Annotated in this window: 38 protein-coding genes (1 of these 38 running past the window's edge); 15 read left to right on the top strand and 23 right to left on the bottom strand. The window is 30.7% G+C overall.

The window, feature by feature from the left end; genetic code table 11:
- On the top strand, positions 1-180 hold the 3' end of the coding sequence (locus KO506_RS12505; RefSeq protein WP_215995258.1) for a Smr/MutS family protein. 366 nt of this gene lie to the left of the window's left edge; 180 of the gene's 546 nt are visible here — the last part of the coding sequence; its start codon lies beyond the left edge, outside the window; it ends in the stop codon at positions 178-180.
- 15 nt (positions 181-195) lie between these two features.
- Positions 196-1,329, top strand: a complete 1,134-nt coding sequence (locus KO506_RS12500; protein ID WP_215995257.1) for a cysteine desulfurase family protein — start codon at positions 196-198, stop codon at positions 1,327-1,329.
- Positions 1,330-1,360: 31 nt separating this feature from the next.
- Here KO506_RS12500 and KO506_RS12495 read toward each other — a convergent pair whose 3' ends face one another.
- The 4 genes from KO506_RS12495 to KO506_RS12480 form a co-directional block, all read right to left on the bottom strand.
- Complete coding sequence (locus KO506_RS12495) at positions 1,361-4,138, bottom strand: alpha-amylase family glycosyl hydrolase (RefSeq protein WP_215995256.1); 2,778 nt, start codon at positions 4,136-4,138, stop codon at positions 1,361-1,363.
- A 62-nt stretch (positions 4,139-4,200) separates the two neighbouring features.
- On the bottom strand, positions 4,201-5,520 hold the full coding sequence (locus KO506_RS12490; protein WP_215995255.1) for a SusE domain-containing protein: 1,320 nt from the start codon (positions 5,518-5,520) through the stop codon (positions 4,201-4,203).
- An 11-nt stretch (positions 5,521-5,531) separates the two neighbouring features.
- Complete coding sequence (locus KO506_RS12485; protein WP_215995254.1) at positions 5,532-7,421, bottom strand: RagB/SusD family nutrient uptake outer membrane protein; 1,890 nt, start codon at positions 7,419-7,421, stop codon at positions 5,532-5,534.
- A gap of 10 nt (positions 7,422-7,431) precedes the next feature.
- Entirely contained in the window at positions 7,432-10,344 is a 2,913-nt protein-coding gene (locus tag KO506_RS12480; protein WP_215995253.1) for a SusC/RagA family TonB-linked outer membrane protein, read from the bottom strand.
- 198 nt (positions 10,345-10,542) lie between these two features.
- Between KO506_RS12480 and KO506_RS12475 the strand changes: the two genes are divergently transcribed.
- The 9 genes from KO506_RS12475 to KO506_RS12435 all read left to right on the top strand — a co-directional run bounded on the left by KO506_RS12475 (position 10,543) and on the right by KO506_RS12435 (position 25,068).
- The gene (locus KO506_RS12475; protein ID WP_215995252.1) at positions 10,543-11,565 is read left to right on the top strand and encodes a LacI family DNA-binding transcriptional regulator; all 1,023 of its coding nucleotides are present in this window, start codon (positions 10,543-10,545) and stop codon (positions 11,563-11,565) included.
- 140 nt (positions 11,566-11,705) lie between these two features.
- Positions 11,706-13,076, top strand: coding sequence for an MFS transporter (locus KO506_RS12470; protein WP_215995251.1), 1,371 nt, complete (start codon positions 11,706-11,708; stop codon positions 13,074-13,076).
- Between the two features lie 8 nt (positions 13,077-13,084).
- Positions 13,085-13,738: a beta-phosphoglucomutase gene (pgmB, locus tag KO506_RS12465; protein ID WP_215995250.1), complete on the top strand. Its 654-nt coding sequence runs from the start codon at positions 13,085-13,087 to the stop codon at positions 13,736-13,738.
- A gap of 1 nt (position 13,739) precedes the next feature.
- Positions 13,740-16,031, top strand: a complete 2,292-nt coding sequence (locus KO506_RS12460; protein ID WP_215995249.1) for a glycoside hydrolase family 65 protein — start codon at positions 13,740-13,742, stop codon at positions 16,029-16,031.
- A 19-nt stretch (positions 16,032-16,050) separates the two neighbouring features.
- On the top strand, positions 16,051-17,988 hold the full coding sequence (locus KO506_RS12455; protein ID WP_215995248.1) for a glycoside hydrolase family 13 protein: 1,938 nt from the start codon (positions 16,051-16,053) through the stop codon (positions 17,986-17,988).
- A gap of 52 nt (positions 17,989-18,040) precedes the next feature.
- Positions 18,041-19,006, top strand: coding sequence for an alpha/beta hydrolase (locus KO506_RS12450; RefSeq protein ID WP_215995247.1), 966 nt, complete (start codon positions 18,041-18,043; stop codon positions 19,004-19,006).
- A 45-nt stretch (positions 19,007-19,051) separates the two neighbouring features.
- Positions 19,052-21,475 (top strand): glycoside hydrolase family 31 protein, encoded by a 2,424-nt coding sequence (locus KO506_RS12445; protein WP_215995246.1) that lies wholly within the window; start codon positions 19,052-19,054, stop codon positions 21,473-21,475.
- Between the two features lie 9 nt (positions 21,476-21,484).
- On the top strand, positions 21,485-23,359 hold the full coding sequence (locus tag KO506_RS12440; protein ID WP_215995245.1) for an alpha-amylase family glycosyl hydrolase: 1,875 nt from the start codon (positions 21,485-21,487) through the stop codon (positions 23,357-23,359).
- 62 nt (positions 23,360-23,421) lie between these two features.
- Complete coding sequence (locus KO506_RS12435) at positions 23,422-25,068, top strand: alpha-amylase family glycosyl hydrolase (RefSeq protein ID WP_215995244.1); 1,647 nt, start codon at positions 23,422-23,424, stop codon at positions 25,066-25,068.
- A 256-nt stretch (positions 25,069-25,324) separates the two neighbouring features.
- Here KO506_RS12435 and KO506_RS12430 read toward each other — a convergent pair whose 3' ends face one another.
- The 10 genes from KO506_RS12430 to KO506_RS12385 all read right to left on the bottom strand — a co-directional run bounded on the left by KO506_RS12430 (position 25,325) and on the right by KO506_RS12385 (position 34,099).
- The gene (locus KO506_RS12430; RefSeq protein ID WP_215995243.1) at positions 25,325-26,029 is read right to left on the bottom strand and encodes a DUF4369 domain-containing protein; all 705 of its coding nucleotides are present in this window, start codon (positions 26,027-26,029) and stop codon (positions 25,325-25,327) included.
- Between the two features lie 41 nt (positions 26,030-26,070).
- On the bottom strand, positions 26,071-27,378 hold the full coding sequence (locus KO506_RS12425) for a DUF819 family protein (protein ID WP_215995242.1): 1,308 nt from the start codon (positions 27,376-27,378) through the stop codon (positions 26,071-26,073).
- Positions 27,378-28,058: a DUF2490 domain-containing protein gene (locus KO506_RS12420; RefSeq protein ID WP_215995241.1), complete on the bottom strand. Its 681-nt coding sequence runs from the start codon at positions 28,056-28,058 to the stop codon at positions 27,378-27,380. Before KO506_RS12420 ends, KO506_RS12425 begins: the two co-directional genes overlap by 1 nt.
- A 5-nt stretch (positions 28,059-28,063) precedes the next feature.
- Positions 28,064-31,240: a VPS10 domain-containing protein gene (locus KO506_RS12415; RefSeq protein ID WP_215995240.1), complete on the bottom strand. Its 3,177-nt coding sequence runs from the start codon at positions 31,238-31,240 to the stop codon at positions 28,064-28,066.
- 104 nt (positions 31,241-31,344) lie between these two features.
- Positions 31,345-31,509, bottom strand: a complete 165-nt coding sequence (locus tag KO506_RS12410) for an Arc family DNA binding domain-containing protein (RefSeq protein ID WP_068364181.1) — start codon at positions 31,507-31,509, stop codon at positions 31,345-31,347.
- Position 31,510: 1 nt separating this feature from the next.
- Complete coding sequence (locus KO506_RS12405) at positions 31,511-32,422, bottom strand: alpha/beta hydrolase (protein WP_215995239.1); 912 nt, start codon at positions 32,420-32,422, stop codon at positions 31,511-31,513.
- Positions 32,419-32,919, bottom strand: a complete 501-nt coding sequence (locus KO506_RS12400) for a hypothetical protein (RefSeq protein WP_215995238.1) — start codon at positions 32,917-32,919, stop codon at positions 32,419-32,421. Before KO506_RS12400 ends, KO506_RS12405 begins: the two co-directional genes overlap by 4 nt.
- Positions 32,920-32,921: 2 nt before the next feature.
- Positions 32,922-33,080, bottom strand: coding sequence for a DUF4177 domain-containing protein (locus tag KO506_RS12395; protein ID WP_215995237.1), 159 nt, complete (start codon positions 33,078-33,080; stop codon positions 32,922-32,924).
- Positions 33,077-33,235 (bottom strand): hypothetical protein, encoded by a 159-nt coding sequence (locus KO506_RS12390; protein ID WP_215995236.1) that lies wholly within the window; start codon positions 33,233-33,235, stop codon positions 33,077-33,079. The genes KO506_RS12395 and KO506_RS12390 overlap by 4 nt, the downstream gene beginning before the upstream one ends.
- 3 nt (positions 33,236-33,238) lie before the next feature.
- Entirely contained in the window at positions 33,239-34,099 is an 861-nt protein-coding gene (locus KO506_RS12385; RefSeq protein ID WP_215995235.1) for an SPFH domain-containing protein, read from the bottom strand.
- 122 nt (positions 34,100-34,221) lie between these two features.
- On the opposite strand from KO506_RS12385, the gene KO506_RS12380 reads away from it, so the two are divergent.
- Positions 34,222-35,004 carry a S1/P1 nuclease gene (locus KO506_RS12380; protein ID WP_215995234.1) on the top strand — a complete coding sequence of 261 codons (783 nt, stop codon included), beginning with the start codon at positions 34,222-34,224 and terminating at the stop codon, positions 35,002-35,004.
- Positions 35,005-35,081: 77 nt separating this feature from the next.
- Here KO506_RS12380 and KO506_RS12375 read toward each other — a convergent pair whose 3' ends face one another.
- A complete protein-coding gene (locus KO506_RS12375) occupies positions 35,082-37,757 on the bottom strand; it encodes a chondroitinase-B domain-containing protein (protein ID WP_215995233.1) in 2,676 nt (891 codons plus the stop codon).
- Between the two features lie 159 nt (positions 37,758-37,916).
- Between KO506_RS12375 and KO506_RS12370 the strand changes: the two genes are divergently transcribed.
- Both KO506_RS12370 and KO506_RS12365 read left to right on the top strand, forming a co-directional pair.
- On the top strand, positions 37,917-38,450 hold the full coding sequence (locus tag KO506_RS12370) for a TlpA disulfide reductase family protein (RefSeq protein WP_252726859.1): 534 nt from the start codon (positions 37,917-37,919) through the stop codon (positions 38,448-38,450).
- 6 nt (positions 38,451-38,456) lie between these two features.
- The gene (locus KO506_RS12365; protein WP_215995232.1) at positions 38,457-39,062 is read left to right on the top strand and encodes a thioredoxin family protein; all 606 of its coding nucleotides are present in this window, start codon (positions 38,457-38,459) and stop codon (positions 39,060-39,062) included.
- Positions 39,063-39,117: 55 nt separating this feature from the next.
- Here KO506_RS12365 and KO506_RS12360 read toward each other — a convergent pair whose 3' ends face one another.
- The 8 genes from KO506_RS12360 to KO506_RS12325 form a co-directional block, all read right to left on the bottom strand.
- On the bottom strand, positions 39,118-39,534 hold the full coding sequence (locus KO506_RS12360) for a BLUF domain-containing protein (protein WP_215995231.1): 417 nt from the start codon (positions 39,532-39,534) through the stop codon (positions 39,118-39,120).
- A 31-nt stretch (positions 39,535-39,565) separates the two neighbouring features.
- Positions 39,566-41,341, bottom strand: coding sequence for an AMP-dependent synthetase/ligase (locus KO506_RS12355; protein WP_215995230.1), 1,776 nt, complete (start codon positions 41,339-41,341; stop codon positions 39,566-39,568).
- A gap of 279 nt (positions 41,342-41,620) precedes the next feature.
- On the bottom strand, positions 41,621-42,403 hold the full coding sequence (locus KO506_RS12350; RefSeq protein ID WP_215995229.1) for a pentapeptide repeat-containing protein: 783 nt from the start codon (positions 42,401-42,403) through the stop codon (positions 41,621-41,623).
- Between the two features lie 300 nt (positions 42,404-42,703).
- Positions 42,704-43,912 (bottom strand): threonine/serine ThrE exporter family protein, encoded by a 1,209-nt coding sequence (locus KO506_RS12345; protein WP_215995228.1) that lies wholly within the window; start codon positions 43,910-43,912, stop codon positions 42,704-42,706.
- A 95-nt stretch (positions 43,913-44,007) separates the two neighbouring features.
- The gene (gene purL, locus KO506_RS12340; protein WP_215995227.1) at positions 44,008-47,700 is read right to left on the bottom strand and encodes a phosphoribosylformylglycinamidine synthase; all 3,693 of its coding nucleotides are present in this window, start codon (positions 47,698-47,700) and stop codon (positions 44,008-44,010) included.
- A 152-nt stretch (positions 47,701-47,852) separates the two neighbouring features.
- Complete coding sequence (locus KO506_RS12335; RefSeq protein ID WP_215995226.1) at positions 47,853-48,851, bottom strand: endonuclease; 999 nt, start codon at positions 48,849-48,851, stop codon at positions 47,853-47,855.
- On the bottom strand, positions 48,852-51,023 hold the full coding sequence (locus KO506_RS12330; RefSeq protein WP_215995225.1) for an endonuclease: 2,172 nt from the start codon (positions 51,021-51,023) through the stop codon (positions 48,852-48,854).
- A gap of 74 nt (positions 51,024-51,097) precedes the next feature.
- Positions 51,098-52,309: an RsmB/NOP family class I SAM-dependent RNA methyltransferase gene (locus tag KO506_RS12325; protein WP_215995224.1), complete on the bottom strand. Its 1,212-nt coding sequence runs from the start codon at positions 52,307-52,309 to the stop codon at positions 51,098-51,100.
- A 640-nt stretch (positions 52,310-52,949) separates the two neighbouring features.
- On the opposite strand from KO506_RS12325, the gene KO506_RS12320 reads away from it, so the two are divergent.
- A partial coding sequence (locus KO506_RS12320; RefSeq protein WP_215995223.1) for an SdrD B-like domain-containing protein occupies positions 52,950-57,671 on the top strand: 4,722 nt, incomplete at its 3' end.

Raw genomic sequence — 57,671 nt, 5'->3', positions numbered from 1 at the left:
GAATATGCAATTGGTAAAAGAATATCAAAAATTGTTTTTATTCATGGAGTAGGAGAAGGTGTTTTAAAAAGCGAATTACATTCATTGCTAAATAAGTATCCTGTAAAATATTACGATGCTTCTTATAAAAAATATGGTTTAGGAGCCACAGAAGTTTATGTGTATCAGAATGTGAATTAATTGTACTTTTGCCCTATGAAAGCCATTTATTTAGACAATGCAGCCACCACAAAAATTGATGATGAGGTTTTAGAATTAATGTATAATTCTATGAAAGAAATTTCTGGAAACCCATCTTCTACGCATCAATTTGGTAGAAAAGCAAAATCTGCTGTAGAAACAGCAAGAAAAAATATTGCCAAACATTTTAATGTAACTGCTAGCGAAATTGTTTTTACAGCTGGTGGTACAGAAGCCGATAATTTAATTCTAAAAAATGCCTTTTTAAATTTAGGAGTAAGTAAAATTATTACTTCTAAAATAGAACATCATGCAGTTTTACATACTTGTGAGTTTTTAGAAAAAACTCACAATATACAATTAGATTTTGTTAATGTTGATGAATTTGGATGTGTAGATTTAATTCATTTAGAAGAATTATTGTCAGACTCAGATCATAAAACTTTAGTGAGTTTAATGCACATTAATAATGAAATTGGTAGCATTTTACCTGTGGATGAAATCTGTAGAATTTGTAAAAAATACGATGCTTTATTTCATTCAGATACTGTGCAAGCAATTGGGCATTATCATTTAGATTTACAAAAAGCTCCAATCGATTTTATTGTGGCAAGTGCCCATAAATTTCACGGGCCAAAAGGTGTTGGTTTTGCTTATTTTAAAAAAGGCTTTGGTATTTTACCAATGTTACATGGAGGAGATCAAGAAAGAGGAGCAAGGTCTAGTACAGAAAATGTGCATAGCATTTTAGGTATGGATAAAGCTTTAACAATTGCTTATAACAATTTAGAAAAAGACAAAAATTATATAGAAAGCTTAAAAGTTTATTTTATTTCTGAACTAAAAAATATTTCTGATGATATTCAATTTAATGGATGTTCTTCTGATTTAGATAAAAGCAGTTACACGATTTTAAATGTACGTTTTCCTGTAAATGATGATATGCTTCTGTTTAGTTTAGATATGGCAGGAATTGCAGTTTCTGGAGGTTCTGCTTGCCAAAGTGGAAGTAACATTGGCTCTCATGTGCTTGCAGAAATTTTAGATAAAAATGATGCCGATAATACTTCTGTACGTTTCTCTTTTTCTAAGTTTACTACCAAAGCAGAGATTACAGAAACTGTAAAAAAAATAAAAGAGTTGCTGTAAAGCAACTCTATTAAAATATTAAGAAAAATACTTATTCTATAATTAATTTTTTATAAGCTTTCCCTTCCGGATTTTTAACTTCTATAAAGTAAATTCCTTTGTTTAGTTGCTGAACATTAAAAGTTTCATTTGCACTAAAGTTTCCAGAAAAATCCATTACTTTTTTACCATTCATATCATAAACACGAACGTTGTTTGTATTGATGTTTAACTTAAATGAATTTCTTGTTGGATTTGGATAAACCAAAACTTCATCATCTAAAAATAAATCTTCTGTAGATAAAGCAGCTTTACTGTTTCCATAAACTTTAAATTCACCTGGTGCTAAAGAAATAACATCGTTAACGTTACTTACAGTAATGGTTTGATCATCATTTAGTAAATCATACCAAGTTCCAGTTTTTTGAAAAGCAGGAGCTATATTTTGAGTGGTAACTCCAAAGTTTCCAATTATGGTTACATATTGAATTTCTTGAGCAGTATCATCAGTTAAATGAATTTTCTTTAATCCATTCGTATTTGCAACATCCATAGTAAAATCAGAAGTTTCAAAAATATCAAACTTTAATTTTAACTGAATTAATTTAGACCAAGTGTTGTACACATCTTTTCTATCTTGATCATCAAAATAATTCCATAAAATTGGTTTATTACCAGTTCTACCATTTTGATCGATAGAAATATCATAACCCAATTCACCAAATTGCCAAATCATTTTTGGTCCAGGAACTGTAAAATAAAAAGCAGCAGCCAATTCTTCTCTATCTAAAGCTGTACTTGTGTTTTTGATACTATAATTTCCACTAGAATTACCAAATTGTAAGTTTTTATACATTAAACGTTCTTCATCATGGCTTTCCATATAACTTACATTTGCAGGCACAGACCAACCTCTGTTTTTAAAAGAAATCCAAGAAAAATCTGATTCGCTACCAAAACCCATTGTAGCTTGGTTGTATTGATGATTGTGGTTACCCCAAACCATAATTCCTTTACCTTCATTTAGTTTGTAATTTACCCATTCAGTTTCTTCGGTATTTGTACCTAAATGTTCAAAAATGATGTAAAAACCTGGATCAATTTCCCATTGATAATCTGCATATTCTTTTAAAACATCAACTCTATCTTGTTGATATGCATTTGTACAAGCATCGCTACCAGTACAGTTTTGAGTAAATCCTTTGGTTAAATCCCATCTAAAACCATCAATTTTATATTCATCAATCCAATATTGAGAAACTCTTTTTACATAATCTCTAACATCTTGTTTAGAGTGATTAAAATCGTTAAAAACACTGTAAGAATGTCTTGCAATAGGATTAAAAAACGGACTGTCTGTACTTGCTTGTCCACCATAACCACCATTATCAGTATTCCACATTCTGTAATATGGATTTTGACCAGAAGCGTGGTTAAAAGCAACATCTATAATAACTGCAATTCCTCTTCTATGACATTCATCAATAAATTGTTTAAAAGCAGTTGCTGTACCATAATACTTGTCTAAAGCCATATGAAAAGAAGGATTGTATCCCCAAGATTCGTTACCATCAAACTCCATAACAGGTAAAAATTCTATTGCATTGATACCTAATTCTTCTAAATAATCTAATCTAGCTTTTACAGCATCATAAGAATGTAACGCATCAAAATCTCTAATCAACAGTTCATAGATTACTAAATCTGTTTTAGCAGGTTTTGTAAAATTTGTGTTTTGCCAAACATAATCTGCATCACCAGTTCTTAACAATGTAACTGCATGATTTGTTTCTCCTGAAGGATAATTGGGGAAGTTTGGATAGGTAACATCGTCTATATACTGATCATTAGATTCTGTTAAAACCACAGTAGAGTAGGGATCTGCAACTCTTAAATCTGCTTCAATAATATATTGATAAGTATAATCGGTTTGTGGAGTTAAACCTGTAAGTTCAATCCAAAAACGATTTTTAGAGCTGTCTTTTTTTAACAAGTAATTGTTGTCAATTTCCCAATTGTTAAAACTACCAATTACATGTACAAATTCCTTTCCTGGTGCGTAAAAAACTAAGGTAGCTTTAGTGTTATCAGAAGCATTTAAATTAATACCATCTTTTAAATCTGCAGGTAACGTAGCTTCTGTAACAGTTGGCTTTACAATAGCCTGAAACGTTGTGCTTTTAGTTTCTCCATTATTAACAGCTTCTAGAATATAAGTTGTGTTTTCTGTAACTGTTGGTGAAAAACTGTAAGATGTTAAGTTCGATTTTTGGTCTATAGTAGCGCCATTTGCTTTTAAAGTAAAGTTTGCATTTAAAGAAGTTGATGCATTTATAGATAAAGTTTCACTAGCATTTAAAATTGTAGTTGAGGTTGATGGTGTATTTAATGTTAATTGAAAAGAACCCACATTAAAAATAAAATCTGCACAACCATTGTCTTTTAGTTCTTGGTTACCAGCAGCATTTCTAAACACCATACCCATATTGGTTATGCTTGCTGCTTCTGCATCTGTTAACGAATAATAGGTTTTTGGTACAAAAGTAATTTCCCAACGATTGTTAGATGAATTATAAGCCATTTCTCCAACTCCATCATCTTGTCCCCAATTACCAACAACACTTGCTCCCCAAGCATCACTTGCATTACCCACACCAGAATGTAAATATACTTTAGATGGATTATTCAATCCATTACAATCTGTGGCAGTACTGCTAGCATCTAAACTAATGGTAATAGATGCGTTAATGTCAAAAGGATTTGGTGTTATGGTTATTTGACCAAAGCCTAAAGAACTGATTAATAAAAATAGAATCGTAATTTTTTTCATATTGTATCGATTTTAAAACACAAAGGCTACCATTGGTAGCCTTTGTTAAGTTAAAAAAAAACTTAATTTATTGTGTAAATAGGGTTGTCTGGATCTGTAAAATCTAAAACAAAAGAGTAAGTACCTGCAACAGATATAATATTATCACCTCCATTATCTAAAGTTCCATCTGAACCAGTATCACCATAGTTTAAAGCCCAAGCCTCATTTGCTCTGAATTTGTATTCTCCGTCTAAAAGAGTAACATTATTTAGAATCCAAATATCATCATTAGGTTGAGACCAATCTCTTGTGAAAATTGCATCTGATGTAGCTCCCCAATCATTATAAGCAGAACCTACAAGACCCCAAATATTATCAATTGCTTCTAAAGAATAGGATAAATCATTTAAATTTACAGTAACAATATATCTGCCTCCTATTGTAGCAATATTGCCTCCAGAAGTGTCTAGAAATCCAGCAGAACCAGCACCATAAGCAGTTCCCCAATCATTATTTATTCTAAATTTCATTTCACCTTCTTCTAGTTTTACAATTCCTCTAAATTGATCAGAATAAGGGTCATAAGTTAATGCGTAATCTGGAGTTGCACCCCAATCATTATATGCAGAACCTACAATACCTATTGTAAACTCTTCCATAGTGTAAGTAAGGTCGTTTAAATTGAAAAGAATTTTATAAGAACCAGCAGTAACAGCAATATTATCTCCAGCAGCATCTAACGTTCCATCTACACCAGTATCACCATAATTATTGGTCCAATCGTTATTTTCTCTGAATTTAATTTCACCATCAATTAAAGTTACATAAGCTACTAAAACACCAGAATCACTTGTAGTAAAGAAAGGTAAATCAGGAGTTGCACCCCAATCATTTGCTGCAGAACCAACAACACCCCAAGTAGTAGATAAATCTAAAATACTAGAATATGGAGTTACATTGATTGTTTTTGCATCAGAATTAATTAATAATTGACCACCAACAAAACCTTGTAATTTTATTGATAAATCTGAAGCCATATCTGCTTCTGCTCCTAAACCTAAAGCAATTGAGTTTAACTCTAAAGTACCAAAAGATTTCTCTAAATCATCACCAACATCAATAGTTGTAGCATTGCTAAAATCTCCACTAGCTAAATCAACAAGAATTTTATAAGTTGGTGCTGCATTAAAACCATAATCTGGTTCTGCCCAATTCGTATTCAAAGCAATGTCATCTTGATTTGCTTCTAAAAGTACAATTGGTGTAGTTTCTACAACAATAAGTTCTGTAGTAGCTTCTACGTTTTCATTTAATATTACTCGATCACTAATATCCTCACAACTGGTAAAACCAATTGATACAATAATTAGAGCGAATAATGAATTTAATATTTTTTTCATGTCTTTATTTATTAGTATCCTGTATTTTGAGTTAAATTAGGATTAGTTGTTATAATATTATTTGGCAAAGGGAAAATATTTCTATAATCTTCTACACTTGTACCATCTTTAGAATCTCCTTTAAAAGGCCATAAATAAGCATCAGTTGTAAAATAGTTATATCTTACTAAATCAGTTCTTCTTTGTCCTTCCCAGTATAATTCACGAGATCTTTCGTTTAAAACAAAATCTAAAGTTAAATCTCCACTTGTTATGTTACCACTAGAGTTGCCAAAAGCTCTTTCTCTAAGTTCGTTAATTTTAGTAACAGCAAGACCTAAATCACCACCACCACCTCTAAGAGCAGCTTCTGCGTAGTTTAAGTAAATTTCTGCTAATCTAATTAAAGGTAAATCTGTATCTACAAAATCTCCTGCAGCATCAGAACCTTGATTACCATTAGAGTCTAAGTTTTTAAACTTTGTTACAGCATAACCGTTTTCGAAAGTTGGTATTTCGTCAATTTCTAAAGTTTGTCCGTCTTTATAGAACATTCCTCTGCTATCACCAACAAATGGTTCTATTGCATAAGTTAAGGTATTTAAATCTAAAGTGATGTAATAAGTGCCTGCTGTTGAAACAGGAATATTTGATCCACCAGCTTCTAATGAACCATCAGTATTATCATCACCATAATTAATACCCCAATCATTATTCATTCTGAATTTTAATTCACCTGGAGTTAAATTCGCATAAATAGCATAAGTATCTGTGCCTGTTTCATACATTTTTGTATCAGGATCATTCCAACCATTTGGAGTAGAATCTCCAATAATACCCCAACTAGCTACTGGTCCTAGATTAGGATTAAGAGTTGTAACATCTACATCAAATTTATTTACTAAACTTTTTGTAGTTCTTAAGCCTCCCCAGCCACCATTTACACCAAACTCAGTAGCATTCATACTACCACCAATTGCAGCGTGAACTAAAAAAGTTGATCCTCCATAAGTTTGTGATCTTAAACCATCGAAATTTAAAGTGAAAATAAATTCATTTTGAGCACCATTTACATCATTATCAGCTAAGAATAACTCGTCATAAGCAGTTCCATTTCCATTTGCATCATTTGTGTTAATTGAATAACTAGATGACATTACGTTATTAGAAAATGTTACAGCTTCTGCATATCTTGGAGTACCTGTAAAAATTTCTGCATTTAAGTATAATTTAGACAATAAAGCCCATGCAGCAACTTGATCTACTCTACCATACTCGTTAGCACCACTTGGTTTTAATTGATCTGTAATTTCTAACAATTCAGATTCAATAAAATTGAACAATTCAATTCTTGTAGCCTGTTCAGGTAATTCTGTTGTTACTTTAGTTACTAAAGGTACACTACCATATAAGTCCATTAAGTTATAGTAAGCAAAAGCTCTTAAAAAACGAGCTTCTGCAATATAAGCAGCAACTTCTGTATCTGTTAAAATAGCAGCATTGTCTATAAAAGAATTACAAAAAGATACTTCTTGAGCTAATCTATAATACATAGCTTCTGTAAAATCGTTACTACCAGACCAATATTGACCATGTAAATCTGGTAAACCAGCATCTCCCCAACCAACAACTGCATGATCTGTAGTTAATTCGTTTAGGTTGAATAACATTCTTGAATATTGAGAAAAACCTTCATCAATATCTGAGATATCTGCTTGTCCTGAAGGTCCTTGTTGACCTGTTAGAGCTAAACTTGCATATAATTTAGCAAGTGCACCTTGTGCATCTGTTGCATTAGAAAACACATCTTCTTCTGTAAAACTATCTGGATCAATTGGAGATTGATTCAAGTCTTCGTGACATGATATTACTCCTAAAGAGAATAACATGATTACAATTAAATATTTAAATTTTTGTTGCATTATTTTTTATTTAAAAGTTAATGTTTGCACCTAAGACAAAAGATCTTGGTCTTGGGTAAAAATTATTATCAATACCTAAATTAATTTCTGGATCTAAACCATCATAATCTGTAATGATTAACACGTTTTGTAAAGATCCATAGAATCTAAATGTTGTGTTTTTAAGCTTATCTAAGGTATAACCAAGTGAGATGTTGTCTATTTTAAAGAAAGATGCGTCTTGTACAAAATGATCACTTAAAGCAGTTTTATCACTAATTACAGTAAAACCACTGTTGTAATAGTCTGAGTGTAAGTTTGATAATATGTTGTTATTTGTTGCGTTTATTTGTACACCTCTGTTTGCTGCAACATCATTGTACATATAGTTACCAAAGCTTGCTCTAGTTTGTATAGATAAATCCCAATTTTTATAATTGATATTGGTGTTAAAGCCCATTAAAACATCAGCAAAAGGATCTTCGTTAATGTATTTATCATCATCATTAATAGTGTTATCATTATTTCTATCAACAAATACACCTTCTAAAGGCTTACCATCAGTATCATAAACTTGTTGAAATACTAAAAAACTATTAGCTGCTTGTCCTTCTCTATGAACTTGAACATTATTACCAACACCTGTTGATATTCCTCCTTGAGGTTGATCTACAGACAATTGTGTGATTTCATTATCGTTTAAAGAAATGTTATAATTAACAGACCATTCAAAATCATCAGTTCTAATTGGTGTAGCATTTATGTTGAATTCTAAACCTCTGTTTTCCATATTACCAATGTTAGCATTAATTCTATTTCCAAAATTTGTAAAAGGATCTACAATTGAACTTGCAATAAGGTCGTTAGTTTGTTTAATATAAGCATTTACAGAACCCGAAATTCTTCTGTCAAGAAAAGCAAAGTCTATACCTAGGTTAAATGTTTTACCTACTTCCCAACGTAAATCTTTGTTGATAGGCTCTGGTCTAAAAGTTTGATAAAAAGCATTACCAAATTGATAATTTGCAGTATCTGTACTACTTTGGTATCTTGTTAAAAATTGATAATCTCCTAAACCATTAATATTACCTATTTCTCCATAACCAACTCTTAATTTTAATTCATTAAAGAAAGAGTCTTCCATAAAGCTTTCTTTATGAATACTCCAAGCTGCTGCAAATGATGGGAAAATTCCCCAACGATCATCAGGATTTAATTTAGAAGATGCATCTGCTCTTAAAGTAGCAGTTAAATAGTATTTACCTTTATAATCGTAATTTGCTCTACTAAAATATGACAATAATACATTTTTAGATTTATCTACAACTTCGAAAGTATTACCATCTTCTTGAGCTTCACTATCAAAACTATAATTGTCATATTCAAAAGATTGATAAGCATGACCACCAACTACGGTTAAGTTGTGTGCTTCATTAAAAGTTTTTGTATATGTTAAATAGGCATCAAAAACTTTATTATCTGATTTTTGAATAAAACTCGTTAATGAACCATTAAAGGTTGCATCCGAAGTTGGTATTAATTCAGAAGTAACTTTTCTACCATGGCTATTAGAAGTATCAAAACCAACATTAATAGTAGCAGTTAAATCTTCTAAACCGTGTATTTTATAATCTATTTTAGCGTTTGCAACTAAACGTCTAATTTCTGCAGAATCATCTACTAAGTCTAATAATGCCACAGGGTTTGTAGGAGCCAAATTATTTTGGTTTCCTGTACCTGCATCTAACCAAGCAAAATAACCACCATATTGCGAAGTTGAATCGAAAACTGCTTGTGTAGGATCAAAAGTAATTGCACCACCAATTGCATCTCTATTTGCAAATTCGTTTTCTGTGTACATTCCTTTTGCATTAAGATCTACTTTTAAATGATCATCTAAAAAAGAAGGAGATAAGTTTATAGAAGCAGTTGTACGTGCTAAATTGTCACCTTTTAAAATACCTTCGTGTTCAGAATACCCTAAAGAAGCTCTCATTGGTACACCATAAAGGTTACCTAAAGCACTAAAGTTATGGTCTTGCCCAATTGCAGTAGTGTAAATCTCTTCTTGCCAATCTGTATTAGCATTACCTAATAAAGCAATTTGATTAGGAGTTCCAATATCATTAATTAATGTACTAAATTGATCAGCAGATAAAACATCAACTTTATCTCTTAACGTATAAACTGTTGTTTGAGAACTAATATTGAATTTAAATTCTCTGTCTTTACCTTTTTTAGTTGTAATTAAAATTACACCATTTGCAGCTCTAGAACCATAAATGGCAGTAGAAGAAGCATCTTTTAAAACTACAAATGTTTCAATATCATTTGGGTTGATAAAGTTTAACGGATTTCTAGATCCACCAACTCCTCCATTATCTAAAGGAATACCATCTATAACATAAAGAGGTTCGCTTGTTAAAGATAAAGAACCTGTACCACGAATATTAATCGTTTGTCCATCTCCAGGAGCACCAGAACCTGCAATTACATTTACCCCTGCAACTTTACCACTAATTAAAGATTGTGCAGATACAATTGGTCCTTTATTAAAGTCGTCGCTAGTTAATAGATCTGTTGTACCTGTTAAATCTTCTTTTTTAATAGAACCATAACCAACTACAACGATTTCATCCAATTGCTCAGAAGATTCAATAAGTTCTATTGTAAGATTAAAAACAGCACCAACAATAAGCTCTTGATCTGCATAACCCAAATACTGAAATACTAAAGTATCTCCTGTTTTAACTTTATCTAAAGAAAAGTTTCCGTCAAAATCGGTTTGGGTACCTTTTGTTGTACCTTTAACCAATATACTAACACCAGGCAAAGGTTCACCTGTTGCTTTTTCTTTTACAACACCATTAATTGTTTGTTGCGCAAACATTGTAAATGATGAAGTCAAAAGAATTCCAATTAACAATAATTTAAATTTTTTCATGTATAATTTGTTAAATAATAACTGTAAATTTGATTTCGACTTAACAATAAATTCACATTCCACATTGTAAATATAGAAACAAGAAGCCTGTTATCAATATGATAAAAATCACGAAAACGGTTTCGTGTTAACAACTTTTTTATTGAAAATCATTAAATTAGTAATATTTATCACTTAAAATTGTCTTTTTAAAAAGAAATGAAGCAAAAAATTACCATAAAAACAATAGCTAAAGAATTAGGGGTTTCTACATCTACAGTTTCTAAAGCATTAAAGGATAGCCATGAGATTAGTAAAGAAACAAAAGACAAAATACAAGCTTATGCAAACCTTTATAACTACAAACCAAACAGTTTAGCGTTACAATTAAGAAATCAGAAAACAAAAGTTATTGGGGTTATTTTACCTAAAATAGTACACCATTTTTTCTCTACTGTTATTATGGGTATAGAAGAAGGTGCTATAGAAAAAGGTTATCATATAATGGTTTGTTTTTCTAATGAATCTTATGCAAAAGAAGTAGAAACCTTAAAAGTTTTATCTAATGGTAGTGTAGATGGTTTGATAGTTTCTATAGCTAATGAAACCTTAAAAAATAAGGATTTTAAGCACTTTACAGACTTGGTGTCAGAAGAAATTCCTTTAGTTTTATTTGATAGAGTTGTAGATGATATTTTATGTGATAAAGTAGTTGTAGATGATGTTGGTGCAGGCTATAAAGCAACCAAACACTTGTTAGATAATGGTAGAAAAAGAATAGCTTTAATTACTACTCCAAAACACGTTAATGTTGGTACTCTTAGAAGACAAGGTTATGAAAAAGCATTGATAGAAGAGTATATAAAAACAGATAAAAATTTAATTGTTGAAATTGATGAAAATAGTGATGTAAGAAAACAAATAGAATTTGTTTTTAATCAAGAAATAGATGGTGTTTTTGCGGTTAATGAGATCTATGCTGCAAATGCTATGAGAATAGCCAAAGAAAAGGGGCTAAATGTACCTAAAGACTTCTCTGTTATTGGCTTTACTGATGGTTTAATATCAGAATATTCTTCTCCATCTATCACAACAATAGCACAACATGGTTTTACAATGGGTAAACAAGCTGTAGAACTTTTAATAGAAAGAATAGAAAAAGAAACTGAGGTTTACAGCCCTAAAAAAATCGTTATTTCTAGCAATTTAAAGTTACGAGAATCTACGAAACCGTCGTCGTAGAATTTTGTATTCATTTTTATCAACTTGATAAAAATAATATATCTTTGTTACATTATTAAGATTTATCAATAAATTACATTCCACAAAATTTATTAATTGATAAGTCTAAGCACTTATCGTATAATCTAATAATTACGATAATGGAAAAGCGTAAATTAAGCTTCTGGCAAATCTGGAACATGAGTTTTGGGTTTCTAGGAATACAATTTGGATTCGCCCTACAAGGTGGATTTATGTCAAGAATTTTTCAAACTTTAGGTGCAGGTAAAGAAGATATTCCTTTACTCTGGATTGCAGCTCCCTTAACAGGTCTACTTGTACAACCAATTATTGGTTATATGAGCGATAGAACTTGGAGTGCAAAATGGGGTAGAAGAAGACCTTATTTTTTAGTGGGTGCAATTTTAAGCTCACTAGCTTTATTTTTTGTACCTCATTCTCCAGCATTATGGGTAGCTGCAGGTTTTCTATGGATTTTAGATGCTTCTATTAATGTTTCTATGGAGCCATTTAGAGCCTTAGTTGCAGATAAATTACCACAATCTCAAAGATCTTATGGTTTTGTTGTACAAACCTTAATTATAGGTATTGGTACATGGGTTGCAAGTAATTTACCTTGGATGGTTTCTCAATTTGGAGTAAGTAACGAAGCAGGATCAGGTGTAGTTCCTATGTCTGTAAAAGTAGCTTTCGCAATTGGTGCTTTCGTTTTTTTGGCAAGTATTCTTTACACTGTTTTTACAACAGATGAATATCCGCCTGAAGATATGGAGGAGTTTGAGAAAGAAAAGGCAAAAAAGAATAATTTTATTCCAGATATTTTAAACAATATAGGGAGTATGCCAACAACTATGAAAAAACTTGGGGTTATCCAATTCTTTTCTTGGTTCGCTTTTTTTACAATGTGGTCTATGGCAAACCCTGCATTAACAGAACATGTTTTTCATAATCCTGCTCCAATAGAATCTGCATATAATATGACAGATACTTTACAAGCAGAAGCATTTAAAATAGCCAATACTAAATTTCAAGAATCCTCAAATTCAGTGGGTTCAGCTATGGGTATTTACGGCTTATCATCTATGGTATTTGCATTACTATTAACACTTTACACATCAAAAAGAAATATCAACAGAAAGTATGTACATCTTTTTTCTTTAATGTTAGGTGGTATTGGTTTTATTATGATGAATTATGCTTCTCCAGAAACTTTAAAATACTGTTTTGTATTAATAGGTTTTGCTTGGGGTAGTATTTTATCTATGCCATATGCAATGTTGTCTAGTTCTGTAGATCCTAAAAAAATGGGAGTTATTATGGGGATTTTTAACATGTTTATCGTAATTCCTCAAATTATCGCAGCTTTAGGAGGTATCAATTATGTATCGAATTTATTAGGAGAAGAAGCTATAAATGCAATGACTATTGCAGGTATTAGTCTAGTAATAGCAGGGTTTTGTAATTTATTAATTACAAACAAAAATGCAATTAGTTATCAAGAAGAAATTTAGAAATTAAGATGAAAAAAGGATTTATTTTTGATTTGGATGGTGTAATCGTAGACACTGCCAAATACCATTATTTAGCTTGGAAAAAATTAGCTAACCAATTAGGTTTCAAATTTACTGAAGAACAAAACGAACTTTTTAAAGGTGTTAGTAGAAAACGCTGTTTAGAAATTTTATTAGAAATAGGTAAAAGAGAAGCAACACAAGAAGAATTTGATAAATGGATGATTGACAAAAATGTCGATTATTTAGAATTTATAAAAAATATGGATGCATCAGAAATACTACCTGATGTACCAAAAATATTAGAATATTTAAAGGAAAATAACATACCAATTGCTTTAGGTTCTGCAAGTAAAAATGCAAAACCCATTTTAGAAAAAGTTGGTTTGTTACCTTATTTTGATGCAATTGTAGATGGTAATCATGTTACTAAAGCAAAACCAAATCCAGAAGTATTTTTATTAGCTGCACAGCAGTTAGGGGTAAATGCTAATGATTGTGTGGTTTTTGAAGATGCAGTTGCAGGTATACAAGCAGCCAATGCTGCAAAAATGATAAGTATTGGTATTGGAGATAAAAATGTGCTTTCTGAAGCGCAATTCAATTTTAATGATTTTACAGAAATCAGTACTCGTTTTATTAAAGATTTAATAGAAAATTAATATGAATCAAGTTTATATACAACCAAATGAGTGGTCAATTCTAGAGGAAGGATTTGATTCACAAATGGTAAAATCTTCAGAAAGTTTGTTCAGTATTGGTAATGGAGCCATGGGACAACGTGCCAATTTTGAAGAAGAATATACAGGCCCAACTTTTCAAGGAAGTTATATTGCAGGGGTTTATTATCCTGATAAAACTCGTGTAGGATGGTGGAAAAACGGATATCCAGAATATTTTGCAAAAGTTTTAAATGCACCAAACTGGATAGGAATTAACGTGTTAATTAACGATGAAAAATTAGATTTATATACCTGTAAAGAAGTTGTAAACTTTAAAAGAGAGCTCAACATGCAAGAGGGTTGGTTGTCTAGAAGTTTTGAGGCTGTTTTACAAAATGATGTAAAAATTAAAGTAGAAACCAAACGTTTTTTAAGTTTAGATTTAGATGAAATTGGTGCCATTTCTTACAATATTACTCCTTTAAGTAATGATGTAAGCATCACTTATATTCCTTATTTAGATGCAGGTATTACCAATGAAGATACCAATTGGGATGACCAATTTTGGGATGTTTTAGGAATCTCTCAAGATAATCACCAATCTTTTATAGAGGCAAGAACCATGAAAACACATTTTTACACGTGCACTTTTATGGAGTCTAAAATATTTATTGATGGTAATGAAATTACAACGAATAGCGCAAATGAGCAATCAAGTAATTTTATAGCCAATAAATATCAACAAGAAATTAAGAAAAATCAAACCTATTCCATTCATAAATTTGGTGGATATGTTGTAGATCGTAATCACGATAAAAGCGAATTAGTTGCTGCAGCAAAAACAGCTTTAGATAAAGCTGTAAGTTTCGGTTTCGATGCTTTATTAGCCATGCAAAAAGAAGCTTGGGCAAAAATCTGGAGCATGTCAGACATCACCATAGAAGGTGATGTAAAAGCGCAACAAGGTATTCGTTTTAATATTTTTCAGTTAAATCAGACCTATTTAGGTACAGATGCATCTTTAAATATTGGGCCAAAAGGATTTACAGGAGAAAAATACGGTGGAAGTACCTATTGGGATACAGAAGCCTATTGTATTCCTTTTTATATGGCAACTAAAGATCAATCTGTAGCAAGAACTTTGTTAGAGTACAGATATAATCATTTAGAAAAAGCGATTGAGAATGCAGAAAAATTGGGTTTTAAAAACGGAGCTGCTTTGTACCCAATGGTTACTATGAATGGTGAAGAATGCCATAACGAATGGGAAATCACTTTCGAAGAAATCCATAGAAATGGAGCCATCGCATTTGCTATTTATAATTACCATCGTTTTACAGAAGATTATACTTACATCCCAGAAAAAGGATTGGAAGTTTTAATTGGTATAGCACGTTTTTGGCATCAAAGAGTAAACTTTTCTACGGATAAAGACAAGTTTGTAATGTTAGGCGTAACTGGGCCAAATGAGTACGAGAATAACATCAACAATAATTTCTACACAAATTACATTGCAAAATGGTGTATAGAATATGCCCTAGAAAATATTGATATTGTTAAAATCGATCATATTTCTGATTATATCAGAATTAAAGAAAAAGTAAATATTACTGATGAAGAATTGGCTTCTTGGAAAAATGTTGCTGATAATATGTACTTCCCTTTTTCTGAAAAGCACAATGTTTATTTACAACAAGATGGTTTCTTAGACAAAGAATTAATTACTGTTGCAGATTTAGATCAGAGCCAAAGACCAATTAATCAGAAATGGAGTTGGGACAGAATTTTACGTTCTCCTTACATCAAACAAGCAGATACTTTGCAAGGTTTTTATATGTTCGAAGATCATTTTTCTACAGAAGAATTAGAGCGTCATTTCGATTTTTACGAGCCATTTACAGTTCACGAAAGTTCACTTTCGCCTTGTGTACACAGTATTCAAGCTGCAAAATTAGATAGAATGGAGCAAGCGTATACTTTCTATTTAAGAACGTCTCGTTTAGATTTAGATGATTACAATCACGAAGTAGAAGAAGGTTTACATATTACATCTATGGCTGGTACTTGGATGAGTATTGTAGAAGGTTTTGGAGGAATGAGAGTTGTAGATAATTCACTTTCTTTTTCGCCAAAAATTCCTAAAGGATGGGATTCTTACTCGTTTAAAGTAAACTTTAGACAACAAGTAATTACGGTTAATGTTAGCCAAAATGGAACTCAATTTGAATTAGAAGGAACCAAAGCAATTAATATTTTAGTAAACGGAGAACAAGTAACAGTATCTCCAAAATAATTATATTTTAATAGAAATTATGAAACATTTCAGAAATATTTTTTTAGTATTATCAGTAATCATTTTTATTTCCTGTAACAATACAGAAACCAAAAAAGATGTTTCTGAAGTTTCAGTTTCTAACACTTTTTTAGAAAGAGTAGAACCTCTTCACTGGTGGGTAAATATGAAAAATACTTCACTCCAGTTATTAGTAAAAGAAGAAAATATTGGGCAATCTAAACCATCAATTTCTTACCCAGGAGTTACTATTAAAAAAGTAAACCAAGCAAAAAGCAACAATTATTTATTTCTTGATTTAGATATTGATGCAACTACAAAATCAGGGAAATTTGACATCACTTTTACTTTTGATGATCAAACCAAAAAAACACACACTTACGAGTTAAAACAAAGACAAAAAACTGCGGATGAATATTTAGGTTTTAACAGTACAGATGCCATTTATTTAATAACTCCAGATCGTTTTTCAAATGCTGATGAAAGTAATGATATTAATCAAAAATTAAACGAAACTACTATTGATAGAACTGATGGGTACAAACGTCATGGAGGCGATTTACAAGGAATTATCAACGGAATAGATTACATTTCAGATTTAGGTTTTACAACAGTTTGGCCAACTCCTGTTTTGGAAAATAATACGTACCAAGGTTCGTATCATGGGTATGCAATTACAGATTATTATAAAGTAGATCCTCGTTTTGGAAGTTTATCTGACTATAAAAATTTAGCTGATAAATTAAGGGAAAAAGGAATGAAATTAATTATGGATCAGGTTGCAAATCATTGTGGTTTAGAACACTGGTGGATGAAAGATTTGCCTTTTGAAGATTGGGTAAATCATCAAAAAAACTACGAGGACAATATTGAGAATTGGAATTATAAAACCAATATCAACTCAAATCATAGAAGAACTACAAATCAAGATTTGTATGCATCAGAAGCCGATAGAAAAGGGAATAATGAAGGTTGGTTTGTGGCTACAATGCCAGATTTAAATCAGCGAAATCCGTTTATGGCAAACTATATCATTCAAAATTCGATTTGGTGGATAGAAACTTTGGGTTTAGGAGGTATTCGTCAAGACACATATCCTTATCCTGATAAAGATTTTATGGCAAATTGGGCAGGAGCAATTATGAAAGAATATCCAAATTTTTCAATTGTTGGCGAAGAATGGAGCTACAATCCTTTATTAGTAGGTTATTGGCAAAAAGGTGCTAAAAACAAAGATGGTTACGAATCGAATCTGAAATCTACCATGGATTTCCCAATGGAAAAAGCAATTATAGAGGGAATTAACGAAGAAGAATCTTGGGACAAAGGTTTAGTAAAATTATACGAAGGTTTGGCAAATGATTTTCATTATGCTTCTCCAAAAGACATCATGATTTTCTTAGACAATCATGATAAAAGTAGGTTATATACAGAAGTAAAAGAAGATGTAGCAAATGCAAAAATGGCATTAGGTTATATGTTGATTTTACCTAGAATTCCGCAAATTTATTACGGAACAGAAATTTTAATGGATGACACTGCAAATCCTGGAGATCATGGATTAATAAGAACTGATTTTCCTGGTGGTTGGCATGGTGATCAAGTAAATGCTTTTACAGGTTTAGGTTTAACAAAAGACCAAAAATCGATGCAAAATTTTGTAAAAACTGTTTTAAATTATAGAAAAAATAGCAAGGCAATTCAAGAAGGAAAAACAATTCATTTTGCACCTTTTATGGGAACTTATTTTCTGTATAGAGTTTTAAATGATGAGGTTGTAGTGCATATCATTAATAAAAATGACAAACCAATTAGTATCGATTTAAAACGTTTTAAAGAAGTTGGTTTAGAAGGTAAAACTTTAAAAAATATCATTACAGGTGAAGCTTTTTTATGGAAAGATGCTATTCAGCTGTCAGAAAAAGGAAGCGTAATTTTAAGTACAAAAAATAATTAATTTACAAGACCTTTTATGTTTTTAAAACCTGAAAGGTTTATATTTTTTAACCATGAAAAAAATACTCATCTTACTAGCAATCACAATTTGTATTTCTTGTCATAAAACTGAAAAAGATCAAAAGCAAGAATCATCAAAATCAGCAATAAAAGCACACGAATTATCAACAACAACTTTAGCTGCAGGAAAATTAATAAGAGTAGATTCTTTTACAAGTCAATTTATAAAACCAAGACCAGTTGATGTTTGGTTGCCAGAAAACTATTCCGAAGAAAAAAAATATGCAGTTTTATACATGCACGATGGCCAAATGTTATTTGATGAAACTACGACTTGGAACAAACAAGAATGGAAGATAGATGAAGTGGCTTCAAAATTAATGAAAAATGGAGTTACCAAAGATTTTATTGTAGTGGCAATTCATAATATTGCTGAAATTAGATGGCTAGATTTGTATCCAGAAAAAGCAATGAATTTTCTAACCCAAAAAGAGTTAGAACTCGTAAAAAGTTTTTTGAATAATGATGTGGAATTGTCAGATTTAACTGGAGATGAATACTTGAAATTTTTAGTAGAAGAACTAAAACCTTATATCGATAAAACCTATGCTGTTTACACCAATAAAGAAAACACTTTTGTGGCAGGTTCTTCTATGGGTGGTTTAATGTCTATGTATGCCATTTCAGAATATCCAGATGTTTTTCAAGGCGCTGCATGTATTTCTACACATTGGGTGGGTGCACAACCTGTAAAAAATAATCCTTTGCCAGAATCAATTTTTAAGTATGTAGAAAACAATGTTCCTGATGCAAAAACACATAAAATCTATTTTGATTACGGTAACAAAACGTTAGATCAATTTTACCCACAATATGCACCAAAAGTGGATGCTATTTTTCTAAATAATGGTTACACTTCAGAAAATTATAAGAATTTATTTTTTGAAGGCACCAATCATTCAGAAATTTCTTGGCAACAAAGAATAGACATTCCATTGACTTTTTTATTGAAAAAATAAACTATAAATCCTGCAAGGTTTTAAAACCTTTGAGGTATCAATCATATGAAAAAATATATAATCCCTTTCTTATTTCTTTTTCTAGTCAATTTTACAATTGCACAAAATTCAAATAGAATTTTTAAAAATGTAAAACAGACTGAAAACGGATTAGAAATTCATGTAAATGATGGTCAATATCTGTTAAAATTTTATTCTGATAAAATTGTAGAAACATCTTTTATTCCTTTAGGTGAAACGTTTACAAAAAACTCTCATGCAGTTGTTTTAGAATCTAAAAAAGTAGAAGTAATTCCTGTGGTTTCAAAAACGGAAAGTATTTTCTCTACGGATGGAATTTCAGTCCACATAAAACATAATCCATTTCAAATAATTTACAAATTTAAAGGTGATGTCATTACCTCAGAAAAACTAGGGTATTACAAATCCAAACACATTCCTTTAGATTTGGTAAGTGGAAATATTGTTACAGATCAAACCGAAAAAATCGAGTTCAATTTAACCAATGATGAGATTTTATATGGAACAGGAGCAAGAGCTTTAGGAATGAACAGAAGAGAAAACAGATTGCCTTTGTACAACCGAGCACATTATGGTTATGAAACGAAATCTGAGTTGATGAATTTTACAATTCCGTTAGTGATTTCATCAAAAAAATACATGATTCATTTTGACAATACTCCAATTGGATATTTAGATTTAGACAGTAAAAAAGACAATTCGTTAACTTACGAAACGATTTCTGGACGAAAAACGTATCAAATTATAGTGGGTGATACTTGGCAAGATTTAATCGAAAATTATACTAATTTAACAGGAAAACAACCTTTACCACCAAGATGGACTTTAGGGAATTTTTCAAGTAGATTTGGATATCATTCTCAACAAGAAACAGAAGCTACAATAGCAAAATTTCAAGAAGAAAAGATTCCTGTAGATGCAGTAATTTTAGATTTGTATTGGTTTGGAAAAACAGTACAAGGAACCATGGGGAATTTAGAAGTTGATAAAGATTCTTTCCCAGATATGAAAGGAATGATTGCTCGTTTAAAAGACAAAGGCGTAAAAACAGTATTAATTACTGAGCCATTTGTTTTATCCAATTCTAAAAATTGGAAAGAAGCAGATAAAAAAGGAATTTTGGCTAAAGACAGTATTGGAGATTCAGCAAAATATGACTTCTATTTTGGTAACACAAGCATTGTTGATATTTATAAAAAAGAAGGAAAAGATTGGTTCTGGAATATTTACAAAGAGATTTTAAATCTTGGTGCAAAAGGACTTTGGGGAGATTTAGGAGAGCCAGAAGTATTGCCTTCTTGGGTTACTTTTAACCAAAATCAAAAAGCAGATGAAATCCATAATTTGTATGGTCATGATTGGGCGAAATTAATTTTTGAAGGTTATCAAAAAGAATTCCCAACAGAAAGACCTTTTATTTTAATGCGAGCAGGAGCTGCTGGTTCTCAGCGATTTGGAATGATTCCTTGGTCTGGAGATGTCAATAGAACTTGGGGAGGTTTGCAATCGCAACCAGAAATTGCCTTACAAATGGGGATGCAAGGCTTGGGATATATGCACTCAGATTTAGGCGGATTTGCAGGTGCCAATTTAGATGATAATTTATACACACGTTGGCTACAATATGGTGTTTTTCAGCCAATTTTTAGACCTCACGCACAAGAAGATGTACCAAGTGAACCTATTTTTAGAAGTGATAAAGCTAAGAAGTTAGCCAAAAAATCTATAGAATTACGTTATCAATTATTGCCTTATAATTACAATTTGGCATTCGAGAATAATCAAAAAGGAATGCCTTTAATGCGTCCTATTTTCTTTGAAGAAGATGATAAAAATTTAATGACAAATTCAACAACTTATTTATGGGGAAAAGATTTTTTAATTACACCCATTTTAAAAGATGCTGTAAAAACAAAAGATATTTATTTTCCAAAAACTGCAAATTGGATTAACTTTTATACAGATGAAAAAATTGAAGGAGGACAAACAAAAAGTGTTCAAGTCCAAGAAAATTCCATTCCTACTTATGTAAGAGAAGGCGCATTTATTTTAATGACGGATCTAGTGCAAAGTACAGACAATTACAAAGCAGATGAATTAGAGGTTCATTATTATTACAATACTTCAAAACAAGAAACCGAAAGAACGTTTTATAATGATGATGGTTTAACAGCAAATGCCTTTGAAAAAGACGCTTATGAAATTTTAGAATTTGAAGCAGAGTTTGATAAAAAGTATCTAGAAATTGATTTTGAAGCTGAATTTGGTAAAAACTGGAATCCTTCAGAAAAAGACATCAAACTAATTATTCATAACCTTAATTATAATCCTAAAAAGATAAAAGTTGATGGTAAAAGAGTAAGAATTTCATCAAAAGAAAATACACTTACAATTCCGTTAAAATGGAATCCAAATAAAGAATTAAAAATTAAAATAGCATTAAAATAAATATCAATTATGAAAAAAATACATTCTTATTCCTTAGCTGTAATTTTATCAATCGTAATTGGTTGTACATCAGAAAAAGTATCAGAAAAAAAAATGAAAAATCCTAGTGTAAAGAAAAAAGCAGTTGTTTATCAGGTTTTTACGCGTTTGTTTGGGAATACAAACACCACTAATAAACCTTGGGGAACTATTGAAGAAAATGGAGTTGGTAAATTTAACGATTTTACAGATAAAGCTTTATCAGAAATTAAAGATTTAGGAGTTACGCATATTTGGTACACAGGTGTGCCACATCATGATGTAATTCGTGATTATACAAAATATGGCATTTCTAACGACGATCCAGATGTAGTAAAAGGTAGAGCAGGATCTCCTTACGCCGTAAAAGATTACTACAATGTAAATCCGGATTTAGCTGTAAATGTAGAAAACCGTTTGCAAGAATTTGAAGCTTTAATAGAACGTTCTCACAACAATCAACTAAAAGTAATTATAGATATTGTTCCCAATCATGTGGCCAGAAATTACAAAAGTCTGTCTAATCCAGTAGGAGTTAAAGATTTTGGAGTAGAAGATGATATTTCTGTAGTTTATGATGTAGAAAATAACTTTTATTACAATCCTGAGAAACCTTTCCAAGTTCCAGAATTTTTAAATAATTACGCACCTTTGGGTGGTGAAAATCATCCTTTATCAGATGGTATGTTTGATGAAAATCCATCCAAATGGACAGGGAATGGAGCAAGATCTGTAAAGCCAAATTTTTACGATTGGTACGAAACTGTAAAAGTGAATTATGGAATATCACCAGATGGCAAAAAAGATTTTGCTGATTTACCAGAAGGTGCTGAAAACCTAGATTACAAAAAACATTTTGAGTTTTGGCAAGATAAAAAAATACCCAATTCTTGGATTAAATTCAGAGACATTGCCTTGTATTGGTTAGATAAAGGTGTGGATGGTTTTCGTTTTGACATGGCAGAAATGGTGCCTGTAGAGTTTTGGAGCTTTATGAATTCTTCTATCAAAATGAAAAATCCGGATGCATTTTTATTGGCAGAAGTGTATCAACCACATTTATACAGAGATTATATTAAAAAAGGAAAAATGGATTATTTATACGATAAAGTTCAGTTGTATGATACCATTAAAAACATTATGCAAGGTCGTGGTTCTACAGATAATATTGCTAAAATTCAAGATGATTTAAAAGATATTGAACACAATATGTTACATTTCTTAGAAAATCATGATGAGCAAAGAATTGCAAGTCCAGAATTTGCAGGCAATGCATTAAAAGCAAAACCAGCTATGGTAGTTTCTGCCACCATTTCTACAGCACCCACAATGATTTATTTTGGTCAAGAATTTGGTGAAGATGGTTCTGAAAATGCAGGATTTGGAACACCATCTAGAACATCAATTTTCGATTATGTTGGAGTACCATCTTTACAAAGATGGGTAAATGAAAAAAGATTTGATGGAGGGAAATCTACTGCAGAAGAATTAAGTTTAAGAGATTTTTACAAACGATTATTAAACTTTACCATTCAGAGTGATGCATTGATGGGTGAATACGAAGACATACACCATCATAACAGATATAACACAGAATGGTACAATGATAAAGTGGTTTCTTTTGTACGTTATAAAGGTGATGAAAAATTGATTATCGTCGCTAATTTTAATGCAGAAAACACTTATGGTTTCGAATTAGGTTTACCAGAAAACATCATTGAAAAATGGAATTTAAAGGATGGTGAATATCAACTAGAAGACCAATTGTATAAGGAATATTCATCAAAATTAAAAGTAGAAAACAATCTGGCAAAAGTTAGGATAGATGTAAAACCTTTGGAATCTTTTATTTTAAAACTTCAATAATACCTATAAGTTACTTTCAGGTTTCTAAAACTTGAAAGTTCTACTATTTACACCATATAATTATGAAAAAAATATTTTTATTCTTAAGTTTAGTAGCATTTTATAGTTGTGCTACTTCAGATAAAAAAGATGATAAAAAAACGATTCAAAAAGAATTTGTTTGGGAAGGAGCAAATATTTATTTCTTGTTAACAGATCGTTTTAATAACGGTGATACCAAAAATGATATTAATTTTAATAGAACCAAAGAAACAGGGGAACTACGTGGTTTTGAAGGAGGAGATTTAAAAGGAATCACTCAAAAAATTAAAGAAGGCTATTTTACCAAATTAGGAATCAATGCCATTTGGATGACTCCAATTGTTGAGCAAATTCATGGAAGCACAGATGAAGGAACAGGAGTTTCTTACGGTTTTCATGGCTATTGGGCCAAAGATTGGACCAAAATCGATCCAAATTATGGAACCAAAGAAGATTTAAAAGAATTGGTGGCAGTTGCACACAAAAACGGAATTAGAATTTTGTTAGATGCTGTCATCAATCACACAGGACCTGTTACCGAAAAAGATCCTGTTTGGCCAAGCAATTGGGTAAGAACGGAACCTAAATGCGAATACAATAATTACGAAAATACCATTAGTTGTACTTTGGTAAACAACTTGCCAGATATTAAAACAGAAAGTAATGAAACTGTAGATTTGCCTCCGCAATTAGTTGCAAAATGGAAAGCAGAAGGACGTTATGAGCAAGAAGTTAAAGAATTAAATGAATTCTTTGCAAGAACTGGGCATCCACGAGCGCCGCGTTTTTACATCATGAAATGGTTGACAGATTATATAACCGAATTCGGAATTGATGGTTACAGAGTAGACACTGTTAAACACACAGAAGAATATGTTTGGCAAGAATTTAAGCAAGCATGTGATTTTGCTTTCGTGGAATTCAAGAAAAATAATCCTGATAAAATTTTAGATGATACCCATTTTTATTTAGTTGGTGAGGTTTATAATTATGCAATTTCTCACGGAAAAGCTTTTGATTTTGGTGATAAAAAAGTCAATTATTTTGACAATGCTTTCAACAGTTTAATCAATTTTGAGATTAAATGGAATGCCAAGCAAATGCCAGCAGCCGATGTTTTTAAGAAATACGATAGTATTTTACAAAATGATTTAAATCGATATGGGGTTTTAAATTACATGACTTCTCATGATGATGGGCAACCTTTTGATAAAGAAAGAAAATTGCCTTACAAAACAGCAACCATGCTATTTTTAACACCAGGAACTTCTCAGGTTTATTATGGTGATGAATCTGCAAGACCTTTAATAATTGAAGGAACTGTTGGTGATGCTACTTTACGTTCTACTATGAATTGGGATGCTATTAATACGGATACAGAAACTCAAAAAATAATGCAACACTGGCAAAAATTAGGTCAGTTTAGAGCCAATCATATGGCTGTTGGTGCTGGTAAACATCAAGTAATTTCAGAAGAAAATGGATTGGTTTTTTCTAGATTTAGAAATAATGATCAAGTCGTAATAGGAATAGATTTGCCAAAAGGAAACAAAGAAATAGAAGTTGCTACAATATTTAAAAATGGAGCGCAATTGCATGAATTTTATTCAAACCAAACCCTTGAGGTAAAAGATGGAAAAGTAGCCCTAAACTCAGATTTTGATATTGTTCTTTTAGAAAAAAAATAGTGATGGAAAAACAGTTTAGGTGTTTTATGTTTTGTAATTGCATTTATTGCTTGTGACGTAAAGTCTTTAGTTATATTTTGAAAATATTATTTGAATGATAATACATAAGTTGTACAATTCGAATAAAGTTTTCATACAGTAAAAGTAGGTAACATAATAATCACTTATCTACTTAAAAAGGAAAGGATAGCTGAATAATTTAAGCATAAAAAAACCGAGCATTTGCTCGGTTTTTTTACTTTTAAAAGATATAAGTTTACTCTTTTTCTGCAGCTTTTATGCTGTTTACATATTCTTGAAAACGTTTACCATAATCAGAATTTTTAACTCGTTCAGAAAGTTTATTATTTACAGTATCTAACATTTGTAAACTAGCATCGTACATTTCTGTTAAACCTATATAAGCCGCAACTTCAGAATCTGAATTGTTAAGTGCAAAATTAGTTGTGTATAAAACTCTTCTTTTTACAAGTCTTTTATAATCTACTTCTAATTGTTTTATTAAATCTTCGTCTTTAGCTCTTTTAGCATCAAAATCTTTTTTGATAAAATCTAAACGTTGGTTTTGAAACTTTCTACTAATCAAATTGTAATTATCTAATATTTCTTGGTTTTTAGAACCAGAAATTTTTGGGAAAGAACCAAAATTATCAACCTTATCATTTATTGTAATTGTGCCTTTTTCTCCAAAAAATAAAATTCTTTTATCAGTTGTATTTCCATCAAAAGTTAAATAGTATAACACAGGTGATTCTAGATTGTCTGTTAATTTAAAAGTATCTTTACCTAATAAAGCTACAGAATCTACAGAAACTAAAACAGTATCTACCATTTTCTGTAAATATAATTTTCCTTTTTTAAGGCCTTTAATTTGTCCTTGTACAATCATATTTCCTTCTTTTTTTGATGAACAAGCAAAAAGGATTAATGAAAGTGATAAAACAGTTATAAATTTTTTCATTCTAAATTAAAATTTTGGAGAGCAAATATGCTCATTTTTATTTAAACTGTGGCAGATAATTCCATTAAAATGGTACATAAAATTGCGCCAACAGTACCAATTGCATAACCAAAAACAGCTAATAAAACCCCAACTGTTGCTAAAGAAGGATGAAATGCTTGTGCAACAATAGGGGCAGAGGCTGCACCACCAACATTAGCTTGGCTACCAACTGCTAAAAAGAAATATGGAGCTTTAATTAATTTGGCAACAAAGATTAACAAACCTGCGTGTATAGACATCCAAACTAAACCAATGGCTATTAAACCCACATTGTCTAGAATCATTAATAAATCCATTTTCATACCAATTGTAGCAACTAAAATGTAAATAAAAACACTACCTAATTTACTAGCTCCTGCACCTTCGTAATTTTTAGCTTTTGTAAATGACAAAATAATAGCTACCAAAGTAGAAATGCTAATTAACCAAAAGAAACTAGAACCTAAAAAGGAAAAAATATTTCGCCAAGTTTGAGAGTCTATCGTGGTTACAAAATCAGTAAAAAATGTACTTAAATATTTTGATGCAAAATGACCAAAACCAACTGTACCAAATGCAATAGCTAGCATTATCATAATATCAGTTAAAGACGGGTTTCTTTTTACTTTTTGAGAAAACTGAGCAACTTTATTCTTTAAATCTTCAATAGCAGAAGTATCAGCTTTTAGCCATTTATCTATTTTATCTTTTTTACCAATTCCTATTAATAAAATTGCCATCCAAATATTGGCCACAACAATATCAACAAAAACCATTCCTCCATATTTTGCGGGGTTATATTTATAAATCTCTAACATTGCAGTTTGGTTGGCTCCACCACCAATCCAACTACCTGCAAGTGTAGATAAGCCTCTCCAAACTGCATCAAAATCTGCACCACCAACAGTTTCTGGAGAAAAAATAGAGATTAATAAAATAGCAATTGGTCCACCAATTATAATGCCTACAGTACCAGTAAAAAACATTATTAAGGCTTTAGAACCTAAATTAAAAATGGCTTTTAAATCGATACTTAATGTCATTAAAACTAAAGCTGCTGGTAATAAGAATCTACTAGAAACATAGTACAATTGCGAATTGTTTTTTACAACTGTACCCAAAGTGTTTTCTGTTTCCCATTCAGGAGCTATAACCCCTAATGTTGTAAAAATAGCAGGAATGAAATATGCCATAAATAAGCCTGGAACTATTTTATAAAATTTAGGCCAAAAACCAGACTTTAAATTTTCTGTGTAAAAAACAAAACCTAAAGAAATCATTAAAATACCAAAAACAATGGCATCATTAGTAATAATTGGAGCTGTCATTATTTTTTGTTTTTAATATGATTTGTGTTTAAAATTATTCCTAACTGTAATCTTTTTAAAACTCTTGTTGGAGATTTAATTTGAAAATAGCCCATTTTAAGTTTAATTCTTGGGCTTAATTGATGTAAAAATCCTGCACCTGTCCAGTTTTGAGCAAATCTTTTACCTCTATCTAAATTTAAAAATAATTCGTTAAAAGCGTAAACACTCCATTTTTTAGAAAGTGGATAACCTATATTTAAGTTATAACGTACCCAAGTTTGCGTAACATCTTCTATTAAATTTTTGTGAATAAAACGATGTTCAAAACGAATTCGATGTTTTACATTGAATTGCCACCATTTAGATTTTAAATTTAAATCTTCATAAAAACGCCATTCATATAAACCAGAAGATGGTCCATCATAAACTAGATCTGCTGTTGAATAACTTAAACCTAAAGTTATATTTGTTTTAGGGTTAAATGTATAGTTTACACCCAATCTGTAGATTTCTTGTTGAAACTCACTAGCTAATTCATAATATCGAAAATGAGCCATTGTTTTAATAGCGTATTTTTCTGATATTTTATGAGAACCATTGTACATATACCATGTTCCTAGTTTATTTTCGGCAGAATTTTGGGTTTGCGCCTTAAAAGAAATAAGACACAAACCCATAATTAATAAAATTTTATTCATAAATGTTAATTCGTAGAATAGATTTTAGTTTCTTTAAAAGGTGATATTTTAATATTTTCAACAGCTTTTTTATAAGCAACCCAATCATTATTAAAAAAGGCATTTGTTTCTGCAACTACTTTTTTAAATTCTTCTATAAATTGATTCATTAAAACAGTTTCTGTAGCTGTTTGCTCTCCAAAACGAGAACGAATATATCTACTTGCTTGTCCAAAACGTTGGTTTACGGTTATTTCTGGGTTTCTTGTAATACCTTGTCTTTTATCAACTGTACCTAAATACATTGCAGTTAAACTATCAATCTTTTTAATAATTTCTGTTGATGATTTAATTTCTGATTTGTATTTTTTCTTGTCTTCTTTAGATAAATCAGATTTTATAGAAGTTGCTGTATTTTTACTTTCTATTAATTGAGTTACAATACCTGTAATTTTTTCTTGATACTTTTCTAGTTCTTTACTAGCATTATATTTTTGATTAATTGCAGCATCAGAAATTTCTAATCTAGGATCGAATTCAACTTTTATATTTTGTTCAGAAACTGCATCACCAAACGTCATTTTTAATTTATAGGTACCTGGTTTTACAGAAACTCCACCTGGTTCTCTTGTAGATTTTCTTACTCTTCTAGAAGCTCTATCAACACCTTTTTCTCTTAAATACCAAGTAGTTTTATGAATACCATTTTCTTTAGGAGTTTTAAATTTTAAAGTTCTAATTTGTCTTGCACCATCAAAAATTTCTAGTTTTATAGAATCGTATTTAACTGCAGATTTATCTTTCTTTTTAACTTTTTCTGCTTTTTTATCAACCTTTGGTTTGTTGATGTAATAAGAGATAATTGCTCCACCTTTTCTGTTTTCTCCTTGGTATAATGCATCTGCACCAAATCTACTTCCTGTTGGTTGTTGGTATGCAGATTGATATGCTGTTGGTGGTGTAAATAATTCTAATTTTTTAGAAATAATGTTTTCTTCAGCCATTTTTCTTAATGGTCTAATATCATCTAAAACCCAAGCAGCTCTACCAAAAGTACCAATTACCAAATCATTTTCTCTTGGATGAATCACTAAATCTTTAACTGGTACAGTTGGAAAACCTTCTGTCCATTTTGTCCAAGTCTTTCCAGCATCAATAGAAACATATAAACCATCATCTGTACCTAAAAACAATAAGTTTGCATTTTCAGGATCTTCGATAATAGATAAAGTATAACTCTGTACATCATTTTCATCTACAATACGCTCCCAAGTTTTTCCATAGTTTTTGGTTCTGTATGCATAAGGAGTATAGTTAAAACGTCTATAATCGTTTGCAATTAAAAGTGCTTCACCTTTGTTTTTGTTTGATGCTTTAATTTGTGTAATCCAGCTATTTGCAGGTAAATCTTTAATGTTTTTAGCAACATTTGTCCAAGACTCTCCACCATTTTGGGTAATATGAACTTGTCCATCATCTGTAGCAGCCCATAAAACACCTTTTTCTAAAACTGTTGGTTCTATTACTAAAACTGTACAGTGATTTTCTGCACCAGTTGCATCCATAGTTAAACCACCACTTTCAGATTGTTTTAATTTTTCTGGATTGTTGGTAGATAAATCTGGAGAAATAACAGACCAAGTTAAACCTTTATCTGTTGATTTATGTACAAACTGACTACCAAAATATAAAGTAGAATTATCAAAAGGGTCTATGTTAATAGCAGAGTTCCAATTGAAACGTAATTGTACATTTGGATCTTTATGTGTTGGTTTTACTCCATAATTATTACCTGTTAAATAATCGAATCTAGAAACAGAACCTTGCTGACTCATGGTCCATCCATATCTAGAATCGTCTTTATCTGGAACTACATCAAAACCATCACCAAAAGAAATTTCTTGCCAATAACTATTTCTAATTCCTTGTGCTTTCCAAACATAAGCAGGTCCTCTCCAAGAACCATTATCTTGCATACCTCCATAAACATTGTATGGGAATTCATTATCAACATTAATATGATAAAATTGAGCTACAGGGATGTTACCTATAAAACGCCAAGTTTTACCACCATCTTTGGTAATATTTAATCCACCATCATTACCATCAATCATAAATTTACCATTGTTTGGATGAATCCACCAAGCATGATGATCTGGATGTATACCATTATTTGCACCATAAGCTGGCATTAATTGTTTAAAGTTTTTACCACCATCTTGTGATACATTTACATAAGTAAATACAGAAAAAACTCTGTTTTCGTTTTGTGGATCTACGTAAATTTCTGAATAATAAAAAGGTCTGTTACCAATACCTGGTTTATCGTTAATTTTTTTCCATTTAAAACCACCATCTTCACTTTTGTAAAGCGCATTTTTTTTCGATTCTACTAAAGCGTAAATAACATCAGGGTTACTAGGTGCTACTGCAACACCAATTCTTCCTAAATCCCCTTTAGGGAAACCTTCTTTATCTGTAATTTTTTTCCAGTTATCTCCACCATCATGAGTTATGTATAAACCACTACCTTTACCACCAGAATTAAAAAACCAAGGATCACGTTTGTGCTCCCACATTGCTGCAATTAATTTGTTAGGATTTGTAGGATCCATAATTAAATCTGCAGCTCCTGTTTTTACATTATTAAATAAAATTTGTGACCAAGTTTTACCACCATCTGTAGTCTTGTAAACACCACGTTCTTTGTGCTCTCCCCAAGGAGAACCTATTGCAGCAGCGTAAACAATATCTGGATTTGTAGGATGAATAATAACTCTATGAATGTGTCTTGTTTTTTCTAAACCCATAGCTGTCCAAGTTTTACCAGCATCTAAAGATTTATAAATACCAAAACCACCATTTAAACTGTTTCTTGGGTTACCTTCTCCTGTACCTGCCCAAATAACACTTGGGTTAGATTGTTGAATGGCGATAGCACCAATAGAAGCTGTTAGTTCTTTTTCGAAAATTGGGTCCCATTTAATACCACCAGAAGTAGATTTCCAGATACCACCAGAAGCAGTACCTACGTACATAATTTCTGGATTAGATTCTACAACATCTATGGTTGTAACACGACCAGACATACCTCCAGGACCAATGTTTCTGGGTTTCATGTTTTTTACTAAATCCATAGAAAACTCTTGCGAAAAGAGTAGGGAAGTAGCGCATAAAAAAAGTAAGGTTAGTAGTTTTTTCATTGTGTAAGATTTATTGAATTTGAATTTAGCCAACAATATACAAAATAGAAAACGCTCAATAAAAATTGAGCGTTTTTTTAACAATTAAAAATGTGTGTTTTAAACTATTCTTCTTTTTTTTTAGGTTCTCTTTTGGCTTCTTTTAAGGCTTGCATTAACATCCATTCTATTTGTCCGTTTGTAGAACGAAATTCGTCTGCAGCCCATTTTTCGATCGCCTTTATCATATCTTCATTTACTCGCAATGCGAAAGCTTTCTTTTTTGCCATTTTATTTTTTTACAAATTCAACAATAGTTTTGATCAGTTGTTCTGAAATAGTAAAATTTGGATTCGTATAAGATGCTAAATTATCTTCATTTTTCTGAATGTCTTTAAGTATATGGTTCATGTTTTTTATGATAACAATTTTTGCATCAGGTTTTGCAGCTTTTAAATTTTCTGCATCTGTAACCAAAACCTGAAAATCTTTATCACCATTTACAATTAAAGTAGGTATTGTTATTTTTTTAATTTCTTCTGTTGGCTTTAATGTAATCCAAGAACTTAGAAAAGGTTGATTTTGAGGCGCAAAAAGCGACATTAAATTTGGGTCTATTTCTTTAATTTTTCCTGTTTCTTTTAACTCTTTCAAGTATTTTTCTGTTAAGGCTCCGTAAATAGGACTTTGTTTTGAAATTTGTTTTACTAAGGTTTTATCAATAGTTTCTCCTGCACCAGCAATAGAAATGTATTTGTCTACATTTTCTAAAGCTAACATTGCAATTAGTGAGCCTTGACTATGACCTGCTAAAATAATTTCTGTAAAACGATTATCATTTTTAAACTGATTGACCACTTCTTTTACATCACTTACAAAATCATTAAAAATAATTCCATCTTGTTGTATAATGTTACTATTTTTTGGGTTGGCAGTTCTTTTATCAAAACTAAAAAATGCAATATTTTCTTGATTAACAGCTTTTCTAAATTGTTTGATGTATTGTGCTTGATTTCCATTTCTATCTACAGCACCAGAACCATGAACCCAAATAATTAAAGGTGATTTTTCTTGAGAATACGTTAAAGTGCCTGGCAATTGAATGGCATAGTTATTAATCAGGATTTCTTCGGAATTCATTTGTGCCAATGAAACCGAAATTGAAAAAACAGTAAAAATTAAATAACTGATGAAACGTATCATGATAAATTTATTTTTGATGCATAAGTTGCTAAAACGCTTTTGGCTTCGTTTTCTTTTTGTGTACCTATTAATAGTTTTTTGCCCGTTTTTAGTTCTAATTGAATGCCAACATCTCCAGAAACATTGATGGCTTTGCCTTTTGCACTAGACCAACCACCTTTTAATCCCCAGCCACCATAATCGCTAATAGGACTGTAATTTCTAACATAAGCTTTAGAAATATCTTGCCAAGTAATCAATTTTAACTTTAAATGAAAAGGAAAAAATTGGTAATAAATTCCTTTTTCATCTATTCTAGTTGTTAACTTAAAAGTAAAAATTAAAAGCGCAGTTGCAATGATAATTATGATAGTACCTATTAATTTATTTTGCGATAAAGAAGAGTTTGTTTGGTTGTATTCTTTAATAATTATAGTTACAGGAACAATTAAACTAACTGCCATTAAAACTATTAACCACAATTGTGTAAAACGTTGTTCTTCTTTAAAAACCTTCATATTTATCTATTTTTGTCTCTTTCTAAAACAATTCTTGCTGTGTTTTCTGCAAGGTGTCTTAAAACCCAACCTTCCCTTGCAAACTGATTTAGAGTGTCTTCAAGTTTTTGATTGTTTTTGGATAATCCCATTTTCCAATTGACTACTTTATATTCTTTCATGATTTAGTCTTTTTATTTTTATCATATATCACCCCGAAAATGATTCCTAAACTAATTCCTATGGCAATATTATTTAGTGCGACTCCTAATGCTACTCCAATAGCTATTCCTATTGCAATCCCTGTTCCTTTAGTCTGTTTTTTGTCTTTTTCCATATTTTAATGACTTAAAGTACCTGCATTTACAACTGGCGAAGCTTCTTTATCACCACATAAAATAACTAATAAATTGCTAACCATTGCTGCTTTTCGTTCTTCATCTAACTCTACAATTTGTTTTTTATTTAATTCCTCTAAAGCCATTTCTACCATTTCTACAGCACCTTGTACAATTTTATGTCTTGCAGCTACAATTGCTGTTGCTTGTTGTCTTTTTAACATTGCAGAAGCAATTTCTTGAGCATAAGCCAGGTAACCAATTCTAGCTTCTAAAACCTCTATACCAGCAATAGATAAACGTTCTTCTAGTTCTTTTTCTAAAGCTTCAGAAACCTCGTTAACACTAGAACGCAATGTAATATCTTCATCATGGCCTTCATCAGCAAAATTGTCATAAGGATACATGCTGGCCAATTTACGAACAGCTGCATCCGTTTGTACTCGTACAAAATTTTCGTAATTATCTACATCAAAAGCAGCTTTGTAAGTGTCTGTAACTCGCCAAACTAAAATGGTTGAAATCATTACAGGATTTCCTAGTTTATCGTTTACTTTTAAACGCTCACTATCAAAATTACTTGCTCTTAAAGAAATTGTTTTTTTTCTATAAAGTGGATTTGCCCAGTATAAACCATTTTCTTTTATAGTACCTACATATTTACCAAAAAGTAAGATAACTTTAGAAGTATTTGGGTTAACAAGAATAAAGCCGAAAAAACCAATAAACCCAACAATAGAGGCTAGAATATAAATTGGAGTTTCCTTAAAGAAAGACATGGCAATTCCGCCAAAAAACAACAATAAAACGATAAACAATATTAAGTAACCGTTTGCTAATTTAATAATTTTCTCTGCTTTCATATTATTTGAATTTATAGTGATATTAAAATGATATCACAAAGATATAATATTTTTTAATGATTTAACAAAACTTCTGATAAATATTTTTATACTTTTGCCATAATTAAATTTAATTCAGAAAAATGAATATCAAATTATTATTGTTAATCCCTTTCTTTTTTTTAACAAATTCAACTACAGAAGAAACTGTTTTTTGGGGTAAAAATGGGCATAGAGTTACAGGTAAAATTGCTGAAAATTATTTAACAAATAGAGCCAAAAAGAAAATAGATAAGTTATTAAAAGGGCAGAGTTTAGCTTTTGTATCTACGTTTGCTGATGAAATAAAATCAGATAGAGCTTACAGACAATATTCACCTTGGCATTATGTAAATATGGATTTAAATCAGACTTATGAAGAATCTGAGAAAAATCCGCAAGGAGATTTAGTTACTGGTATAGATACTTGTATTAAAGTTTTAAAGGATGAAAATAGCAGTGAAAAAGACAAGGTTTTTCATTTAAAAATGTTAGTTCATTTTATTGGTGATTTACATCAACCTTTACACATAGGTAGAAAAGAGGATAAAGGAGGTAATGATGTACAAGTAATATGGTTTGGAAAAGGAACAAATTTGCACAGTGTTTGGGATAGTAAAATGATTGATGATTATGGAATGAGTTATTCTGATTTAGCTGATAATGCTAAAGATTTATCAAAAAAACAAATAGAATTAATTGAGCAAGGATCTATTGTAGATTGGGTAAATGAAGTACATGAAATTTCTGCAGAAGTTTATAAATCTGCTAAAATTGGAGAAAATTTACGTTATAGATACAATTATGATCATTTTGGAACTGTAAGAACTCAGCTACAAAAAGGAGGTATTCGTTTGGCTAAAGTTTTAAATGATATTTTTAATTAATAGCTAATTTACTAAAAGTTAAAAAGGTCTTCTAACTAAATAGAAGACCTTTTTTTATATCATAAATAAAATAATATTTACTCAGTAACGATTATTTTTTTGATAGCTTTTTGTTTGCCATTGCTTATTTCTACAAAATATATTCCAGAATTTAAAGCAGACACATCAATTTTACTGGTAGTAGAATTAGAAGTTAATTTTGTTTCTAATATTTTTTGACCTAATAAAGTATAGATATTTACTTGATTAAAATCTGTAGACGCTGTTTTAATAAATAACGAGTTATTATTTACAGGATTAGGATATACACTAAAGTCTTTTATAGAAAAATCATTTACACTTAAAGAAGTAGATTCTCCATAAAACTCTATTTCTGTAATGGCTGTCCATGCACTTTCTCTATTATCTCCAGCTTCATTAAATCTACCAAAACCAATTAGCTTTACGTATTTAGCATCTGTATCTACTTCGTAATTATTAAAATCGGTTGTGTTTGTAGCCGAAAATAATATATCTCCAGAAGTTGGTAATATTTGCGTAAAATCTGCAGTTTCTGTTCCTGTTGTAGAAACTAAAATTTGTACTCCAAAAGCATCTGATTTACTTGTGGTATTAAATCTTATTAAATCTAAGTTGTATTCATCACCTAAATCATAGATTACATATTCTCCATCACCTTTAAAATCGCCAGAAAGAATAGCTCCATCATCTGCTGTCCATTCTGTATCTAAATCTTTGTCTAGAGAATGTATTGCCAATTCAGGAGGAGATTTAGTATCATTTTGTTTAGAAAAAGAATGTACAGTTACTTTATCTGCATCTAAACCTGTACCTGTATTTATTAATGTGTATAAAGATGTTAAATCTGCACCTTCTTGAGTTACTGTTAAGGTTTTTATAATGTCATCTCCACCAGCAACTTGAGTATAGGTTACTGTACCAGTTCTACTTTCTGCGCTTTGGTTTTTAGTAACTGTAACAGCAACAGTTGCATCACCAGAAGCAGCATTTACATCAATGGTTATCCAATCGTTATTTGAAACTGCTGTCCAACCTACATTTGCAGTTACAGTAACATCGTAACTACCAGCTTCTGCAGATAAAGTAGATAAACCACTTACGTTAATAGATTCGCTAATTTCAATTACACAATTACCATCTATAATACTTGCGCCTGTATAATCTGTAAAACAAGCTCCAATTCCATAACCAACCATAGCATCGTTTATTGGAGTATTGCCACCTAAATCTGCACCTTTATTGGCAGCAGCAGTTCCTGAAAATGTAAATATTTCGTCAGCTGTTGTTGCTGTAATTCCAGTTTCTTCTGTAAAACCAGTATTTGTTGCTCCTAAAGTTGTACCTGTAAAAACATTACCAGTATATGTTAAAGCTGTACCAAGATTGTTGTAGGCAGTATCTGTATCACCAGAAATTACTGGAGTAATGTTGGCATTAGAATCTTGGAAATAAATTAAATTGTCTGAAATAACACCTGTTGGATCTGTAGAACCTTTATCTGTATTATAAAATAAAGGAGCGTTTGTGTTTACAATCGTATTTCTAGAAACTGTTATGTTTTCTGTTTGTTGATATCCATTAGAAACATCATCAGAAGTACAAGAAACATCAGCATCTTCGCTACCACCTATAAATGTAATTCCGTTATTCCATTTGGCATTACTTAGCACAGTAATGCAATCTTGTATGTAATTATTTGTAATAGAATGCCCACTGTCTGTAATTCTTATTCCACCTGTTCCGTCTACATTTTCGCCTATAAAAAAGTTACCATCTACAGTTGCATTAGATCCATGTCTTAAAACTAAAGAACCTCTACATCTTCTAAAAGTGTTGTTTAAATAAGAATTTCCTTTACTTTTATTGGTGATAATTTCGTTTTCACCATCAGCTTGAACAAAATAGTTGTTGCTTACAGTAACATTACTATTTACCATTTGATAAGAGCTAGTTCCTATACGAATGGTTTCGCTATCACCAGCATTAGACAAAGCATCACCATTTGCTTTGGTTCCGTATTTTTCTGTAAGTTTTTCGAAATTATAGAAATAATTGTTGGTTATGGTGTGCCCAACTTCTATACAACTGTTGTTTACACCATCATCTCCATCAGGAAAAGCGTTGTAAGAATATTCGCCTAAAATTAAGGCTCCAGCAGTTGTTTTGTTTAAGAAAGAACAGTTAATTACAGTGTTGTATGTGCCATAGAGAACAATCCATCTGTGTTTTGTAATTTGCTCATCAGCTAAATCTTCTACCAATTCACTTGGTTCTGCAGCCAAACCATCTATAACACAATTTTGTATGGTACTGTGATGTGCAAAATCTTGACCATTTCTAAACTCTATAAAGTTACTTGCTCCATAACCGCCTTTCCAATGAAAGCCATCTACTATTAGATATTCTCCAGTTGCCACTTTTACATCGTCTTCGGTTTCACCACCAATGGTTAATCTTGGACCGTTTGTAAAAATTACTCCTCCAGGAGTTTCAGCTCTAAAAATAACGGGATTTTCTTTAGTACCAGAACCTAAAAAAATCATTCTTTCGTCTGTGGTGTAGGTTCCGTTTTTTAGAATAATTTCATCTCCAGGACTATAGATTACGTTTCTTAAATCTTCTGGATCATCAATGTTGTATGTGGTTTGAGCATTGGAAGATAATGCAGAAAAGAAGCATAATGCAATTGTTAAATGTTCAAAAATTTTGCTTTTGAAATAGTTTTTTCTCATAATTTAATGTTTTTAGTTAATTGGTTTACCAAATTGGTTTACCAAAAGTATGAAATTAATAATCTGTAAGCAAGAATTTTAAAAGGATATACTCTTATTGAAATGTTAATTATGAGTTAATTTTAAGATACAATTTGATTTAATATGTATTTTTATAGTATGATAAAAAAGACATTATTATTCCTTTCCATTTTATTAGTAGTTTCTTCTTGTAAAAAAGAAGTTACTAAAGAAGTTACTGAAGAATTATCAATAGAAGAAACACAACAAGTTACATCTGTAAAAACATATAATTACGAACAACTAAAACCTTTATTAGAAAAGAAAGATGATAAAATTTATGTTGTAAATTTTTGGGCTACTTGGTGTGCACCTTGTGTAAAAGAATTACCTTATTTTGAGAAAATTAATAAAGATTATGCAGGTAAAAATGTTGAGGTTATTTTGGTGAGTTTAGATTTTCCGAAACAAGTTGAAAAAAAATTGATTCCTTTTATCAATAAAAGAAATTTACAGTCTGAAGTTGTTTATTTAAATGATGTAAATGAAGATGTTTGGATAAAAGCTATTGATGAAACTTGGAGTGGGGCAATACCTGCAACTATAATTTACAATAAAAATAAAAGAGAATTTTACGAGCAATCTTTTGATTATATCACTTTAGAAAACGAATTAAAAACATTTTTAAATTAATAAATTATGAAAACAATAAAAAACATTTTATTACTTGCAGTTGTTGTAATTACTGCAGCAGCTTTTACTTTAAAATCGGATGCCGGCTATAAAGTAGGCGATAAAATAGAAGATTTTAAGTTGAAAAATATAGATGGAGATTTCTTATCCTTATCAGATTACGATGATGCAAAAGGATACATCATTATTTTTACTTGTAATACTTGCCCTTATTCTGTTGCAAACGAAGATCGAATTATCGCTTTAAATGATAAGTATGAAGATGAAGGTTATCCTGTAATTGCAATTAATCCTAATAATCCAGTTGCTGTGCCAGATGATAGTTTCGAAAAAATGAAAGTTAGAGCAGAAGAGAAAGGTTTTAACTTTCCTTATTTATTTGATGAAGGACAGAAAGTATATCCAAAATTCGGAGCTACTAAAACTCCACACGTGTTTATTGTTACTAAAAATGATATGAAAGTAAAGTATATTGGTGCAATTGATAATAGTTCAAGAAATCCAGATGCTGTTACAGAAAAGTATGTAGAAAACGCTGTTGATGCTTTATTAGCAGGTAAAACAGTACAAAAAACAGAAACTAGAGCAATTGGTTGTTCTATTAAAGTTTAATAATATTATTTTATTTTAAATTAAAATCCCTAAAAGTTAGTTTTAGGGATTTTTTTTATTTATTAATGATTTCTTTAGTCATATAACAAAAAAAATCAATTGCTTCTAATTTTTTAGGAATGGAATTATATAAAAATACAACACTCTCTCTAAATTTCTCTTTTGCTAATTGATTTGCTCTAAATTTATGATAGGCCATACTCCAATCTGGATACATTCTTTCATTAACAAATTCTTCTGCAATTAAGGTAACATTAAAGTGTCTTTGATCTTTTTTTATACTCTTGTATAATGCGTCAATATCTTCTTTTTTACCTTCTAAAAGCTGTAAAAAAACATTGTCATAATAAAGTAAACAACCTGTAATTTCTTTGCTAGAATTATGTTTTCGAGAAGTTTCTAAAATATCACCAATAATTTTATCTGAAATAATTTGATTAGCAATGGAATAATATACTAATTGCTTTAACATTAATTGAATTTTAAAGCAATATAGAATAATTTTAACCTCTATAAATTTTTTCGTAAAGATTAATATATATATTCTTAATAACTTCTCTTTTCATTTTCATTGTTGGGGTTAAATGACCACCATCAATAGACCATTCTTCAGGCGTGAGTTCAAAACGTTTTATTTGTTCCCATTTACCAAAATTACTATTACACTTATTTACTTCTTTTTGTATGCGTTTTATAACAATATCAGAAGTAATAATTTCTTGGTTAGTTGTACCTATTTCTAAGTTTTTATGCTTAATCCAATCTTTAACAAATTGAAAGTTAGGTTGTATAATAGCAGCAGGCATTTTTTCACCTTCACCAACAACCATTACTTGTTCTATAAAAAGAGATTGTTTTAGTTCGCCTTCTAATAAAGGCGGAACAACATATTTACCCCCAGAAGTTTTAAACATTTCTTTGGTTCTACCTGTAATTTTTAAAAAACCATCTTTATCAAATTCACCTTTATCACCTGTACAAAAATATTCGCCATTCATAACACTAGCTGTTTTTTCGTCATCTTTGTAGTAGCCTAACATTACATTAGGTCCTTTTACTAAAATTTCTCCATTATCAGCAATTTTAACTTCTACATCATCAATAACTTTACCAACAGTACCTACTCTAAAGTTTCTGTCTTTTTGATCATTTACAGCAATTACTGGAGATGTTTCTGTTAAACCATAACCTTCCATAATTGGCATTCCTGCAGCAGCAAAAACTCGCGTTAATCTTGGTTGTAATGCAGCACTACCAGAAACCATTAATTTTAAGTCTCCACCTAAAGCAGCTTGCCATTTAGAAAAAATAAGTTTACGTGCTAAACCTAATTGTTTTTCGTACCACCAACCATTTGCTCCATTTGGTTCGTATTTTAAACCTAGATTTACTGCCCAAAAGAATAAGCTCTTTTTAATGCCTGATAAATCTTCGCCCTTTAAAATAATTTTGTCGTAAATTTTTTCATAAAGACGAGGTACAGCTGTCATTACATGTGGCTTTATTTCTTTTGCATTTTCTGATAATTTTTCTATAGATTCTGCAAAATAAATATCTACTCCACAATATTGATATAGATATAAAATCATACGTTCAAAAATATGACAAACAGGTAAAAAACTTAAACCAATAGAATTACCATATTCTAATGGTACTCTTTTTTCTGATGATAAAACATTAGATACGATATTGTTATGAGAAAGCATAACTCCTTTAGGTTTACCTGTTGTGCCAGAAGTGTAAATTAGGGTGGCTAAATCATCAGATTTTACATTAGCTTTTCTTGTATCTACCTCTGTTTGATTATCGGCTTCTTTACCTAATTCTAAGATTTCTTTCCAGCTATTTTCTCCTTTAATATCTTTAAAAGTATAAACGCCTTTAAGTTTGGTATTACCTTTAATTTTATTTAGCTTTTCTAAAATTTCTTCATCAGAAACAAAACAATAAGTAGATTCTGAATGACTTAATACATATTCATAATCTTCTTTAGAAATTGTAGGATAAATAGGTACAGTTTGTGCGCCAGTTTGTAAAATACCAATATCGCAGATATTCCATTCTGTCCTATTTTCTGTAGAAATAATGGCAATTTTATCATTAGGTTGTATGCCTAATTTAAGTAAGCCTCTACTTAATTGGTTCGATTTATCTATATATTCTTGTGTAGAAATTGATTGCCAATTTCCATTGTATTTTGTAGAGAATGCTTTTTTAAGATTGTATTTTTCTAATTGATAATAAGGAAAATCAAATAACCTTGTAATTTCTTTGGGCATATATTCTATTTTGTAGTATTGCAAAGTACTAAAATTACTTGAATTTACAAATACTAATTAATAGACTTGTTATTTTATGAATTATATATTTTTTGATGGTTAATATTGTGTTTTCCTTTAAAATTATTTTATTTGGTTTTATGTGATGTAGCTAACATTTATCTTGATTTATATGTTTTGTATTTTAAATTAATATAAAATCAATATTTTTTATTTTAAAGGTTTATCAAAAAAAAAGGTTGACAAATTGCCAACCTTTTCTTCGATTTTATGTGTTTTCTAATTGTTACTCAATAAGTATTTATTAAAGTCTTTACCATTTATTTTGGTGTATTTAGAATCGATATCATAACCAACTTTCATTTTAGAAATATCGAAATCACCAGAAACTTGCATGTATTTAATATTTAAATCTTCTTCGAAATTGGTATTATTAAAAGAAACACCATCATTAAATTTTGTGTATTTAAAAACAGCTGAGTCTTCGAAAATAGCATTTGCAAAACTTACTTTTCTACTGAATTTAGCGTATTTAAAAGTTGAAATTTCACTAAATTTTGAGTTTTCAAAACTAATGTCTCTATCAAATTTAGCATATTTAAAAGTGCTATCATCTTCAAAGGTAGAACCAGAAAAATCTGCTTCTCTTTCAAAACGAGAGTATTTAAACATTGCTTTTCTTTCAAAATTACAGTTTTTAAATATTGCAATATCTTCGAAACTTGCAGTAAAAGTGTAACCTGAATCTTCATCTGGAATGTAAGCTAAAACATCATCTTTAAAAGTACAGTTTATAAAAGAAATTTTAACTTCAATTAATTTCTTAATCTCATTGGTTGAACTTCCAGTTCCCCACCAACTACTTTTTCTTTTAGATGGTAGTTTTTCCATAGCTTCATCCATATAAGTAAAATCTAAAGTACCAACTATTGTTGCATTTTGGTAAGTAATAGATTTTCCGTTTTTAATGTCTTGCAAAATGTCTGAAGCTTCAATGTTTTTTTGAGCAAAAAATGTTGCTGATAAAAAAAGTGTAACTAATAATGTAATTTTATTTTTCATATTTAAAAGTTGAGTTGTTTCTTTAAAGACCAACTAAAAACTAATTTGTGACACATATTAAAATAAAATTTAGACTTTATATTAAAAAATGATTAATTATTCTTACCTTAAAGATTGTTAATTAACACTCAATAAATTTTTATTTAGAATTAAATTAAAGTGCTTATTATTAGTTGTTTATGATTTAGCTACCCTTTTTTTTGGGGTAAGGTTTTAATAGCTTTCTAAAAACTAAAATATTCCCCCAACTTTTTATTTTAAAACTGTTTCAAGAAATTGAAACAGTTTTTTTTAACTTAATTAATCTCTACTACTACTATTGTCTCTAAAAGTACCTGCAAAAAGTAAACCACCAATTATACCCATTAAAATAAATGCAATTTCTTCAAAAACGTTGCCAGAAGATACTGCAGATTTATTTAAAAAAGAATTGCTTAAACCAATAAAAGATTTACTACCAGGTACTAGAATAATTATACCCTGAATTAAATATACAGTTTTTGGGGTTTTAGAAATTCTACCAAATAAACTACTAATACCAACTACAGTTAAAGTACCAATAAAGGTGCTTATTAAAATACCTAAGCCAGATAATAATATAATAATAGAAAAAGAGATTGCGCCTGTTAATACACCAAAAAACATGTCTTTTTTTCTTACTTGAAGCACAGGGAATAATGAAATAGATAGAACAGGAATTGCAAAAAAGTTAATCCATTTTGGCATTTCTGAAGTAGTATCTACTATATTAACTTCCATTAAAGTGGTCATTAACCCAAAACCTAATAAAACTCCAAAAAACTGTTTGAATAATAAGATAATAGCATCAAAAAGTTTAGCACTACCAGAAACTAAATTTTTAGAAGTAATTTCTTCTAAAGCAGTTGTTATACCTAAGCCTGGTACAAAGATAATTATGGAAGCAAGAATGGTTAAACCAACATTAAATTCGGGAACAACTTGTTTTATTAGACAACTAATTATAGTGATTAACAAAGCACTTAGTGATTCAAATACATTTTCTATATATTTTGATTTTGAAGTTAAATAAACCATTAGATAAACCAATGAGCCTGTTAATAAAGATAGCCAAAAAGAAATCCAGTTTGTACCAATAATTAAGCTAAAAGCACCAGCAGCAAAAGCGTAAGCTAATGTTAAGTAAAAGTGATTTACTTTTTTTGTTTTTTGATGTATTATGCTTAATTCTTCACTAATTTCATCACTGTCAACTTCAGAATTAATTACTTTTTTGGTAAGTTCTGCAACCCTAGAAAAAGCACCTAAATTTAATATTCCTGGAGGTATACATTCTATATAATTAAATGATTCTTCATCATCATAAAAAGCATAATTGATCCACGTTGGGAAATCCATGAAGCTTCCTTTAATTCCTTTATTATTTGCGACTTCTGTTAAGTAAGATTGTATTTTATAAGAAGGAATCCCATAAATATGAAGTGCTCTTCCTAATTCAACTATAAATCTATATTTTTTTGGAATTATCATATTTTATTGATTAAATAGTATATATAATTTTTTTATTAGACCCAAAAAAAAAGGGCTTTTAAGCCCTTTTTAAATATAAAGTTTAGGGCGAAATATTATTTCGTCAACCAATTTTTTGCATTTACAAAAGCTTCTAACCAAGGAGAAACTTCATCATTTCTATCTGTTGGGTAATTTGCCCAATTCCATTGAAAAGTAGAACGCTCTATATGAGGCATTGTTACTAAATGTCTTCCTGAAGCATCACACATCATTGCAGTGTTAAAGTCAGAACCATTAGGATTGTTAGGGTAACCTTCGTAACCGTATTTTGCAACAATATTATAGTTTTCTTCAGATTCTGGTAAACTGAATTTTCCTTCACCATGAGAAATCCAAACACCTAATTCTGTACCAGCTAAAGAAGATAACATTACAGAATTGTTTTCTTGAATTTTTACAGAAGTAAATGAACTTTCGTGCTTCTGAGAATCGTTATGAACCATTTTTCCATGAACTATATGTTCAGGGTTTATCAAATCTAATTCCATCCAAAGCTGACAACCATTACAAATACCAACAGATAAAGTATCTTCTCTTTTAAAGAAATTCTTTAATGATGTTTTTGCTTTTTCATTGTATTTAAAAGCTCCTGCCCAACCTTTAGCAGAACCTAAAACATCTGAGTTAGAGAAACCACCAACAGCTCCAATAAACTGAATATCTTCTAAAGTTTCACGACCAGAAATTAAATCTGTCATGTGTACATCTTTTACATCAAAACCAGCTAAATACATTGCATTTGCCATTTCACGTTCAGAATTAGATCCTTTTTCACGAATAATAGCAGCTTTTGGTTTGTCTTTTCCAATTTTAGGAAGTTTACCCGTAAAATTCTCTGGGAATTTATACGTTAATGGCTGATTTTTAAAATTATCAAAACGATCTTGAGCTAAATTATTAGCTGTTTGTTTTTGATCTAATAAAAAAGAAGTTTTATACCAAACATCTCTCATTTCAGCAACATCAAACGTAAAATTATCTTCGTTGTTTTTAATGTTTACAGTTCCTGAATTGTTTGCAGTACCAATATTAAAAAACTCAATGTTATTTTCTGATAAAATTGTTTCTACAGAAGCATCAGCTTGAAAAACAATACCTGAATTTTCTGAGAACAATACTTTTAAAGAATCTTCTTCATTTAAAGAAGAAATGTTTAAATCTGCTCCTAAATTAACATCAGCAAAACACATTTCTAATAAAGTGGTAATCAATCCTCCAGAAGCAACATCATGTCCTGCAGTAATTTTATCCCCTTTAATTAAATCTTGAATTGTATTAAATGCATTTTTTACAAAAGCAGTATTTGTAACATCTGGTGCCTCATTTCCAATAGTATTTAAAACTTGTAAGAAAGAACTTCCTCCTAATTTAAACTCGTCTTGAGAAATATTAATGTAATAGATGTTTTCTCCATTAACTTGTAAAACAGGCTCAACAACCTTACTTATTTCATTACAGTTACCTGCAGCAGAAATAATTACAGTTCCTGGAGCAATTACATCTCCATCAGGATATTTTTGTTTCATTGATAAAGAATCTTTACCAGTTGGAACATTGATTCCTAAACCTAAAGAGAATTCTGAAACAGCTTTTACAGCTTTGTATAAACGAGCATCTTCACCTTCATTTTTACAAGGCCACATCCAGTTTGCAGATAATGAAATTGAATCTAAATTATCTTTTAAAGGTGCCCAAATAATGTTTGTTAAAGACTCTGTAATTGCATTTCTACTTCCTGCTTCTGGGTTTATTAATGCCGAAATAGGAGAGTGGCCAATTGAAGTAGCAACTCCTTCTTTTCCGTTATAATCTAATGCCATAACTCCAACATTATTTAACGGAATTTGCAAAGGCCCCACACATTGTTGTTTGGCAACTTTACCACCTACACATCTATCTACTTTATTTGTTAACCAATCTTTACAAGCCACAGCTTCTAATTGTAAAACTTGCTCTAAATAGATTTTTAAATTCTTGGTTTTATAACGTGGATTTTTATATTTTCTGATGACAGTTTTATCTGTCATTATTGTTTTTGGCGATGAACCAAACATATCTTCTAAAGCTAAATCCATTGGTTTTTCACCAGTAGTTTTAGATTCAAAAGTAAAACGATCATTTCCTGTAACTTCACCAACATCATAAATAGGAGAACGTTCTCTATCTGCAATTTTATGTAAAGTTTCTAAATGTTTATCAGCAATTACTAATCCCATTCTTTCTTGAGATTCATTACCAATAATTTCTTTTGCTGATAATGTAGGGTCTCCAACAGGTAATTTATCTAAATCGATTTTACCACCAGTATCTTCTACTAATTCTGATAAACAATTTAAATGTCCACCTGCACCATGATCATGAATTGAAACAATAAAGTTTTCTTCACTTTCTACCATTCCACGAACTGCGTTTGCAGCACGTTTTTGCATTTCTGGGTTAGAACGTTGTACAGCATTTAATTCAATACCTGAATCTAAAGCTCCTGTATCTGCAGAAGAAACTGCAGCTCCACCCATTCCAATTCTGTAGTTTTCACCTCCAAGAATTACAATTTTATCACCTTCTTTTGGTGTATCTTTTAAAGCTTGTTCTGCTTTTCCATAACCAATTCCACCTGCTTGCATAATTACTTTGTCGAAACCCAATTTTCTTGCAGCAGCATCACTTGAAGAAGCATTTTCTTCGTGTTCAAAAGTTAATACAGAACCTGTAATTAATGGTTGACCGAATTTGTTACCAAAATCTGAAGCTCCATTAGATGCTTTTATTAAAATATCCATTGGAGTTTGATATAACCAATCTCTAGCTTCAAACTTTTTTTCCCAATATCTTGGATTTTCGTTAGAATTTAAAGAGGCTTCCAAACGCGAATAAGAAGTCATGTAAACAGCTGTTCCTGCTAAAGGTAAAGAACCTTTACCACCTGCAAGTCTATCTCTAATTTCTCCTCCAGAACCAGTTGCAGCTCCATTAAAAGGCTCTACAGTAGTTGGAAAATTATGAGTTTCTGCTTTTAATGAAATTACAGATTCGAAATCTGATGTTTCATAAAAATCTGGTTTATCTGCACTTTTAGGTGCAAATTGTTCCACTTTTGGTCCTTTTACAAAGGCAACATTATCTTTATATGCTGAAACAATATCGTTAGGAAATTGTTTCGACGTTTCTTTTATCAATTTGAATAGGGAAGTAGGCATTTCTTCTCCATCAATAACAAAAGTTCCGTTAAATATTTTATGTCTACAGTGTTCTGAGTTTACTTGGCTAAAACCAAATACTTCAGAATCTGTTAATTTTCTACCAATTTTAGTAGCAACACTTTCTAAATATTCAACTTCCTCTTCACTTAAAGATAAACCTTCTTGAGTGTTGTAAGCAGCTATATCTTCAATTTCTAAAATTGCTTCTGGTTGAATATCAATAGAAAAAGACTCTTGATTTAATCCATTAAATTTTTCAGAAATCATTGGATCGAAATCAGAAAAATCTTCAGTTGAAGCTAAAAATTCTTCAATTCTGATAATGTCTGAAATCCCCATATTCTGAGTAATTTCTACTGCATTTGTACTCCAAGGAGTAATCATTGCTGCTCTTGGGCCAACAAAAAAAGCATCTATTGATGTTTCTTCTATTTTAGGTTGATTGGCAAAAAGCCATACCAATTTAGAAATATTTTCTGAAGATAATTCTTTTGTAGTTTGAACAGCGAATACTTTGCTGCTTTTGTTTCCAAAGAAATGAATCATTTTTAAGTAGTGTTTGCGTTTTGTTGTAAAATGCAAAAATACCTAATTTCAAATTAAAACATAAGATTAAATGAATAGTTATTCACTTACTTATAAACTAAAAAAGACGACTAGAAAAGCCGTCTTTTATGATTATTTATTGAATATTCAAGTTATTTAACAATGATTTTTTTGGTAATACTTTTGTTATCACTATTAATTTTTAACAGATACATTCCGTTTTTAAGGTTTTGAATCTTAATTTTATTGTTAGTAAGGTTAGGAATTTTAGCTTCGTAAACTTTAGTACCAATAACAGAATACAAGGTTACAGAAGAAATGTTTAAACCAACAGGAACATCAATAGTTATTCTATTTATTGATGTTGGGTTTGGATAAACTTTAATGTTACTAATAGAAGAAAAATTGTCTGTACTTAATGTAGACCAACGATTTTCTGCTGCAGTACCTCCCCAAATTATGGTAGCTAAATATGGATTGTCTATAAACGGATTTCTATTACCTTGGGTTGCTGAAATAACGTTGTTTCGTTGAATTTCAAAATCTGAAACTGGGTCTTCTTCATTCCATTGTAAAAATAAATCCAAAGAACCAATATCACTAAAAGATTCATCATATCTTAAGTTTAAGTACATAATCATTCTGGCAACATCACCTTTCCATTCATCTCCAGGAAACCAAGAAGAATTATAGTTTGCATAAGTTCCAGAACCACTTGCAAATGGGTTGTTACCTCTAGAACTGTTTATATTGGTGTCGCAAGCTCTTAAATGATGCAAATCTCCTTTTGCAGTGTTACCAATTAAAGATTGAGGGTAAACGTGTTCTGTATTAAAAGTTTGTGGAGAATAAGAATTGTTACCAGATAAATATTCTCTTTTATCTCTACTTTCTGAACTGTACATTAATACCACATTAGACGCATTGTTTAAATCGCTATCAGCATTGTATAAATAATTATGTCTTTCAGAATATTGTAAAATATTTGTATGTTTCGCAATAGTTTCTACAGCCAAATCATCAAATAAATCTGTGCCAGTTAAATTGAAATCTACATCTTTATAATAGTCTTGTAAATCTGATGGAGGTGTTAATTGTGCTATTGCACTGTAAAAACTAAGAATAGCAATTAAAAGTAATGTTTTTTTCATTTATTTTTTAATGATTTTAGTTGAATATATTTTTCCATCAACTTGAAATTGAAGAATGTAAATACCTTTTGATATTTGTTGAATGTTAATTCCTTCTGATGGATTTTGCTCAGAAACTACTTTTTTGCCTAAAACATTAGTAATACTTAGGTTTTTAATAACTTTATTGGAGTTGTTTTGTATTCTGATATAATCGTTTGCAGGATTAGGATAAAACTTAATTCCATCTAAATTAAATTGATCTGTAGAAAGAACAATGGCACTATGAGAGCCAAAATCTTCTGCATTATCTTTTGCAAAAACATCCCATTCATTTTCTAAATCGAATGTTGTGTTTGGTTGAGAAACACCACTTTTTCTACGTATAGTTTTGTCTTTTGCAAAGTTAGAAGTCCCACCATTATAAGTCCCAATAATATCAATTAAAACATCATTTTTAAATAAGCCAACAGGGTCATTACCATTAAAATTTATAGGAGCTCCAAAATTTGTGTCTCCATCATGAATTTGAATAAAATCAGCTTGTTCTATTAAAAATTGCCCAGCTTCTTTAACTGTTTCAGAAGTTGAAGAAGTAAATTCACCTGCTGCTTCGTTTACAATTACATAAACATCTTGCGATTTTATAATACCAGTTAGTGGTAAATTATATTCCCATTCATCACCATTTACACCTCCATTAGATTGTCTTTTTATACTGTAGATAGAGATGTCTATATCAGCATTTGTTAAGTTTACAATTTCTAATGCTTTGTTATTACTAGAACCTTCTATGTATTCTGAGAAAAATAATTCGTTAGCAACTGTAGAGCCATTTGTGGTAGATGCACTTACAGCATTCGATAAATTTGATTTATTGCCAACTTCGTCAACAGCTAAAATTTCTACTTTAAAAGTTGTAGAAGGTGTTAAGCCTGTTACTGTATACATCTCATTTTCTGAAGAGTTCACAAATAAATCATCAATATAAACCTCGTAAAAATCTACTTTTGTATTGTCTGTAGATGAAGACCAAGAAACAATAAATGTAGATTCTGTTTCATTACTAATAGTTACATTAGTTGGTGTTGTTGGAGCTTCATTATCAGCTAAAGTAGAAACGTTTAAAGCAGTACTAGATTCTGATGAATTATTTACAATATCTTTAGCAAAAACTGTAAAACTATAATTTGTATTTGATGATAAATTTGATAAAGTAACTGATGTATTTGAAGTTGCAGTTACTAAATTGCCATCAATATAAATATCATAACTTGTAACAGCTGTATTATCTGTAGCTGCTGTCCAAGATAAATCTAAAGAAAAGGTAGTAACATTAGTTGTTGATAAATTTGTTGGAGCAGTAGGAGCTTCTGTGTCTGAACTGGTGTAAATTCCCCAAGAGTCTTCAGCTTTTGTGCCTCCCCAAATTCTGGTAGCTAAAATTGGATTGTCTATAAAAGGATTTCTATTTCCTTGTGCATTTTGATTGGTAGTATTTTCGTGATACGTATTTCTTTGTCTTTCAAAGTCAGAAACAGGGTCTTCAACATTCCATTGTAAAAATAAATCAATCATATCATCTGGAGTAGAGGAGTTGTCTCCAAAACCAATGTTTGTTGGCAAACAACGATCATTATATCTTACATACATATACATCATCATTCTTGCAACATCTCCTTTCCATTCATCTCCTGGATACCAACCACCATCAGTTTGAATACCAGAATTACCTGAACCAGTTGTAAATTTTCTGTTGTTTCTAGATGAGTTTCTTTGCGCATCTGCTGGTCTTAAATGATGTGCATCTGAACCTGGACCAGAATCTGATAAAGCTGGTGTACCTAAAGATTGTGAGTAAACATGTTCTCTGTTCCAATCTCCAGAACTACCACTATTCTCATTAATTCCACGTTCACGATCATTAGTTACATCTGTATCAGAACCATCTTCAAAACCATAGATTAATAATACTTGGTTGCTATTATTAGGATTTACGTCTGTTGCTTTACTTGCATCCCAAACTTGATCATAAAATAAAAACTGAGTATGAGTACTTATAATTTTTGTAGCCAGTTCTTCTTTTAAAGTTAAACCAGTTACATTTAAATTAACATCATTGTAATAGTTTTCTTGTGATAAAGTATTTAAGCTAATACTTAATACTAAAAGTAAATTGAATAATCTTTTCATTATTATGTTTTAATTTGAAATGATTTCTTTTTCAACACCACTAAATTTTTATACCAGCAATTAAAGTATAAAAACTATTTTTTTTCTAATAGAGCCATATAAAACCCGTCAAAGCCAGATTTATGAGCTAACACTTTTTTATCTTTTACAAAAGTAAAATCTTTTCCTGCTTCTGATGTTAAGAAAGTATTAACTTGATTTTGATTTTCGGATGGTAAAATAGAACAAGTAGCATAAACCATTTTTCCTCCTGGTTTTACCATTTTAGAATACTGCTGTAAAACTTCTTGTTGTACTTTTTTAATATTATCAATAAATTCAGGTTGTAATTTCCATTTAGAATCTGGATTTCTACGGATAACACCTAATCCAGAACAAGGAGCATCAATTAAAACTCTATCTGCTTTACCATGTAATTTTTTAATTGGTTTTGTAGAATCTATTACACGTAACTCAATGTTATGTGCTTTATTTCTTTTGGCTCTTACTTTTAATTTACGCAATTTACTTTCGTAAATATCCATTGCAATTACTTGCCCTTTATTTTCCATTAATGCAGATAAATGCAAAGTTTTACCACCAGCACCAGCACAAGTATCTACTACTTTCATTCCCGGTTTTACATCACAGTAAGCTGCTACTAATTGCGATGAAGCATCTTGCACTTCGAAATATCCATTATGAAAAGCTTCTGTTCTAAATACATTTGCTCTTTCTGGCAATACCAAAGCATCTGGATGGTTAGGAACAATTTCTGTAATTACATTTTCAGATCTTAATTTTTTCTGAAGAATTTCTCTTGATATATTTAATGTATTGGTTCTAAGAATAACTTTTGCTTGTTCGTTTAAAGCAGCAATTTCTTTTGTCCAAATATCTTCACCTAATTCTTTAGCACAAAGTTCATCCATCCAATCAGGTATAGATTCTCTAAATTTTCTAGTTTTAGATAATTCTGCAAAACGACCTTTAATTCTTCTTTCTGGTACATCACCAATTTGGTTCCAATCAGGTAATGCAATTCCTCTTAAAATACACCATACAGAAAATAGCCTCCAAATATTATCTCTATCAAAAGGGGTTTTTACTTCTGCTATTTCTGCATATAAACGGTTCCAACGTACAATATCGTAAATTGTTTCTGCCACAAACTTACGATCTCTAGCTCCCCAACGTTTATCTCTTTTTAGTGCTTTTTCTACAGCTTTGTCTGCATAAACACCTTCGTTAAATATATCTCTAATGCTGTCTATAACAGCAAATGTTAAGTTTCTGTGTAATCTCATTTTCTTTCTACTAATGGGCTGCAAATATACATGAAAATATAAGTATTAGTGTTCTATTTTTTAAGATAAATAAATGATAATGTATTTGTTATTAATATTTTTTTTGTAAATTTGTACCACCTCAATTTATTTTAATGCAAGTTCTAGTTTTAGCCTATATAAAATTAGCTAAAAATTGTATATTAAAGTGAATAAATAAATTTAAAAGCTTTTTAGATTTACCCTACACTACATCCCCATAATTCTTAAATTAGAATTATAGTTTTTCTCTTTTTTAAACAATGTATTACCCTAATTTTTTAGCAATTTAACTATGTTTAAATACAGTTCATCTTTATTCTCTTAATAGAATAAGAATGCACTATTATATTTGTAAATAATAATACATTAAATAAATAACCCTTTTAAAGTAAACCTATAAACCCTAAGCTAAAAAAATGAAAGTACTTCTAGTTACCTTTTAAATAAAAAAACACTTGATATATGCAATTGAAAACTTTTATATTTTTCATTTGTTATTCATTTATAATCTATTCTTTAAATTAAGAATCATTATAACTATCGTATTTAATTTTTTAAAGAGCTTAAAATTATATTCAAATTAACCAATCTATCAAATAAATTAAAAAACAATTATCAAATGAAAATAAAATTACCCTTATCAATTCTTTTCATTTTTCTATTTTCTGGAATAGTAAAAGCACAAACATTATATGATGTAGTGTTAGGTACAGATAATATACCTGTAACAGAAGTGCAATTTGAATTTAATGGAAACACCATTACCCAAACAAATGGGTTTGGTACAGCTTCAACACCAGCTGCAAATCAAACAAATTTGCCAGTATTAATGAATTATTTAAAAATTGATGATGGTGGAGGAACTATTAAAACACTAGATTTCTTTAATGCTCTAGGTTCTTTTGTTACTAATAATAATTTCACAACTGCAGCTACTGGAGTTGGTGTTTATAATGAAGGCGTAAAAACAGAAGTAAAAGACGGTGTTTCAGCTTGGGAAGATGCAATGCAAGATATGGTTAATAGTAGAAATGCACTAAATTACTTATATTATGATGGTGTATCTAATATTCCACCAGCAAATGACTTTGATATTTTGTGGAAAAAAGCATTAACAGATGATGATCATCTTGTAGTGAGCGAAAGATTTGGTAATACATTTTTTTCAGTAACTCCCCTTGATGCAAATGGAAACCCAATAGCTTCAGCACGTACATTACGTTTTGGATTTACTCAAGGCCCAAATAATGGAGGAGGAAGTACAACAGGAAATGGAAGTAGAAAATATGATTGGAACATAGGTTATGGATCAGCAGGACAAAATGCTTCTCAACCACAATATTTTTCTGTAGTAGATGTTGAATTGTTTAATTCACCATCAGCGATATACGGATTTAGAATTGATAATAATGGTGAAGCAGATGTTAAATTTTATGGTATTTCTGATGATACTTTTATAGATAACCCTACTAATCCAATTGTGCCAGGTATAACAGGTAATGTTTTTAATGATTTAGATCAATTAGATGATAATACAGTTGATGGAAATGGAATTTCAACTCCTAGTGGAATTCAGTTATATGTAAGTTTAGTTGATTCTTCTAATAACATTTTATCTACAATACCAGTAGAAAATGATGGGAGTTATGAGTTTTTAGAAAATGTAGATAAAAACACCAATTACACAATAGTTTTACACACAACTCCTACAGGAACTAACACACCTAATTTGCCTGCAAATTGGTCAAATACTGGAGAAAATCAAGGAACATCTGCAGGTAATGATGGAAATACAAACGGAATTATCTCAGTTTCTGTAGGTACAGAAATAGAAACAGAAGTAAATTTTGGAATTATACAATTAGGTTCAATAGGAGATACAGTTTGGTATGATGCTGATGGAGATGGAACTTTAAACGGTACAGAAAACGGTTTAGAAGGTGCAACAGTAACTTTAGATCCAGGTACTCCTGGAGATATAAGTGATGATGTAACTACAACAACAGATGCTAATGGTGATTATTTATTTGATAATTTACCTGCTGACGATTATACAGTAAGCGTAAACACATCAACAGTTACAGGAGGTTTACCTGCTAATGTAACAACAGATGATTTAACACCAACTTATGACAATGATGGAACAGCAAGTGTAAGTAGAAGTGATGTTACTTTAGGTGCTGGAGAAGATAATTTAGATCAAGATTTTGGTTATTCATCACGTTGTTCAATTGGAGCAACAGTGGGTGTAGTAACTGCTAACGATCCAGATGCAGACGGAATTAATAATTCTTGTGATTTAGATGATGATAATGATGGAATTTTAGATGAAGATGAAGGTTGTGGAAATGCAGTATCTACTTTTCCAAATGCTACTAAAGGTTACCTTTTTCAAGGAAACCCTACAAAAGTATATTTAGTAGATTTAACTACAGGAGTTTCTACTCCACATAAAGATTTAACATTTCAAGCAAATGCTGTTGCTGCAAATGAAGCAGATAATTTATTCTGGGCCGTAAATAGAACAGCAAATAACGTAGTTCTAATAGATCCTACAACATTTAATATTGTAGAAACTTTACCAATCAGTACATCAGCTTATTCAGGTGCTTACGATCCTATTAAAAAACAATATGTTATTACAACTTCTTCAAAAGTAACAGTAATAGATGCAGATCCTAGTTCAGCTACCTATAAAACTGAAATATCTTCTTTTTCAGCAGGTGGTTTTAATGTTTCTGATATTGCTTTTAATGCCTCAGATGGTAATTTCTATGGAGTTGCAAATAATACAAGTAATTTATATAAGTTCGATACTACTAATGAAGTTTCTAGCCTTGTTGGTTCTGTAGTTAATTTACCTTCTGGTATTTACGGAGCAGTTTATAGTACTTTAGATGGTAAAATTTACTTAGGTAATAATGGATCTGGTGTTATTTACTTATTAGAATTAAGAAATGGTTTAACAGTTACAGCTTTTTCAAATGGACCAGCTTCTGGTACAAATGATGGGGCTAAAGTGTTAAATGTAGATTTAACAGGTAACCAAGTTTGTTTAGATACAGATGGAGATGGTATACCAAACTCACAAGATTTAGATTCTGATGGTGATGGTTGTTTAGATGTAGAAGAATCAGGAGGTTTAGATTTAAATAATGATGGAATTATAGATGGAACTGGTTTTGATGCTGATGGTTTAGTAACTGGTGGTACAGGAGGTTACAATGGTACAGAAGGTAAAGAAACGATTGCACATCAATTGTCAATAGATACTCCTCCTTCAGATCAAACTGTAGGTACAGGTCAATCTGCTACATTTACTGTTGTAGGTTCTGCAGATATGGCAACCAATTATTTATCAGGTAATCCAGTTTATGATTCTCCAGGAAATGCTTCAGGTAGAATTTTATACCAATGGTATTTAGGAGATCCTAATAATGGAGGAACTTTATTAAATAACGCTGGTATTTACTCAGGTGTAAATACTACATCTCTAACTATAAATCCAACTACAAACAGTTTAGATGGTAATGAGTATTATGTAAAACTAACACATTTAGATAAAGTTTGTTTAGAAGAAATTGCATCAGCAAAATTAACAGTTTTACCAGGTTCAATAGGAGATACAGTTTGGTACGATGCAAATAAAGATGGTTCTAATGTAGGTGAAAACGGATTGGAAGGAGCAACTGTAACATTAGATCCTGGCACTCCTGGAGATGCAAGTGATGATGTAACCACTACAACAGATGCAAATGGTAATTATTTATTCGATAATTTACCTCCAGGTGATTATACTGTTACAGTTGATGCAAGCACAGTAACAAGTGGTTTACCAGCAGGAGTTACAGCATCAGATTTAGCAGAAACATTTGATAATGATGGAATAGGTACTGCAAATACTAGTGATGTAACTCTAGGATTAGGAGCAAATAATTTAGACCAAGATTTTGGATACTATGCACCTAGTTCAATAGGAGATACAGTTTGGTACGATGCAAACAAAGATGGTTCTAATCTTGGTGAAAACGGATTAGAAGGAGCAACAGTAACCCTAGATCCAGGAACTCCTGGAGATGCAAGTGATGATGTAACTACAACTACAGATGCAAATGGAAACTATTTATTTGATGATTTAGTTGTAGGAGATTACACAGTAAGTGTAGATTTAAGCACAGTAACTGGTGGATTTCCAGCAGGCGTTACAATTGCAGATTTAGATCAAACTTTTGATAATGATGGAACAGGAACTGCCAATACAAGTGATGTTACTTTAGTTGCAGGAGAAGATAATTTAGACCAAGATTTTGGTTATTACGCACCTAGTTCAATAGGAGATACAGTTTGGTACGATGCAAACAAAGACGGTTCTAATGTTGGTGAAAACGGATTAGAAGGAGCAACAGTAACATTAGATCCTGGAACTCCTGGAGATGCAAGTGATGATGTAACTACAACAACAGATGTAAATGGAAATTATTTATTTGATGATTTAGTTGCAGGAGATTACACAGTAAGTGTAGATTTAAGTACAGTAACTGGTGGATTCCCAGCAGGCGTTACAATTGCAGATTTAGATCAAACTTATGATAATGATGGAACAGGAACTGCCAATGCAAGTGATGTTACATTAGCTGATGGAGAAGATAATTTAGACCAAGATTTTGGTTACTATGCACCAGCTTCTATTGGAGACACAATTTGGTATGATGCAGATAAAGATGGTTCTGATGTTGGTGAAAACGGATTAGAAGGAGCAACAGTAACTTTAGATCCAGGTACTCCTGGAGATGCAAGTGATGATGTAACTACAACAACAGATGTAAATGGAAATTATTTATTTGATGATTTAGTTGCAGGAGATTACACAGTAAGTGTAGATTTAAGTACAGTAACTGGTGGATTACCAGCAGGAGTTACAATTGCAGATTTAGATCAAACTTATGATAATGATGGAATAGGAACTGCCAATGCAAGTGATGTTACATTAGCTGATGGAGAAGATAATTTAGACCAAGATTTTGGTTATTATGCACCAGCTTCTATTGGAGACACAATTTGGTATGATGCAGATAAAGATGGAGTTCAAGGTGTTGGTGAAAATGGTTTACCAGGTATCACTGTAACATTAGATCCAGGAACTCCTGGAGATGCAAGTGATGATATTATAACAACAACAGCTCCAGATGGAACATATTTATTCGATAATTTACCAGCTGGTAATTATACAATAACAGTAGATCCAACAACTGTAACTGCAGGAATACCTTCAGGAGTTACAGCTTCAGATTTAGTTTCTACTTTTGATGCAGATGGAATAGCAACACCTAATACAAGTGAT

Source organism: Polaribacter vadi (assembly GCF_018861005.1).
In the GTDB taxonomy this organism is placed as follows: domain Bacteria; phylum Bacteroidota; class Bacteroidia; order Flavobacteriales; family Flavobacteriaceae; genus Polaribacter; species Polaribacter vadi_A.
Note: the sequence above shows the minus strand (reverse complement) of the source record. Positions and strands in the feature narration are given on the sequence as shown.

Excerpts from the sequence above, each read along its gene's own strand:
- KO506_RS12425 (WP_215995242.1), bottom strand. The coding sequence starts at position 27,378 with ATGACAGCTCCAATTATTACTAATGATGCCATTGTTTTTGGTATTTTA.
- KO506_RS12380 (WP_215995234.1), top strand. The coding sequence starts at position 34,222 with ATGAATATCAAATTATTATTGTTAATCCCTTTCTTTTTTTTAACAAAT.
- KO506_RS12335 (WP_215995226.1), bottom strand. The coding sequence starts at position 48,851 with ATGAAAAAAACATTACTTTTAATTGCTATTCTTAGTTTTTACAGTGCA.
- KO506_RS12480 (WP_215995253.1), bottom strand. The coding sequence starts at position 10,344 with ATGAAAAAATTTAAATTATTGTTAATTGGAATTCTTTTGACTTCATCA.
- KO506_RS12495 (WP_215995256.1), bottom strand. The coding sequence starts at position 4,138 with ATGAAAAAAATTACGATTCTATTTTTATTAATCAGTTCTTTAGGCTTT.
- KO506_RS12370 (WP_252726859.1), top strand. The coding sequence starts at position 37,917 with ATGATAAAAAAGACATTATTATTCCTTTCCATTTTATTAGTAGTTTCT.
- KO506_RS12365 (WP_215995232.1), top strand. The coding sequence starts at position 38,457 with ATGAAAACAATAAAAAACATTTTATTACTTGCAGTTGTTGTAATTACT.
- KO506_RS12475 (WP_215995252.1), top strand. The coding sequence starts at position 10,543 with ATGAAGCAAAAAATTACCATAAAAACAATAGCTAAAGAATTAGGGGTT.
- KO506_RS12490 (WP_215995255.1), bottom strand. The coding sequence starts at position 5,520 with ATGAAAAAAATATTAAATTCATTATTCGCTCTAATTATTGTATCAATT.
- KO506_RS12405 (WP_215995239.1), bottom strand. The coding sequence starts at position 32,422 with ATGATACGTTTCATCAGTTATTTAATTTTTACTGTTTTTTCAATTTCG.
- pgmB (WP_215995250.1), top strand. The coding sequence starts at position 13,085 with ATGAAAAAAGGATTTATTTTTGATTTGGATGGTGTAATCGTAGACACT.
- KO506_RS12345 (WP_215995228.1), bottom strand. The coding sequence starts at position 43,912 with ATGATAATTCCAAAAAAATATAGATTTATAGTTGAATTAGGAAGAGCA.
- KO506_RS12460 (WP_215995249.1), top strand. The coding sequence starts at position 13,740 with ATGAATCAAGTTTATATACAACCAAATGAGTGGTCAATTCTAGAGGAA.
- KO506_RS12375 (WP_215995233.1), bottom strand. The coding sequence starts at position 37,757 with ATGAGAAAAAACTATTTCAAAAGCAAAATTTTTGAACATTTAACAATT.
- KO506_RS12415 (WP_215995240.1), bottom strand. The coding sequence starts at position 31,240 with ATGAAAAAACTACTAACCTTACTTTTTTTATGCGCTACTTCCCTACTC.
- KO506_RS12455 (WP_215995248.1), top strand. The coding sequence starts at position 16,051 with ATGAAACATTTCAGAAATATTTTTTTAGTATTATCAGTAATCATTTTT.
- KO506_RS12445 (WP_215995246.1), top strand. The coding sequence starts at position 19,052 with ATGAAAAAATATATAATCCCTTTCTTATTTCTTTTTCTAGTCAATTTT.
- KO506_RS12420 (WP_215995241.1), bottom strand. The coding sequence starts at position 28,058 with ATGAATAAAATTTTATTAATTATGGGTTTGTGTCTTATTTCTTTTAAG.
- KO506_RS12390 (WP_215995236.1), bottom strand. The coding sequence starts at position 33,235 with ATGGAAAAAGACAAAAAACAGACTAAAGGAACAGGGATTGCAATAGGA.
- purL (WP_215995227.1), bottom strand. The coding sequence starts at position 47,700 with ATGATTCATTTCTTTGGAAACAAAAGCAGCAAAGTATTCGCTGTTCAA.
- KO506_RS12395 (WP_215995237.1), bottom strand. The coding sequence starts at position 33,080 with ATGAAAGAATATAAAGTAGTCAATTGGAAAATGGGATTATCCAAAAAC.
- KO506_RS12350 (WP_215995229.1), bottom strand. The coding sequence starts at position 42,403 with ATGAAAAATAAAATTACATTATTAGTTACACTTTTTTTATCAGCAACA.
- KO506_RS12325 (WP_215995224.1), bottom strand. The coding sequence starts at position 52,309 with ATGAGATTACACAGAAACTTAACATTTGCTGTTATAGACAGCATTAGA.
- KO506_RS12430 (WP_215995243.1), bottom strand. The coding sequence starts at position 26,029 with ATGAAAAAATTTATAACTGTTTTATCACTTTCATTAATCCTTTTTGCT.
- KO506_RS12400 (WP_215995238.1), bottom strand. The coding sequence starts at position 32,919 with ATGAAGGTTTTTAAAGAAGAACAACGTTTTACACAATTGTGGTTAATA.
- KO506_RS12450 (WP_215995247.1), top strand. The coding sequence starts at position 18,041 with ATGAAAAAAATACTCATCTTACTAGCAATCACAATTTGTATTTCTTGT.
- KO506_RS12330 (WP_215995225.1), bottom strand. The coding sequence starts at position 51,023 with ATGAAAAGATTATTCAATTTACTTTTAGTATTAAGTATTAGCTTAAAT.
- KO506_RS12470 (WP_215995251.1), top strand. The coding sequence starts at position 11,706 with ATGGAAAAGCGTAAATTAAGCTTCTGGCAAATCTGGAACATGAGTTTT.
- KO506_RS12360 (WP_215995231.1), bottom strand. The coding sequence starts at position 39,534 with ATGTTAAAGCAATTAGTATATTATTCCATTGCTAATCAAATTATTTCA.
- KO506_RS12500 (WP_215995257.1), top strand. The coding sequence starts at position 196 with ATGAAAGCCATTTATTTAGACAATGCAGCCACCACAAAAATTGATGAT.
- KO506_RS12440 (WP_215995245.1), top strand. The coding sequence starts at position 21,485 with ATGAAAAAAATACATTCTTATTCCTTAGCTGTAATTTTATCAATCGTA.
- KO506_RS12385 (WP_215995235.1), bottom strand. The coding sequence starts at position 34,099 with ATGAAAGCAGAGAAAATTATTAAATTAGCAAACGGTTACTTAATATTG.
- KO506_RS12435 (WP_215995244.1), top strand. The coding sequence starts at position 23,422 with ATGAAAAAAATATTTTTATTCTTAAGTTTAGTAGCATTTTATAGTTGT.
- KO506_RS12355 (WP_215995230.1), bottom strand. The coding sequence starts at position 41,341 with ATGCCCAAAGAAATTACAAGGTTATTTGATTTTCCTTATTATCAATTA.
- KO506_RS12410 (WP_068364181.1), bottom strand. The coding sequence starts at position 31,509 with ATGGCAAAAAAGAAAGCTTTCGCATTGCGAGTAAATGAAGATATGATA.
- KO506_RS12485 (WP_215995254.1), bottom strand. The coding sequence starts at position 7,421 with ATGCAACAAAAATTTAAATATTTAATTGTAATCATGTTATTCTCTTTA.